The organism is Panacibacter ginsenosidivorans, assembly GCF_007971225.1.
Classification (GTDB): Bacteria; Bacteroidota; Bacteroidia; order Chitinophagales; family Chitinophagaceae; genus Panacibacter; species Panacibacter ginsenosidivorans.
Genome location: NZ_CP042435.1, coordinates 3,696,006 through 3,753,676, shown reverse-complemented (window position 1 = coordinate 3,753,676; position 57,671 = coordinate 3,696,006). Strand labels below are relative to the sequence as shown.

Sequence of the window (57,671 nt, the reverse complement as noted above, 5' to 3'; positions counted from 1 at the left end):
AAAAGCATCGTCTCTGCTACGGCTATTCAATACCTGTAATCTAAATCCTTTATATTGACCGTTACTGGTCATCTTTGAGGTGAGCTTATTTACCGCAGCCTGTTTAGTACTTAAAATATCAAGTCTTGCATCTTTATGAACAATAACTGTATCATTGGCATATAAAAAGCCAGTGCAAAAAGTAAGTATGTAAATAAGCAATACTATTCGAGTCATAATTATTTCATTTGATACATCACTTATAAAAATTAGTGCCAGTGTTAATACACCGCATCAGTATTAACAGTTTGCTGCATGATAGCAACGCCTGCACTGCAACCCAATCTTTCGGCACCTGCATCTACTAATTGCCTGGCAAAATCGTATGTGCGTATACCGCCGGATGCCTTGATCTTTACATGATCAGGTAAATGTTTCCTCATTAGTTGAACGGCATCTGCTGAAGCGCCTTTTTCTGCGTAACCTGTTGAGGTCTTCAAATAATCAATTCCTGCTGCGCCATACAGATCACAACACTTTATGATCTCGTCATTTGTGAGTACTCCGGATTCTATAATGATCTTGATTATTTTATTTTTTTGCTTTACTACCGGCATTATATGATTGATCTCATTTGCAAGATATTGCCAGTCGTTATTTTTTAGTGCAATAAGGTTGATGACCATATCCAATTCATCTGCACCATCAACCATGGCCAGCAAAATCTCTGCTATCTTGGCTTCTATTGCTGAATAGCCAAATGGAAAGCCAATCACTGTTGCCGTTTTTGTATCTGAACCTTCGAGTAACTGTTTAGCTTTTTGCACAAAAGGTGGGGGCACGCAAACTGCAGCAAAATCATATTGTTTTGCTTCGCTGCACAATTGCTCAATATCGGTTACCAATGTTGTTGGTTTTAAAATAGTGTGATCTATATACCTGTTGAGTTGCATACGATTCTGATTGCTGTGCAAAGATAAGTTTCTGATACATGCAGGTGCGGATTTCTCTTGCTGAATAATGTACAAAGCGTACAAGTGAGTGACACAACCAACGCTTAATAGCAGTGCAATAGTTTGACTTAAAAAATTCCTCCAAAATTATATCAGGACTGGAACAGAATGCACAGCATTACTCATTTCTTTTATGAGCGAAGTATCTTTTTCTATAGCATTGCCAACTACAATAATATCTGCACCTGATTTGCAGTTGCGGTATGCCTTTTCTGGATCAGAAATGCCACCACCAACGATTAGCGGAGCTTCTATATGGGTAGCCACTTTTTCTATCATGGTTTCGGTTACGGACCTTTTGGCACCGCTGCCGGAATCCATGTAAATTAATTTCATGCCAAGCATTTCACCGGCCATAGCCGTACACATGGCAATCTCATTTTTATCAGAAGGTATAGGAGATGCATTGGAAATGTAAGACACCGTAGTTGGTGCGCCGCCATCAATTACCATATAACCGGTTGGCATAATTTCAAGACCACTTTGCTTTACAAACGGCGCACTTATTACATGCTGACCAATAAGCAATTCCGGGTTGCGTCCGGAGATAAGCGAAAGATACAATAAAGCATCTGCATATTTACTTACCTGCGAAGGTGCGCCCGGAAAAAGAATTACGGGAATATTGCAGGCTGACTTTATGTGTTGAATGCATTGGTCGAGATAATTAGAAATAACGAGACTGCCACCCACAAAAAAGTAATCGACTTTGGCATCAATAGACAAAGATACCAGCTGGTCAATTTTAGTTCCGTCAACTTTATCGGGATCGATCAGCACCGTAAATGACCTTCGTCCTGTTCTTTTTTTCTCGGTTAACTGATTATATATCGTTTGCTTCATGCCTGTTTTTAAATGGTGCCTGTTGCAAAAATGCAAAAAAAATCGCTTAGTCGGGCATTTTACCCTCCCAAAAAGAATACCTGATTTTCAACAAATTATTTTTTCCTTTTTTTATGGGCCATGCAGCATTACTATTATTTAGCTTTTCTTGCGTCGCACGCTTGTACTTCCGGTTCACTTTTCCACAATAAAATCCCCTTTATATAATTGTTCCAGCTACTTTAATTGAAGACATTCAATATAAGAAGGATGCTGGCTGTCATGATAAATTTTTATATCCGATTTTTTAAAATCGCTGTCTTTTGCCGCCGGGATATTCATGAATTGCTGTGGATTCCTGTCCACCAGGGGAAACCAGCTGCTTTGTACCTGCACCATTATTTTATGTCCTTTCTTGAAAGTATGGGCCACATCATTCAACACCAGCTTAACCGGCGTTATTTTATTTGGTTCAAATGGCTCAGGCTTTTCAAAGCTATTGCGGAATTTTCCACGTAATACTTCTGCTCTTACCAATTGCTGGGTTTGCGCAGTGTCTGGTAAAACATCAATGACCTTTATGATGAAGTCAGCATCTGTACCTGTCATACTTACAGAAAGACTAGCTGTAAGCGGGCCACTCAGCGTAATATCATTTTCCAAAACCGGGGATTCATAATAAAGCACATCCTTTCTTTTGGTGGCAAACCGCTGGTCTGCTGCCATGTATTCACTCAATCTTTCGCCAGCCTTTTTATCAATGTAAGGTACAGGGTTAGCCGGGTCAGAGGTATATTCATCAAAACCTTTAGTTGCTGTGGTATTAATTGCAAGGCCATGTTGCTCATTTAAAAACCATTTTGTTTGCACAGCCTCTTTTGGAGGCCATTGTGCAAATGTTTTCCATTCATTACTGCCGGTAAAAAAAATAGTGGCCTCACCAGCATTAAATGCTCCTTTGCCCTTCAGATGAGAATTAAAAAAATCATATTCCAGTTGTTGAAAATAAGTGCTGGTATTACTACTGAAATCATAAGAAACAAATTTGCTCCAGTTGCTGCTTTCCCATGCACCGTGGGTCCATGGTCCCATTACCAGTTTATTATCGTTACCTGTATTTTGCTTTTCAATAGCCTGGTAAGTGTTTAACGCACCAAACATATCTTCTGCATCAAAAAAACCACCTACCAGAAGCGTTGCGGGTTTAATATTTTTAAGATGGGTTCTAATGTTTCGCTGTTGCCAGTAACTGTCATTGGTATTGTGTTCAAGATATTCGTTCCATATTTTGCTTTTATTTTCAAAATACTTTGCGTTGTAGTTGCTTAATGCACCCATTTGAAGATAGAACTGGTAAGCATCTTCAATATTTATTTTATCGCTTATAAATGGATCTTCTTTTCTTGGGGAGTTTCTTGGTGAGTCAAAAAAATTCATAAAATCAAAATTATCCATAAGGTAAAATGCGCCACGGTGATAAGCATCGTCTCCTTCAAATTCATCTGTTACAGGAGCCTGCGGAGAAACAGCAACGATAGCAGGATGGGCATTCGGCAGAGAAGCAGTAGCATAAAATCCCGGGTAAGAAATACCATAAATGCCCACTTTGCCATTATTGTTGTCAATATTTTTTAACAGCCAATCTACCGTATCATACGTATCGCTGCTTTCATCCACATCTTTATTACTTTTCTTATTATCAATAGCTGGTGTCATTTCCTGAAAATCGCCTTCGCTCATGTGGCGGCCACGTACATCCTGGTACACATATATGTAAGGTTCGTTTTTAAACAAAGCATTTGGCCCAAGCCTGTTTCTGTAATTACTTTCTCCATAAGGCGCACAGGAGTATGGTGTGCGTTCCATAAGAATAGGTAATTTCTCTGATGCATTTTTTGGAATGTAAATAGCGGTAAAGAGTTTTATGCCATCCCGCATGGGTATCATGCGTTCGATCTTTGTATACTCGATATTTGTTTGCTGTGCACAGGAAACAAACGAAATAAGGCAAAAGATCAAAATGAATTGAACGGGTTTCATAGTTAAAATATTCTTTATGCATAGATAGTAAATTAAAGGTTAGTAAAAAGCATATTATTCTTTTTACCAACGTATTTAAAGACCATTAAACCATTTGTTAACTTCTGATGCACAGTATCCAATTCCCTTATCTTTGCCGCAAATTTTTATAAACCGTGAAGGGTAAGCATGTAGCATTTATTATCATAGCCATTTTACTGGCCGACCAATTACTTAAACTTTACATAAAGACAACTTATTACCTTGGTGAAGAACACCTTGTACTTGGTGATTGGTTCAGGCTGCACTTTGTAGAAAATGAAGGTATGGCCTGGGGCTGGAAATTTGGTGGCGACTGGGGCAAGATCATTCTTACGCTTTTCCGTTTTGTGGCAGTAATTTTTGGTACATTTTACCTGCGCACCATCATCCGCAAAAAATACCATCGCGGTTTTATTGTTTGTGCCGCACTTATTTACGCCGGTGCATTAGGCAATCTTCTTGACAGTATGTTCTACGGATTAATATTCAGCAACAGTGAACCATATTTGATAGCGCAGGCTTTTCCTGATGGTGGTGGTTATGCTGCCTTTCTACATGGCAAAGTAGTAGACATGTTGTACTTTCCTGTTATTACAAATGCAAAATATCCGTCGTGGTTTCCTTTCTGGGGCGGTGAGGATTTTGAATTCTTCAGACCGGTATTTAACCTTGCTGATGCTTCTATTTCTACCGGTGTTATTGTTTTACTGTTGTGGCAGAAAAAGTTTTTTCCAAAAAGAGAACACGAAATGCATTCAACTGTAGAGACCGGCGCAGTGGTTGATGATAGTACACAGGTATCATAAGATTGCGGATTTGCGATTGCGGATTTCGGATTTATTTTGTGAAGTGCTTTATTGTTGAGTAAAGATTTAAATGCACAAGAGTGCGACGCAACGACAACCTGATTAAAGAACAAAAGCCGGGCCCCAAAAAAATACTAACTTCCCTTTCATTTATTCAATAAAATTTTCAAGCTTGAATTTTCTTTTTGCATGGCGGTATTTCAGATCTAAAAAATCTGCCAATGCAATTAATATCATTGCATGGATCAGCGTGCTGGCTATTGCTGTTGGTACAGCAGCGCTGATCATTGTATTGAGTGTGTTCAATGGTTTTGAAGATATCGTAAAAGGGCTTTACAGCGATTTCTACTCTGATATACGTATTACACCGGTCAAAGGAAAATTTGCAAGTTTCTCTCCTGATATAACAAAGAAATTAGGTAGTGTGCCCGGTGTTGATAAACTGAGTTTTTTTGTAGAAGAAAAAGCAGTGCTTGTTAATGGCGATTATCAAACTATTGTTTATCTGAAAGGGGTTGATGCAACTTATTCAACCGTTAGCAATATTGGCGGCCATATTGAAAGAGGCGCTTACGCACTTGGCAACACAGATGAACCAGCAATTGTTGCTGGTGCTGGAATCAGTAACGCCGTAGGTGCCGATCCTGAAGATAAACTTTCTAATCTTGTTGTTTACCTGCCCAACAGGAAAGCCACGAACTTCAACAACATGGATGCCATGCATTCTTATAATGTATCCACGGCAGGTGTGTTTGCTATTCAGCAGGAGTTTGATGATAAGTATGCATTTACCAACCTGCCGTTTATGCAATACATGCTTGATCTTAACGCCAATGAATACAGCGGTACCGATATTTTATTAAAAGCAGGTGTTGATGAAAATGAAGTAAAGAAACAACTTGAAATGGTTGTTGGCAAAGACCTGAAAGTGCAAACAAGATACGAGCAAAACCAGGGGTTGTTCAGTATTATGCAAATAGAAAAATGGGTGATATACGGCATTCTTTCTTTGATATTGGTGGTAGCTGCATTTAATATGATCGGTGCATTAACCATGCTCGTGCTGGAAAAGCAAAAAGATATTGCCGTGCTTAAAGCAATGGGCGCACATGATACACGCATTCAAAATATCTTTTTAAGTGAAGGTCTTGTACTGGCCATTGTTGGCGGCACTTCAGGCATGTTGCTGGCATTTCTTGTGTGCACATTGCAACTGCAGTTTCATTTAATTAAACTGGGAGGCAATACTTTTATTATAGATTATTACCCTGTACAAATGCACATTGCAGATTTTTTATTGGTGGCGTTTACCGTATTTACGGTTGCTGTATTAGCCGCATGGTTGCCCTCCAGGAAAGCGGCTGCACAACTATTCTCTTTGAAGAGTTAAGAAATTTCTGATCCGGGCTTTTGTATTTTATAGCATCAACTGTTGCGTCGCACTCTTGTACTTTAGTTTTTTATGGCAGCAATGCATTTTATTTCAACACACCTAATTCTTTTCCAACTTTTGTAAACGCTTCTATTGCTTTATCAAGATGATGTTGCTCGTGTGCGGCGCTTAACTGCACACGAATGCGTGCCAAACCTTTTGCAACAACAGGATAAAAGAAACCAATAACGTACACACCTTCTTCCAACAATTTTGCAGCAAAATTTTGCGCAACAACTGCATCGTACAACATAATTGGAACGATAGGATGATCGCCGGGTTTTATATCAAATCCTGCTGCCGTCATTTGTGTACGGAAATATTTTGTGTTGTATTCAAGTTTATCTCTTAGCTCTGTTGTCTCTGTAAGCATGTCGAGCACGGCGATAGAAGCGCCTACAATGCTTGGTGTCACAGTGTTTGAGAAGAGGTAAGGCCTTGAACGCTGGCGCAGCATTTCAACAATTTCCTTGCGACCACTGGTGAAACCTCCACTTGCACCACCCAATGCTTTGCCCAATGTTCCTGTAATAATATCGATCCTTCCCATTACGCCGCGATACTCGTGTGTGCCTCTTCCTGTCTTACCAAGAAAACCGGATGAATGACATTCATCGCTCATCACAATCGCATCATACTTATCTGCGAGGTCACAAATTTTATCAAGCTGAGCAATAGTTCCATCCATGCTGAATGAACCATCTGTTACAATTATCCTGCTGCGTAAATGAGAGCTGTCTAACAGTTTTGTTTCAAGATCTTCCATATTGTTGTGCTCGTACCTATAACGAACAGCTTTGCATAAACGAATACCATCAATAATGGAAGCATGATTCAATGCATCAGAAATAATTGCATCCTGTTCGTTGAACAAAGGTTCAAACACACCACCATTTGCATCAAAAGCTGCCGCATATAGTATGGAATCTCCAGTGCCGAGGAACTGCGCGATCTTTGCTTCAAGTTCTTTATGTATATCCTGTGTACCGCAAATAAAACGCACACTGCTCATGCCATAGCCATGCGTGTCAATTGCTTTATGTGCTGCTTCTATAACTTTTGGATGTGAGGAAAGACCAAGATAATTATTGGCGCAAAAATTCAACACTGTTTTGCCATTCACTACAATTTCGGGGCCTTGCTCACTGGTGATGATTCTTTCTTTTTTGAATAAACCTGCTGCTTCAATTTCTGCAACTTCTGTTCTTATACGGTTAACAAACTTTTCGTTCATGGCGGGCAAATTTTAAAAGGCAAATATAGGAGTTGGCAATTTATCGTTTGTTGTTTAGGATTAAGGCAAAAGAGATTTTTTTGAACTGGCATTGAATAAGAATGAAACTTTACTTGCGTCGCACTCCTGTACGCTTTGTTCAATATTCAACAGGAAGATGAAGAGTGCGACGCAACGAAAGCCAAATAGAAATCCTATTGCTGATCAACAAAAAAGAGCAGTTCACTTATGAACTGCTCTTTATAGTTTAGATAATTTCTTTACTTACTTAAACTCGTCTGCCGCTATTGCTTCGTTTAATTTATATTCTTTTGCTTCCATCGTAAAATCCTGGTTGCCTTGCGGCGTTTGTACGGAAACATTATAAGTAAAAGGCAACATAACAGTACCTACTTTTTTGTAATTACTTAATTCTGTGGACTGCTGTATTTCCATGCCACCCTGCTTTACAACAGATTCCTGCTTTACAAGATAGCCTGTAGCTGCATCATAATATTCGGTGCTTTCGTTACCTGCAGCTGTGGTGATCTTTACTTTATATGCATCTGCATCGCCCACTTTTTCTATGCCTGCAACTTCGAGTTTGTAACTCCCATCATTATAAAACAACTGCGGAAAAATACCTTTTACATCTTTTTTCTGTGCAATCTCATCAGCACCCATATCTGACTTATTACCCATCTGTGCCTGGTAACCCGTTGTGCCATCAAATACTTCTTTCATTGCAACCTGTCCGTTCATGCTTATTTCTGTAAGCTCCATGTTTGGAGCTAATTTTTTAGAAACCGCATCAAGCTGCATGCCCTGGATAGTCATGCTGGCAGTCATCACCATTGAATTGATCTTCTTCAATTCATCTGCACCACCGCTTACGGTAATAAACTTTTGAACTACCTGGTCTGCGGTCATATTAACTGCAGCAGTTGATTTTGTTGCAACAGGTTTTGCATTCTTGTCATACATCTTTACTTCGTAGCCAAGCTTTGCAAGACCTGCTTGTACTGTAGCAGCTTTACCAACTACAACAATACGTGTGTTACTATAATTAAAATATTTCTGCGCTACACGTTGTACATCATCAACAGTAACTGCATTTATTTTTTGCAGGTAAGTTCTGTAAAAATCTTTTGGCAAATTATTGATGAGAATATTGCTTGCAAAACCTGCTGTACGAGCAGGGTTTTCAAGACCTAATGCAAATGAACCATTATAAATTGCTTTTGCATTTGCCAATTCATCAGCAGAAACTTTTTTGGTGCGGATTGTATCTATTTCGTGTAATATTTCTGCAACGGCGCTATCAACTTTATCGTTACGTACGGAAGCTGTTGCACCAAATGTTGTCTGGAATCTCCCTGCATTAACTCTTGAATAACTACCATAAGTAAAACCGTGATGTTCACGAAGGTTCATGAATAATCTTGCATCTCCACCACCACCAAGAATTTGATTGGTAAGTAACACAGGAAAATAATCAGGACTGCTCATTGGCAACGAAACAAGATTGGTAACGGTTATTTCACTTTGTACCGCATTAGGCACATCTACAAGATCTATTTCTGTTTTATCAGGATTAGCAACTGTTTTTAATTGTGGTAATGTTAACGCAACGCCTTTCCATGTTGCTAATGTTTTTTCTGCCAAAGCCTTTGCCTGTGCAGGTGTAATGTCCCCAACAAAAGTTAAATAACCGCGTGATGGTGTGATGTATGCAGCATAAGCTTTCTTCACATCATCAAGTGTAATATTATTTACTGTTGCTTCTGTTGTAAACTCACCGTTGGGATGATCAAGGCCATAAGCTAACGCACTTACTACATTTGCTGAAATAGCTTTTGCACTTTTTTCGTTTGACTTAAGATCGGTAAGTGTTTGTGATTTTATTTTATCGAAAGACTCCTGTGTAAATGCAGGGCTTTTCAAAGCTTCTGTCATTAAAGTAAAGGCCTTATCGAAATATCTTGTAAGTGCACCAACACTTCCCCCACCTGCGCTGAGACTTACATCTGCACCCATTTGATCTACTGCTTCATCAAATTGTGCCTTGGTCATTTTTGTAGTTCCTTCCCCGAGCATCTGACCCATAATATCGAGCGTGCCTGCTTTGCTGCCTTCAGTTATTGGACCAGCATCTATAGAATATGTTGCAGATACTTTTGGCAGTTTATGATTTTCAACAACCAAAACAGTAATACCGTTTGGCAGCTTATACATTACAGGATCCTTGAAAGAAATAACAGGAGCAGGACCAGGCTTGGGTCTTTGGCTTCTGTCTAAAGCTGATTGCGCCATTGTTGCTGTTACAAACAGTAAACCTGTGGCTGCTATAAATATTTTTTTCATTGTATAATTGATTGATAGGCCCCCTAAATCCCCCGGTGGGGGACTTTATAAACTTTGTAACATTCGGTAAGGTTCTCTTGTTGCTAAAAGATGCAGCGTACAAGAGTGCGACGCAACCTGGATGCTATGAAATACGGAAGCCTGGTTCATAAAATAAATATTAATTATTCCCTGATTTTGTATCTGGCAAATAATACAACACCACACGCTGATTGCTGTTCAGATATTTCTTTGCAACATCTCTTATTTGCTCACGTGTTATTTTTTTGTAATCGCTCAGCTCATCATTGATGTGACCTGTGTTGTTGAAATAAACATGACCATCAGATAAATTTTCTGCAACACCCAGCATGCGTGTGTTGGCGCTTACAAAATCATTCTCTTCCTGGTTCATGAGTTTCTGGTAATCTTCTTCGCTAATAAGATCTGTTTGAAGTTTTACAACTTCTTCATCAATGTCTTTCAGCAGATCCTGCAAAGAGGCATTGTTGTTGGGCAATGCATAAGTTATGTATGCGCCATAATCTTCGAGTGCATAATTAAATGCGCCAACCTGCAATGCATTCTTTTTATCATCAACCATTTTTTTGTAAAGCTTGGAGCTTCCGCCGTTTGATAAATAATTAGAAATAAGCTCCAGCACTTTTGAGTCATCAGATTTTAAACCAGGAATACGGTAAGCAGCCATAACAGCCGGTATCTGGATGTTTGCATCGTATGCTGTGTCAACGATCTCTTTTGTAATAGGTGCTTCCTGTATATTGGGTTGCACAATTGCAGGCCCTTTTGGAACATCAGTAAAATATTTTGCTACCCATTTTTTTGCCTGCTCAATATCTATATCACCGGCAACACTTAATGTGGCATTGTTGGGGATATAATATTTTTTAAAGAAGGCCTGGAACTCTTCAAGCTTTGCAGCATCAAGATCTTCCATTGAGCCGATTGGCTGCCATCGGTAAGGATGCGCTGTAAACAAACGCTTAAATATTTCTTCCAGGAAATGACCATAAGGCTGGTTATCTATACGCTGACGTTTTTCTTCCTTCACCACTTCATTCTGTGTTTTTACGCCAACTTCATTTATTACAGGATGTAGCATGCGTTCACTCTCCATCCACAAACCCAGCTCAAGCTGGTTGCTGGGAAATACTTCGTAGTAAAATGTGCGGTCCTGCGATGTGGTGGCGTTTTCCTGCCCGCCATTTGAGGAGACTATTTTTGACCACTCGCCGCGTTTAATATTGTCTGTGCCTTCAAACAAAAGATGTTCAAAGAAATGCGCAAAACCGGTACGGCTTGTTTCTTCATTTTTTGAACCAACATGATAAAAAACAGTAACAGCTACAACCGGTGCGGTTTTATCCTGGTGCAGAATTACATGCAGGCCATTAGCAAGGTCATATTCGGTAAAGTCAACTTTTTGCGCTTTGACTGCAACAGTCATCAGCAAAAAGCCACCTGTAACCATAGAGAGCTTCTTCAGAATGTGCATAGAATAGTATTATTTAGGTTGCCGCAAATGTATTGATTAGCCAATAACAGGGGTTAGTTTGTTTGTTAAACCCTGAAAAACTGTGATTAACGGTAAGGAATTTTTATGGAACCGGCTTTAGATTATTATGGCATCGGTTGTTGTGTCACTCACTTGTACTTTTTGTTTTTATGGCTGCAAATATTTTCACACATTTTATAAGAGAAAAATCCCTTGCAGGTTACGTAGTTTCCCGCTTACAAAACTTTATTGGGGCAGCTATTTTTGTGTCATCAATAAAAAGAAAACCGAAACTATGAAAGATATATACTTCCTCAATGCCATAAATTTTTGGTAACAATCCAAAGACTTAACGCTAATATTTTTATAGCTCCGCAATGTTCCAAACGATGAACGTAATGCGACGCAACAGGCGATGCCATATGCACAAAAGCCTGTAGCCAAAAAATGCACAGAACTTCTTACCAATTAACGGGTACCAATTCTATGAAAGAACAGGAACAATAATACTTACTCATTTTTTACACAAAAAATCAAAACTATGAAACAGAAAAACACCAAACTTCTTGCTGTGATTTTATTATGCACAGCAGCATTTTCTTCAAATGCACAAAACTGGTTACTAAATGGTAATGCAGGAACAAATGGCAATTTAAATTTTGTGGGTACCACAGATAACAGGCCCATTGTATTCAGGACAAACAACAAAGAAAGGATGCGCATATTACCCGGTGGCAAAATTGGTATTGGCACTACGCTGCCTGATGCAAGGTTTACCGTTGCAGTGGGTGGTGGCGTTACTTTAACTACAACAGATAGTTTTTTGCTTGGCAGCATCAGCGGTTCCAATCTTGCATTCGACAACAATGAAATACAGGCACGCTATAACGGCACGGGCAATACGCTTTATTTAAACTACTGGGGTGGTGGCGTGTGGATGGGTAATCATAGTGGCACTATTTCTCCGGGCATTTATATCGGTTCCAATGGCGCAGTAGGCATTGGCAGCAGCGCTACCAATTCTGCTTATGCTTTAGCAGTAAATCCAACAACGGCAGGCAATGGTATTTTATTTAACGATCCCGTAAATGGCTATATGGCATTTGGTGCAAAAACAGGTTCCGGTATTGGAATGTTAATCGAAAATACTTCTTCTACAAACACATCCCCTGCTTTATATGGATTTAACTCCGGCCCCGGTTATGGCGTATATGGTTACACAGCAGGCGGCTCTGGTTCGGATCCCTTCTATCCTTCAGGCGTATATGGCTATAATGGCTCTTATGGTTATGGCACCGGCGGCTATTGTTATAATGGCTCAGGTGTGCTTGGCTATTCTGCCAACTATGTAGGTGTATGGGGTTCTACCGGTAACAGCAGTTCCTATGCAGGATATTTTGCAGGTAATGTTTACAGCACGGGTAGCTACCAGGGTTCAGATCAAAAACTGAAACAAAATATAAAAGATGTTACCAGTGCTATGGATATCATTACTCAGCTCAGGCCAAAGACTTATGATTTTCGCCAGGATGGTAATTATAAACTCATGAATCTTCCACAGGGCACACATTATGGCCTTATAGCACAAGACGTAGAAAAAATATTACCTACGCTTGTAAAAGATACAAAGTTTGAAACAGCTCTTGCAAAAGCGCCAGGCAAAGTTGGAGCAGATGGAAAAATGGAAAGCAGTCCTGACGGCAAATCTGAAACAATAGATTTCAAAGCATTAAACTACACAGAGCTTATTCCGATTATGATTAAAGGCATGCAGGAATTACAGCAAAAAGTCACAGAGCTTGAAAACACCATTGCTTCTATGAAACAAGGCAGCGTTTCTTCTGCTACTTCAAATTCAGCAGTTACAAAAATTTCAACCGCTGCGTACCTTAAACAAAATGTACCAAACCCTTTTACACAAAATACAAGCATTCAATATTATTTACCAGAGACCATGCACCAGGCGCAACTCATTGTATATGGTATGGATGGCCGCCAGGTTAAATCTTATACACTTAACAATGGATTGAACCAGGTTACTATAAATGCAGGTGCCTTGTCAGCAGGTCAATATATGTATTCATTGATAGTAGATGGAGCAAAAATTGATACAAAAAATATGATGCTAACCAAATAAGTAATTACTGTTCCTGTTAATATCAACTACACAAATAATAAGGCCGGGTAAAAACCTGGTCTTTTATTTTTTACGTTGTAATCATACCTGCATAATTAATTGTAGCAAAAGACATAAAAAGCATAGCAAATACTGTTTCGCTTTTTTATTTTTACAATCATGCTTACATACAATTCCAAAGACTGGTTTAAATTTATTTTCTTTTTTCGCCGGTCTGACACCGTAAGAAAGTTATTGCCGCTAATGATCGGCATGGGTTTGTTTACATGGCTCATAGCATGGCTCGAGTTAAAGTATCTACTTATTTCCGAAAGAGAAGTTATCAAGAACGTAAGCATGATGCATACCATGCTTACGTTCGTAATATCTATGCTGCTTGTATTCAGAACAAACAGTGCTTATGATCGCTGGTGGGAGGGCCGCAAACTTTGGGGTGCCCTGGTAAACAACAGCCGCAACCTTGCTATAAAACTAAATGCCATGCTCCCTTCGGAAGATAAGTACAACAGGGAGTTTTATAACAAAACAATATCCATCTATGCAAATGTGCTGGCACTTCATTTAAAGAGTGAACTCACAAAATTTGAGCTAGATGAAAAAGATCATCCGGAGTTGCTTCAGTTAGAGAGCGGCAAACACTTACCAAACCAGGTAGCGTCGTTACTCTTTCGCAGAACAAACAGGCTTTATGAAGAAAAAAAAATTTCGGGCGATCAGCTTATTATTTTAAATGGCGAATTGATTTCTTTTACAGATATCTGTGGCGCCTGTGAGCGTATCAAAAACACACCGATACCACTTTCGTACAGTACTTTTTTAAAAAAATTTATTTTCTTTTTTGTCCTTACACTGCCATTTAGTTTTGTATTGAGTTTACAATACTGGGCGATTCCCGTAGTAGCCTTTATTTTCTATGCGCTTACCAGCCTTGAAGTAATTGCAGAAGAAATCGAAGATCCTTTTGATGGTGATGAAAATGATCTTCCCATCATGAAAATAGCAGAAAATATAAAGAAGCATGTAGCAGAAATATTATAACACATTTTGTACTGAGCTGCCTGTTGCTATTAGGCTTCTGTTGTGTCACTCACTTGTACGTTCTTATCATTATGCAGCAATAAACAATATCAAATAAACCATACAAATACAATAACATACAATGAAAAAATTACTGCTTCTTACTTTTATTGTTTCGGCAACTTTTGTTTCAGCACAAACGAACAACAAAAAAATATCTGTAATAGCTTACTATGCCGGAGATGCACAACATATAGATGCATATCCTGTTGAAAAACTAACCCATATCATTTATAGTTTCTGTCACTTAAAAGGCAATCAACTAAATGTTGATAACAAGAATGATTCATTAACCATTATGCATCTCGTTGAATTAAAAAAAAGAAACCCTTCACTAAAAATAATTTTATCAATTGGCGGCTGGAGTGGTTGTGAGCCATGTTCACTGGTGTTTTCTACAGACGTGGGACGCAACGAGTTTGCGGCCTCCGTAAAACACCTGAATGAATATTTCAAAACAGATGGCATAGATATTGACTGGGAATATCCTGCAATAGAAGGCTATCCCGGTCATCGTTATACACCTGAGGACAAACATAATTTTACATTGCTGCTACAAACATTACGGAACACCCTCGGCAAAAAATATGAAATAAGTTTTGCCGCAGGTGGCTTTACAAAATTTTTACAGCAATCAATTGAATGGGATAAGATCGTTCCGTTTGTTGACAAAGTCAACCTGATGACCTATGATCTTGTGCATGGCTATAGTAAAGTCACAGGTCATCACACACCACTTTATTCTACCCCACAACAACTTGAATCAACAAATAATGCTGTACATTATCTTGACTCTATTGGCTTCCCTAAAAATAAACTGGTGATTGGCGCTGCATTTTATGCACGCATTTTTGATACAGATATTGATGCCAATAATGGTTTATACCAGCCTGGCAAATTTGACCGCGGTTTTTCCTGGAAAGATTTTGACATGGACGCCTTACAAAAAGAAGGGTATGTTTATCATTGGGATGATGTTGCCAAAGCACCTTATATGTATAATGCCGCAAAGAAAAAGATCATCACTTTCGATAATGAAAGATCCATTACTTTAAAAACAAAATATGCAGTTGATCAAAAACTGAATGGTATTATGTTCTGGCAATTAGCTGATGATAAAACCAAAGATGGCTTGTTAGATGCTTTGGATAAAGCACTACATAACTAATTTTACCGAAAAAAAATTATGAGAATGGCGGCCCTCCGGGCCGCTATTCGTTGTTTAATTCCATGCTAAATAAAAAATAAATAAATAATATTTAGCCAGCGGTTCTTTAGTTCAATTAAAATGTTTTAGTACAAGAGTGCGACGCAAGAGGTGATGCCATGTAATACTGTAGCTGGCATCAAAAAAATTAACCATCAATACCCTTAAATAGCAATGGAAAAAATTGTCCTTCCATTTTCGAACCTTTATGCACAGGCGGCACACCGCTAAGCAATACATCATCAGAATCGCTTACTACTCCATCTTTAAAAACATTGATTACAAAAGCCCTGCGTGGCTGCTCACTTTTATTTTCGCCGGAGCCATGCAGAGTAAGCGAATGATGAAAAATAGCTTCGCCGGCCTTTGTAGGAACGTGCACAGGATTGAATTCTTTGCGTTGCTCTCTTGTCAGATAATTTACAATTTCCATCATGTCGCCTGCAAGCTCAGGTTTATCAAGCAAACCCCAGCGCTGGCTTCCCGGAACATACTGTAAACAACCATTTTCAACAGTTGAATCATCGAGGCCACACCAGCACGTAAGATGCGCCACAGGCTTTGTTCTTGTCCAGTAAGAATAATCCTGGTGCCATGCAACAACACCACCTTTTTTGGGTGGTTTGCAAAACAATTGATCATGCCAGAAACGTACCGGTGCATTGCCCAGCAACTGGCTTGCTGCCACAACAAAACGTGGATTCCATAATACATCATGCAAACCCGCTGTTATGCGCCACGCACCCAATGCATGAAATAAAATGGTAGAGGGATCAGCAGATTCATTACTGTGAAATTCATAAAATAAATGATGACCCGGATGTTTTACATCGGCCAGTTGTTCTATCTCAGATTTAATAACGGCGATCTGTTTTTCATCCAGCATTTTTATATTAGGCAGGTATCCGTTTTCATTAAAAAAATTTACCTGGTCGTCAGTTAATTTGTATTGCTCCCATTCTTCTTTTGTTTTTGGCTGTTGAAAGAGATTACTAACCAAAGCATGCACAGTGCTTAAATCCTTATATAGCATAACACAATCGTTTGGCTAAAATTAGTGCTTATTCTTTTATGAAATATGGATGGATGTAAATTACAACTGAATGTCTTCGCCGGTAAAAATCATCATTGTTATTATATTGGTCTTATAAGAGCCGGTCGCTTATAATAATTATATGCCCAACCTATAAGTACAAACTGCAAAGGCAGCCGCAGAATACTAAGCCATTTATATGGATTATTTTCCTGTATATAGTTTAACATCATTTGAATATTGGCTGGAAATACAACGATCAATAAAAGTATTAGTACCAGCGAGGCAATACTTCGTGTAGCAAGTGGCACAAGCAGCAATCCGAAAAATATTTCAAATGCACCACTTACAAAAATCAACTCTGCAGGCCAGGGCAGCCATGGGGGCATTATGGTTAAATATGTTGCTGTATTTACAAAATGATTGATCCCCGCAATAACATATAATGCAACCATTGTGTACAACCAAAATGTCTTTGAAATATTCCGTCGCCATTTATTTTCAGGATTTATGGTGATCATATATAATTATTGTTCTTTACTGAACACAAAAGATATACGTAATGTTTACAGCAAAGATGTAGCACAGTAAACTTTGTTTTGCCCGGGCTTTTGAATACGTATCCGGCTTCTCTTGCGTCGCACTCTTGTACGGCGACGATTATTTCAGCACAATAACCCGTCAGGAGGTAATGAAATTCAACAACTGTTCTTGTGTCTGCTGAATAAAATAAAAAAAGTACAAGTGTGCGACGCAACAATGTTTAATAGCAGTATTTCAGCCAGGCTCACAATAAAATATGCTGTATTCAATAAAATAAAAAGAGATTGTATACTAATAGCATACAATCTCTTTAGCAAATATGTTATGCCCTTTATTTTATGTGTGTTAGAAACAATAAGCTGATAAAAACAAGATCAGCAACAAGCATAAATACGGTAAATTTTTTTGCTTCATTATTGGAATGTAAAACTGTTTTCATAACTGTAAATTTTATTTGTTGATTAATAAGTTTATAGTAGAAATGCAAACTGTGTTCCGAAGCATGCTTATAAAAATTGCTTTAACCAATGTTTTGCTATAAGCGGGCTAAAATGAAAAATTGCGTTAATGCAACCTCCCGATTTGGATGTTTTCGTTACGCTTTTTAACAAATGTCTTTTCGGAGTATTATTTTACCGAATACTTACATTTCAAAGGGAATATGTGCTGAAACATAAAGGTTTTTATATGTTTTTACCGAGCACGTTCCTGATTTTCATCGTGTTTATATGGAACCACATTATTATTGAGAAAACAATACAATTATAAATATGTACTTTTACAAAAAAGCACCAACATGTTTATTTTCGTAGCAGGTCTTCCTTATGATTTGGACGACGCGGAACTTGAAGAAATATTTGAGAAATTCGGTACTGTTAAATCGGCAAAGGTCACGTTAGACAAAGAAACTGGTAAAAGCAGGGGTTTCGGTTTTGTAGAAATGCCCGACAGCACAGAAGCAAATGACGCCATAGAAAATCTAAATGATATTTCACTTGGCAAAAAACCATTGGTAGTAAAAGCTGCTGAAGATCGCGGCGGCGCAGCTGGCGGTGGAGGCAGGGGTCCCTCTTCAGGCGGCCAGGGTGGTGGTTATCGCCCTTCTGGTGGTGGCGGTTTCAGAGATAGGGATTCAAGAGGTGGCGGGGGATATAACAATGGTGGTGGATATAATAAAGACCGCAAACGCTATTAGATCATTTGAATTTATTAATAACACATAACATTGTGAAACCGGGACTAAGTTAACCCGGTTTCATAGTTTTAGCTGCCTGCAATATCTTTTAATTTTGGTCTTAGGCGGGTCTTGCTTTTATTAAATATATTCTGTCCTTTGTCTATACCTTTTCGAATTTCTTTTTGCCTTTCAACGGGCATATGCAATGTGTCTTTACATTCAATACTGCAACAGCCATCATATTTTGTAGCACATTCTTTGCATTGTATAAATAATAAATGACAGCCGTCATTTTTACAATTGGTATGTGTATCGCATGGCTTACCACAATGATGACAATGGGCTATGATATCTTCTGTTATTCTTTCGCCGAGTCTCTCATCAAAAACAAAATTTTTTCCAATGAATTTACTTTCTAGTCCGGCTTCTTTTACTTGCCTGGCATAATTAATGATGCCTCCTTCTAAATGGAAAACATTGTTAAATCCCTTGTGCAACATAAAGGCGCTCGCTTTCTCGCAGCGTATACCTCCTGTGCAATACATAATGATATTCTTTTCCTCATTACCTTTCAGCATGTCAACTGCCATGGGTAATTGGTCGCGAAAGGTGTCAGATGGCACTTCCAGCGCTTTTACAAAATGTCCTACTTCATATTCGTAATGATTACGCATGTCTACCACAATCGTATTTGGGTCATTCAATAGCTCATTCATCTGACCTGCGTTTACATACTTCCCTTTATTTTGCATACTAAAGGAAGGGTCATCAATGCCATCAGCAACAATTCTTGCCCGCACTTTTATTCTAAGTACCCAAAATGATTTCCCATCATCATCTATAGCAATATTCAATCGTAATCCGTTGAGTGGTTCGATTGAATAAAGCAATTGCTTCATTGCTTCAAAGTTTGATTCAGGAACACTGATCTGGGCATTAATTCCTTCATGTGCTATGTAAATACGCCCAAACACTTTTAAAGCAAAAAGATTTTTATACAACCAATCCCTGAAAGATTTGGGATCAACAATGGTAAAATAACAATAGAAGCTAATGGTAACACGGTTTTCCGTTTCTTCCATCATTTTGCGCTTAAGCTCGGCGTTGGAAATTTTGTTGTGTAACACTGACATAGCTGCAAAATTACTGTAACAAGGTTAAAGAAAAAATGTGCTTATAAATTGAATTTACCTGAGCAACTAATAAAATGAATGTAAAATTCAAGCTTGTTTTAATGCTGCTTTAATACATAAATTAAAATGTATATAAATAAGTATGAAAGACTCTAAATAACCTGTGCATAATACTAATTTAGTTAAACGGACGATGCCACAGGAATTCAATCAATATCAAATTGCAGCGCTGCAACAGCTAGCTGATTATCGCGGTGTATTCAAAACAGGGGGTTCTATCCTTACATTGAAAACAAAGCCGGTAAAAGGCAGTAAAATTACATTACAGCAGTTTATAGACTCTTTTATAGAGATCTTTTGCCAGAATAATTTTGCAGATACAGATTACTCTTTTATACAAAACAAACCTAACGGTATTTCCGCTATGGAAGAATGGGTAAAAAGCGTAGATATAAAAACTATACTGCAGTGTTTTACTTATGCAATCTGGACAGACAAAACTTTTGATGGTTATTTCCTGCGCAAGATCAATGACCAATCTGCTGAGTTGCTTCTTATACGCCTAAATGAAATTCTTTCTCAAAATTATAGGCAACAAAACCTGCAGCGTACAAAGGTTACGGTAATTAATGCACAGCATGCTGCTGCGATTAAGAGTAAGTGATCTCATCCACATATCAGCAATACAATTTTCTTTTGCCAAGTGTTTCATGTTGCTCATGATCTTTTTCAATACTTGTTTTTATTGCCATGAAATACAAATGTAAAAGTGTGCGACGCAAGGGACGATGCCATTTGATACTGCTGAAGGGTACATAAACCCATACTAAAAAATTGAATATAAATTCCCCTTTTTAAAGTAGGTTTGCAATCCCAAAAAGAAGGTTATGATTGAAATAAAAGTTCCAGCGGTTGGCGAGTCCATAAGTGAAGTTACTTTATTGAAATGGGTAAAGAAAGATGGCGAATATGTTGACAGGGACGAGGTTATTGCCGAACTGGAAAGCGAAAAAGCGACTTTTGAAGTAAATGCCGAACAGGCTGGTTCTCTTAAGATCATTGCAAAAGAAGGTGATACTTTAAATATTGGTTCTGTGCTGGCACACATTGATGAAACAGCCGAAAAGCCTGCTACTGTAAATGTTTCAGCCGAAACTCCAAAAAAAGAAACTCCGAAAGCAGAAGCAAAACCTGCTGTTGTTGAAGCTCCGGTTACAGCAGTTACCAATGATATAAAAGCAACTCCGGTAGCTTCCGCTATAATCGCTGATAAGAAAGTAGATCCCTCTTCTATTACAGCATCCGGCTTTGGTGGCAAGATCATGAAAAGTGATGTGCTCGAAGCTTTATCACACCCTGGCAAAAAAGCCTTTGCAGGCCAGGAACTCTTTACACGTAATGTACGTAAAGAGAAAATGAGCAACCTGCGCAAAACTATCAGCAGACGATTGGTTGAAGCTAAGAATACTACTGCCATGCTCACCACTTTCAACGAAGTGGATATGGGGCGCATCATGGATACCCGCAAACAATATAAAGATGCCTTTAGCAAGGCGCATGGCGTAAACCTTGGCTTCATGAGTTTCTTTACAAAAGCCTGTGCCATTGCATTAAGCGAATGGCCTGCTGTGAATGCATATATAGATGGCGACGAACTTATCTATCATGATTATGCAGACATCAGTATTGCAGTAAGCACTCCACGTGGTTTAACCGTTCCTGTTATCCGCAATGTAGAAAGTCTTAGCATGGCCGATATTGAAAAGAAAGTGGTTGAACTTGCAGGCAAAGCAAGAGATAACAAACTTACTATGGAAGAACTACAGGGTGGCACTTTCACTATTACAAATGGTGGTGTGTTTGGCAGTTTAATGAGCACACCCATTATCAATATTCCACAGAGTGGTATTCTTGGTATGCATAAAATACAGGAAAGGCCTATGGCGATAAACGGTCAGGTAGTAATAAGACCTATGATGTATTTAGCATTGAGTTATGATCACCGTGTTATTGATGGAAGAGAAAGTGTAAGTTTCTTAGTACGTGTAAAAGAATTACTTGAAAATCCTGAATTGTTATTGATCGGAAAAGATCCTGTAAAGAGTTTACTTGAGTTATAAATTCTAAGATTATTTTTTTAAAGCTCGTCTTATGACGGGCTTTTTTTATTATGACCCAACCTGCATTACTACAATTAAACTTTTGTTGCGTCGCACTCTTGCGCCGCAATACAATAATTGAGCATTATACAAATTCCATTAAAATAAAAACCCCGGTAAAATACCAGGGTCGCAGCTGGGCACGGACTAAACTAAACCTATCATTATTTTTTGTACTTCATAGCCATTGATTCAACGAAATTGATCTTGCCATCTTTGATGCCATTAATATCATTGTAATAAATAGAATCGATTTTACCACTTTTATAAGTATCAATTTCTTTATACCAAACCAAAACAGCATCTTCATTTTTATCATTACTATGCACGGGTAACCAAACATCCATATCTATTTTTACAGATGCAATACTATCCCTGTATTTACTTGCCATCTTCATCATAGAATCTTTTGTACCCGTCAATTTAGAGCCATCGGAAAAATTTAAATAAACAGAGTCGGAAAATGTATTTGCAAAGGCAATCATATCGCCTGTTTCCCATGCTTTATAAGAATTAAGCACTGTTAACGCATCTGACTGTTTGCCAACAGATATATCCGAAGAATAACTTGCCTTATAAGGCATAGTTAGTAGCGCTTCTTTAACCGAAGCAGATGTACTGTCATTTGTGGTTTTGGATGAAGATTGATTACCTGTACACGCAACGTATAAAATAGAAATGAGAAGAATAAAAAGAAGCTTTTTCATACAGTAAAGTTTTTAAATTATGCAATACAAAACCTTAACTGTGCTTTCAATGATTAGTGTGATGGCAATCGTGGGATATTAAACGGTTTAAACATTCGAGGAAAATAAATATAAAACATTAAACTGAAATTTACAAATACTTGTTTCATCATTCAATTTATGGCGTGGCGTTTTTTAAACTGCGAAGGGTTTTCACCTGCTACTTTTTTAAAGGTCTTATTAAAATGAGAAAGGTTTTCAAAGCCACTTTCATAACAGGCTTCTGTTACATTCTTATCGTGTAGTAATAATTTCTTTGCCTGGTTAATTCTATACTGATTAAGAAAATCTGTAAAAGTAAGATGGGTTGTTTTTTTGAAATACCGGCAGAATGCAGCCGTAGTAAGATTTGTAAGCGCGGCAACTTTATTTACATCAATATCTTTTTGATAATTGGTTTCTATAAAATGATAGATCTTATGTAATCGTTGCTGTTCTTTTAGTATCGAGGCATTTGCAATGGGCCTGCTGTGCAGCAAGGTATATTCCTCACTGGTAGCAAGCAGTTGAAATACCTGCAGCAACTCTATCAGTTGCTGAAAATGCGGAAGCGATGGAATTTGCTTTAATTTTTCTCCAACATTTCTTTTTGTCTCACCGTGAAATGCAACACCACTTTTAGCACGTTCAAACAGATCATTTATGGCTGCAATCTCAGGCAACGCAAAAAAAGGCTGACCAAGAAAATGCTCTTTCATTTGTATCACTACAGTCTCGGCAATTGTCTTTACGCCATAATCAAAATTCAGATGCGGGATATTAGGACCAATAAAAACAAGATCACTGCCTTCATATTTAGAGATATGATCCCCCACATGCCGCACACCTGTCTCTGCTTCTACATACACAATTTCATACTCGGGATGAAAATGCCAGTAAAAAATTTCATTCAGCTTTGGTGTAAGTAAAATGGCAAATGAACTATCGATGCCGGGTTTTATTGCTTCTAGTTTTACTTTCATTACATAATAATATTTTCTCTTTGGAGCCGGGCTGTTATATTACTATAAAGCATCGTTGCGTCGCACTCTTTTACGCATTGTTCTTTGCTGAACATTGATCAGGAAGTACAAGAGTGCGACGCAAGTAAAGATGCCATAAAACTGAAACGCCGGGCTTCTAAAATTTACGCTTATTTGTCTTTGAATATACTTTATAGCTTCAATTTACTTATAAAATATCAATACAGCACAAAAACTGGCTATTGCAAGTGTAGAAAACAGCTATTATCAAATGGTATTTTTGATCTGTCAATAACAAAGAAAATTTGCCGTATGAACCAGCAAACATTACTAACAAAAGCCTATAAAAACACGATTGGCAATACAACAGAAAATGGTATTATCATTTTAAATGAAGCTGTTGTAAAACCTTGCAAACACAGAACAACAACAGGTTTTTGTATCCGAAGCAACAGGCAATGCCCTGCCACAATGTTTAATTTATCACTCAACAAATAAATCTTGCAATATGGAACAACAGACAATGACCCCGACAATGGCACCTTCCATGATTCCCAACAATGCACACAAAGACATTCCGGGTAATCCGTCAACTGCAAAAAGCAGCGCGACAAAATTGAACGACAGAAGTAATGGCAAACCATTGCGTGTACTAAGTGAAGATGACTGGAGCTTCTGGATTCACAATGGTTATGTAGTTATAAAAAATGCAGTGCCCAAAGAGCAGGCAAAAGCAACCGCAGATTTTTTGTGGGAGTTTGAAGAGAAAGATCCTAACGATTCTGAAACGTGGTACGCACCTCCACGCGCAGAAATGAAAATGAAAGAACTTACCAACACAGGTATGGTGGAAGTTTATAACAACCAGCATCTTTGGAACAACCGACAAATGCAACGTGTGTATGATGCATTCGTTGATATCTGGGGCACAGAAAAATTATGGGTAACAATTGACAGGGCAAATTTGAATTTTCCTATTCGTCCGGGTTTTGAATACAAAGGCTTTATTCACTGGGATTATGATCCTGAAACAAAACCTGTAAATGTGCAGGGTGTGCTTGCATTGGCAGACCAGGCGGATGAGAACATGGGTGGCTTTCAATGTTTGCCTGAATTATTCAGAACTTATGATACATGGAAATTAACGCAGCCTGAAGATCGTGATCATTTCAAACCCGATACAACAGGTTTTAGTTTTGACAAAGTAAAAATGGAAGCAGGAGATCTTCTAATTTTCAATAGCCTGCAACCACATGGTATTCGTCCAAACATGAGTGGCAACAAAGTTCGCATTGCACAATACATTTCTATGATGCCTGCAGAAGAAGATAATGAAGCATTGAAGCAATGGCGTATAAACTCATGGAAAAACCGCATTGCACCGGAAGGTTATGCATTCCCCGGTGACCCGCGCAATTGGGAGCAAACAAAATTTGACACTGCCGTGTTAAGTGAGTTAGGAGAAAAATTATTGGGGTTAAGAAAGTGGTAATACACTCTCACCACAAAGACGCAAAGGCGCGAAGAAAAAACTTTGCGCCTTTGTTACTTATGTTCCTTTGCGTGAAACAATTTCACTTTTGACTTTTCACCTTTCACTTCCTTTCAACAATCTTTAATACTTTTAGATCATGATGATGAACACACAGCCATACACAGTGCTCAATAATGAAATACAAATGCCATTGCTTGGCCTTGGTGTTTATGATATGTACGAGGCTGAAGCAAAAGCTGCAGTGCTAAAGGCTTTGGAAGTTGGCTATCGTTTAATCGATACTGCCGCAGCTTATAAAAATGAAGTAGAGATTGGCAGTGCCATAAGAGAAAGCTGTATTGCAAGGCATGAAATATTTGTTACCACGAAAGTTGCAAACCCAGACCAGGGTTATGATAATACCATGCGTGCATTTGATACAAGCATGCAAAAGTTAAACATTGATCACATCGATCTTTACCTTGTGCACTGGCCCGTTAAAGGAAAAAGGAAAGACACCTGGAAAGCACTTGAAAAGTTATACGCTGATAGACGTGTACGTGCAATTGGTGTTGCCAATTATCTTATCCCTTTTTTATATGAGCTTGAAACGTATGCAAACATTCAGCCTGTTGTAAACCAGATAGAGTTTACGCCGTGGTTATTTGTAAAAGATGTGATGGCGTTTTGCAAAGAGAAGAACATACAATTGCAATCTTACTCGCCCATTACAAGAGGCAAAAAGTTTGGTGATGAACGCGTGCAGCAGCTCTGCAAGAAGTACGATAAAACACCTGCACAAATCATACTTCGCTGGAATATTGAGCATGGAGTTTCAACTATTCCAAAATCCTCAAACCCACTGCGCATTGAAGAGAACTTCAACATTTTCGATTTTACTTTATCTAAAGAAGATGTAGCGCTGATAGATAGTTTCAATGAGAACTTCAGGATTTGCGAAGACCCGATGGATATGTGGTAATATTTTGATACCTGCTTTCGTCTTCGTGGCATCTTCGTTGTGTCACTCACTTGTGCCGTATGTTTTCATGGCGGCTAATCCAATATCTTCGCATCAATGGCAAAAGAACATCTCTACAAAAGTTATGTAACCACGGCAGCAACAATTATACAACAGTATAATGGTAGTACGCCATTCAATGATTACCTGAAAAAATATTTTGCACTGCATAAAAAGTATGGTTCAAGAGACAGGAAGCATATTACACATCTTTGTTATTGTTATTACAGGCTTGGTCATGCGGAACTGGGGTTAGAAGTAGAAGAAAGAATATTACTCGCCTTATTTCTTTGTTCCAATGACACACATGAAATAATCTCAGAGCTAAGACCCGAATGGAAAGAAAATATTACAGATTCTTTACAAGACAAACTACAATTACTCGGTTATCCGTTCTCTATCGAAAATATTTTTCCCTGGCAGGATGAATTAAGCGAAGGCATTGATGCAACTGCATTTGCGTTATCTCATTTGACACAACCAGAACTTTTCTTACGAATAAGACCTGGACAAAGAGAAAGAGCTCTTTCAAAGTTGAAGGCAAACACTATACTCTTTGAAGAATATGGCAATGATTGCCTCGCACTTTTTAATGCCACAAAAATTGATGATATACTGGAGGTAAATAAAGAAGTTGTCGTGCAGGATTATTCTTCACAACGCATTGCTGAATTTTTAGAACTCACTAAACTCAAAACTCAAAACTCAAAACCAAAAGTCTGGGATTGTTGCGCAGCAAGTGGTGGTAAATCTTTACTAGCGGTTGATACATTGGGAAATATCGATCTCACCGTTTCCGATATGCGACCTTCTATTATTCAAAACCTAAAAAAACGTTTTGCAGCAGCAGGCATAACAAAATATCATTCTTTCATTGCCGACCTTACCAATCAAAAATCCGAAATCCGAAATCTGCAATCCGACATTATTATCTGCGATGTTCCCTGCAGTGGCAGCGGCACATGGGGCAGAACACCCGAACAACTGTATTTTTTTAGTTCAGAAAAAATTGATTACTATGCTAACCTTCAAAAGCAGATTGTACAAAATGTAATTAAGCATGTAAATAAAAATGGTTACTTCTTATACATTACCTGTTCTGTTTTCAAAAAAGAAAATGAAGATGTCGTTGATTTTATTCTTGCTAGCTCAAAACTACAATTAATAAAGAAAAAAGTATTGGTTGGGTACGATAAAAAGGCGGATACAATGTTTGGAGCATTGTTTATTTTAGATCGCTAAAATTCTTTATAATTATTACATCCTTTGGGATATCAAATTCATCTGATTTTATGATATATGTTTCGTCTATAGAAGTTGCATATTCGAATGTTTTAACTAAGTCATTTTCATCAAATTCTTTTTTCAAAACCAAATTATTCCAATACCAAAATTTGACTTTGTCACCGAATGATTTAATTATACATTTTCTATTTAAAAAAGTATCAGTTCCAATTGTCTTTTCAATTCCATCTGGAAATTTGAATGAACTATCCGGTTGAAAATATGATGAAATATATCCAACCTTTCTATCCAGATCAATATTATACATAACTCCTTTAGTTTGAATTTTCAATAAGTGCTGTGCTTGAGAAAATTTACTAAGAGGCATTGAATCAAAAAACTGAGGAAAATCTTTGCCTATTAAAGTCTTCATCTGTGAAGTATCCGGATAAACGACGCCATATTCTTTTGCAACGTTTCCCCAATCATCAAAGATGATAGTTTTTTCTCCTTTTCCGATTCCTATATCAAAGACGTAAACTATTTTGCAGGATTTTATTCCAAAAATTTTTTCTGAATGTGAACTGTCTTGAGCGTAACTATTTAAATCTAGCAGTAAGAGTAAGGTTGAAATAAAATATATTTTCATAAAATGATTCAGAAGATTAGTGTTATCAAATCTAACAAACAAATTCCAACAGCTTCAGTGTGCGACGCAACCACAGCCCAATTCTTATTCTTCAGCTAAGTACATAAAATAAAAAACCTCATTCACTAAAGAACGAGGTTTTAAAATTTATAATGTTTTCAACTCCCCTTTAAGGGCTGGGGGCATTTATGCTTCCACTATCAAACTCTTCTTCTCTCCCTGCATTAACTCCACACTTCTGTTGATAAAGCTGGTAAGATCATTTCCTTTCAACAAACCTTGTGATAACAATGCAAGGTCTGCAAGATTATTGATCTGCTTTTCCTGTTTGTCTTTATCAGATTCTTTCAGCAACGATTGATAGATCGGGTGATTACCATTTACAGTAAGCGTTACTTCATCAGGCATGGTTGCATAGAATGAAGCCATACCGCCACCCATACCACCCATATCTTTCATGCGGCGCATAAACTCTGGACGTGTTGCAATTACCGGCGCAGTCTCAGGACTTAAGCCTTTTACTTCAACTGTTACATGCAGGTTATGCATTTCTTTACCAAACATAGTTTTCAGTTGTTCAGCTTCATCTTTGCTCAACACACTTTCTGTTGCTTCCTGTTTGTCGATGATGTTATCAACAATGTCTGAGTCGACACGCACAAAGTGCACACCTTCCCATTTCATTTCCATGTTGTTGATGAAAGCTGCATCAACCAGCGTTTCCAGCTTTACAACTATATAACCTTTTGCAACGCATGCCTGTATATAAGCATCCTGCTGAATAGGATCTGTTGTGTAAATAATAACCTGTTTGCCATCTTTATTTTTCTGTAAAGTCTCCGTAGCTATTTTATATTCTTCAAGGGTATAAAAAGCCCCCTCCTTCTCCCCCGGTGGGGGAGTGATATCAGAAGCCTCCTTCTTTAAAGCCCCTCCACCGGAGGGGTTTGGGGAGGCCTGCATCACCAAAAACTTGTTTGCTTTTTCCAAAAACTTCTCATCGGTCATCATACCATACTTCACAAACAAACCAAGGCTATCCCATTTTTCTTCAAACTCACTTCTGTTATTGCGGAATATTTCATCAAGCTTATCAGCAACTTTCTTTGTAATGTGAGAATTTATTTTTTTCACATTCGGATCACCCTGCAAATAGCTACGACTAACGTTCAACGGAATATCCGGGCTATCAATTACACCATGCAACAACATCAAGAATTCAGGAACAATATCCTTCACTTCATCTGTTACAAAAACCTGGTTACTGTACAATTGAATTTTATCTTTTTGTATTTCGTAACTCTGTTTGATCTTGGGGAAATACAACACACCCGTTAAATTAAAAGGATAATCAACATTCAGGTGAATCCAGAACAAAGGTGTTTCGCTGTAAGGATATAATTCTTTATAAAAATTCTGGTAATCTTCTGTGGTAAGTTCAGAAGGTTTTCTAACCCAGATAGGATTGGGATTATTAATCTGCTTGTCTTCAAAGAAAATAGGCACAGCCTGGAAGCGACAAAATCTTTCCAGTATTCCGCGTACACGATCTGCTTCTAAAAATTCTTTGCTCTCTTCATTCAGATGCAAAACAATTTTTGTTCCGCGGTCTTCCTTATCTATTTCATACAATTCAAATTCAGGGCTGCCATCGCAACTCCAGTAAACACCTTTAGCATCCTCACGATAGCTCTTTGTATAAATTTCCACTTTCTCACTCACCATAAAGGCGCTATAAAAACCAAGACCAAAATGCCCGATGATATTCGCGTCTTTATATTTATCAAGGAACTCTTCAGCGCCGCTGAATGCCACCTGGTTAATGTATTTATCAACTTCTTCGGCAGTCATACCCACACCACGGTCGGCAATCGTTAATGTCTTCTCCGTCGCATCGATGCTAATGTCAATGCGCAGTTCGCCAAGATCGCCTTTTGCTTCGCCAATTGATGAAAGCGTTTTCAGTTTTTGCGTAGCATCGGTAGCGTTAGAGATCAGCTCACGCAGAAAAATTTCATGCTCGCTGTAAAGAAATTTTTTAATGATCGGGAAGATGTTCTCCGTATGAACCCTTATCTGTCCTTTTTGCATAGTAATTTATTTTTGTACTTAGCTTTTAGATTATTAATTAAGCGTCCCTTGCGTCGCACCCTTGTACTGTATGAACAAATGGCAGCACAGCAACGCCCTACTATAGACCAACTGCACAAGACAAAGAAAATACCAAATGCAGTTTCGCTGACATGATGGCAACAAAAAGAGGCATGAAGCCTCTTTTTTGAAATAGTAAAATCTTTTCTGTCTTTATTTTGCCGGCGGTGGCGGCGGAAGCAACACTGCCTCAGGCTGAATATTATGAATCGGCGGTATCGTTTTGAGGTATGCAAAAATGGCTTTCAATTCATCATCGGTCATTAATGCCACAGGCATCATTGACATGGGTGGCATAAGTGGCCTGGTATTGTCAAGACCCATCCATTTTTTCTCTTTCAGGGCTTTTAGAAATTGTTCTTCTTTCCAGCTGCCTAAACCTGTTGAATCCGGAGTAAGATTAGCTGCAAATGTTGTTCCCCACGGTCCTGTCCATGCTGTGAATGTTTGGGTAACAATTAATCCCTTTTTTGCAGCTTCTTTCGCATCGAATGGGGCAGGAGGCGCACCTGCAGGGTGGCCTGAAAGCATTAAACTCATGTCATCTTCCGGGCCATTTGGTCCCATTTTTTTGGGTGTATGGCAATCATTACAACCGCCTATTTTAACAATATGTTCACCCCATTTTGCCTGGCTTTCAAAGCCGCCAAACATTACCGTTGGACTTGCCTCTTTTGTTGTATCGGTTGTTTCTACTTTGGCTGATTCATTATTGCAGGCAACAATAATTACAGCAATAAGCATAATCGAAAATGCAATCGAAAGTTTCGGTTTCATAAACTGGTTGTTTTGGTTAATATAAAAAATGAAGAAAATATATCCGGAAAAGGCTGTGCGCACGGACTTCAATATGGCACTATAATTTTACGAATTTTATTTCACTTTCGCGATAATAAAATTGCAACAGGAAGATGCGTAACAATTACAAGTGCTGAATTAAGACCAAAAAGTACAAGTGAGTGACACAACGAAGCTTAATAGCAGCCATACAGTTTAGTGCATAAAATATTAAAACTGAATAACCACCTTACTCTTTTTATTTTTCTTTGAAGTGATCCACCGTGGACCTTCTTTTAATGCGTTGATGGCTCTTTCATCATTTTCTTTTCCGGAAGATTTTACCACATTGAAATTATAAGGGTCACCATCTTCATCAATAGAAAACTCAATCTCAACGCTGCCATGTATGGTAAAGATTTCGTTATTGGTAGAGTCAAAAGGTTTGTTCATTTTTTTATACACGTATTCCTGGAAAGACTGCCAGCCGCCGGCAGGGAAAGTACTGTCGCTATTACCGCGTTTCATAAACGCAGCATCTTTCTTTTTACTGCTATAACCAGATACCACCACTTCTGAAAGCGATTGCTGGTCTGGCTCTATAGAAATTTTATTGGCAAATCCAAGGGAAAGATTTGCATTAGCGGTTTCGTAACCAACAGACGAAACAGAAACCTTTAGCAGGCTATCAGCAGCAAGCATTTTAAAATAACCATTGTTATCTGTAAGCACGGAACGCTTTTCCCCTGTAGTTACAATCGCCCCGGGTACCGGTTGATTATTATTGTCCAACACTATACCGGAGAATTGATTCAACGCTACATTACTATCCAACATGCCATCATCTCTTCTCTGAATAGGAGAAAAAACTTTTGAAGGCTTTGGGTCTGCCGTGCTTAATTCCAAACCCGGTGCGGCTTGTGCAATAGAAAATTGAATTGAATCAGTTTCATTTTTTGCGGCAGCAATATCATCTGCATCTTTTGCTTTTACAAATGCTTCCATTTCTTTATTCCTGCTTAACGGGACCGGCTTGTTAGATGTTGCCTGTTTTTTTGAAAGATCATTTTCTGTTATTGAACTTCTTTCCTGGGCTATCAATTTTGCTGTATCATCTTTAACTATAGCAGGTTCATTATCTTTTATTACCGGTTCATTTTTTTCTTTAACCGCCGCAATTGTTTGTGCATGGTCAGTTGATTTATTATTGTTCATTATATACCAGCCAAACAAACCAACACCTGCAATTACAATGATCATTGCAGCAACCCTCCACCACTGAAAACTTTTAGTGGGCATGATCACCACTTTTGCATCCTGTTTGTCTTTTTGCAAAAGCGCTGTTATCTCATTCAGGTGTTTATGTGATTGCTGCATGGAGGATTCACTGTATCCTTCAATAGCATCTGCCAGGAAAGGATCCTGCAATGCAGCCCTTTCCATGTCATGCATTTCCTTTGCGTTCATGCCACCATTAAGATATCTTTCAATATCTTCTATTGTATAATTAATATGTGTCTTAGGATCAGTCATTTTTGTCCATACATATTTTTAAGTTGCGTCTTCCGTTTTGGATCAGGCTGCGAACCTTGTTCCATTCCATACCGGTTTGTTCTACAATTTCATTATAACATTTATTCTCTAAATAAAACAATTGAATACCCTGCTTTTGCTCCTCAGGAAGTTTTTCCATACAGCCTTCCAGCTTTTTAAAATCCTGTTCACGGTCCAGCACGCTGTCAAGATGCATAAAGTCTTCCGATTGCATAACAGCCGGGTTAAATTCCACCGTGATCATTTTTTTAGAACTGCGTAGCTGCATCAAACAATGGTTCTTGGTAAGCACATACAACCAGCCTTTAAAATTTTCTACTTCATGATTGGGTAACTTTTGCAGTAGCTCCTGGTAAATATTCATCACCGCATCTTTCGAAGCTTCTGCGTCTTTCAAATATTTTAAACAGGTACCATATACAAGGTCTGTATATCGCAGGTATAATTTTGCAAGTACATCCTGGCTATTACTTTCTTTAAAAGCAAGCAGCAATTCCTCATCTGTTTGTGGAGCTTTCTCTATGTGCTTTACAGGTATCAATAATTTATTTTGATTATGAGCCAAACTGTATTACTACTATAATGCTTTCGTTGCGTCGCACTCTTGTACATTCAAATATATATTCAGCATTTTCAAGTAATACAAGTTAAGACAAAATTTTTTTATCAGGGTTTATGCAATCCATTTCATCGCTGCATCTATTTAACAAATCAACTGACATGAAAGCGCAAACTTACTTTCATATACCCACACCATGCCATGAGAATTGGGAGAATATGACACCCGAAGGAAAAGGTCGATTCTGCGACAGCTGTAGCAAACAAGTAGTGGACTTTAGTTTAATGAGTGATCAGCAGGTACTCAACTATTTTAAAAATGCAAGTGGCAAAACCTGCGGTCGTTTTGCAAATGATCAGCTGCAAAGACCAATGGTTGAAGTAGCAGAGCAAAAGAAAAAAGTCTGGTGGGTTGCAGCGGTGATGCCATTGTTGATGTTGTTTGGGAGAGTAAATGCGCAGAAGAAAATTGGGAAAGTTAAATTAGGAACACCTGTAAAGGTTATTCCTGATAACAGGCCAGAGATAATGGAGAAAGTGTCTCCGGAAATAATCCCAGTGTATGATACAATTGCAGAGCCGGTTAAGGCAATGGGCGATACAATTCTAAGCTATACAACAAATGAATTAATTATTAAAGGAACACTTACAGATATGGAAAAAGGAGATGTACTTCCATATGCTTCGATAGTAGTTAAAAATTCAAAAATTGGAACAGCTTCGGATATGAATGGCAATTTTTCATTAAAGATGAAAAACAATGGAGTGCTCCCAGTATTAATTCTTGCATACGTTGGATATGAAACAAAAGAGATTGATCTAAACAAGTACAATGGAGAGATTGTAACTACCTATGAAAATGGAACACAACAGGTATCTATAAAATCTGAAATGACAAGAATGCAAACTGCACTAACGGGTGATGTAGTTGTTACAACCGGACTTACCATTGTATGCAGAAAACCAAAACCTATTGATACTGCAAAAACTGTTGTAAATAAAATTCTCAAAAAAGAAGCATTTAAAATATTTCCTAATCCTGTTACAAAAGGTCAACAAATTCAATTGGAAATTAAAAAAGCCGGAGAATATTCTATTCAGCTTTTGGATAATAATGCGGGCTTAGTACTTGTCAAAGATTTCTCTGCTGCAAATGATAATTCAACAATTGAAATTACTATTCCATATTCTGTTATTCCCGGCATGTATTTCATACTACTCATAGACAAAAACAAAAAGAAACAATACACAGATAAACTCATTGTTCAATAAAAAAGAGAACGTACAAGAGTGCGACGCAACAAACGCTTAATGCTTATTCAAATGTTTGTTACAATAAATATTCTTCTATTCTCAACAACTAAATAAAATTGATATGAAACGATTAGTATTTCTGGGCATAATGCTCAGCATATTTTGTATTGCCTTTATGCCATCCAAAGTAATAACAGGTGTTGTAACTGATGAAAAGGGAAACCCAATTGCGGGTGCATCAGTAATAATAAAAGGCACAAAAAACGGAACAGCTACTGATTCGAAAGGTGCGTTTAGTATTACTGTCCCTGATGAAAAATCTGTATTAGTTATTTCTTATGTTGGTTATACGGACAAAGAAATAAAAGTTAAGGATAAAGAAAATCTTACAATAAAATTAGAGCCATCTGTACAGGCATTGCAGGAAGTTGTTGTAACAGGATATGGAACCCAGTTGAAAAAAGAATTGACCGGCAGTGTTGTGACTGTCAATCCTGGTTATTTATCAGGCAAAGCTGCGGGTATTTATATTAGCGGCTCTCCGGGATCAAATTCAAATATCAGAATAAGAGGTACAAAAAGTATCGATAAAAATTATGCGCCACAAGAAGATGAAGATGTTGAAGAAAATGAACCAGATGACTGGCGCTACAACAATAATTTCAATACAGAAGGTTATGACCACATTACTGAAAACCCTTTTTTGAAAGTAAATGATAATCCGTTGTCAACATTTTCGATTGATGTAGACGCGGCATCTTATAGCAATATGCGCCGTTTTATCAACAATGGTCAGTTGCCACCTGCAGGGTCTATACGCATAGAAGAACTGGTCAATTATTTTTCTTATGAATACCCCCAGCCAAAAGGCAATGATCCATTTAGTGTGAATATGGAATATGCAAATTGTCCATGGAATGAAGATCATGAACTGGTGTTGGTAGGATTGCAGGGAAAAAAGATACCTGTCGATAATTTACCTGCCTCTAATCTTGTATTCTTAATCGATGTAAGTGGTAGCATGGATGAACCAAATAAATTACCATTGGTGCAGGCTTCTTTAAAATTATTGGTTGATCAATTGCGGGAGCAGGATGAAGTTGCTTTGGTTGTATATGCAGGTAATGCAGGATTGGTATTGCCTTCAACAAGTGGCGCTAACAAAACAACCATTAAAGATGCGATTGATAAACTGGAAGCAGGTGGATCAACTGCAGGCGGAGCAGGCATTCAGCTGGCGTATAAAATTGCCAAAGAAAATTTTGCAAAAGAAGGTAACAACCGCGTAATACTTTGTACTGATGGTGATTTCAATGTTGGTCTTAGCAGTGATGATGCATTGGAAAAACTTATTGAAGAGGAAAGAAAAAGTAATGTATTTCTTACAGTGCTTGGTTATGGTATGGGTAATTACCAGGATAGTAAAATGCAGAAGCTTGCTGATAAAGGAAACGGTAACCATGCCTACATTGATGGCATCAGTGAAGCAAAGAAAGTATTGATCAAAGAATTTGGTGGTACTTTATTTACAATTGCAAAAGACGTAAAACTGCAATTGGAATTCAATCCTGATAAGGTAAAAGCATATCGTTTGATCGGTTACGAAAATCGCATGCTGGCCAAAGAAGATTTTAATAATGATCAGAAAGACGCTGGTGAATTGGGCAGCGGGCATACGGTGACTGCATTGTATGAGATCGTTCCTGTTGATGCCCCTGATGAACCATTGGATAGCGTAGATGCATTACGCTACCAAAAAGTAAAAAAACAAAAGATAACCAATGCATTTACGAATGAAGTAATGAATGTAAAACTGCGTTATAAAGAACCAACAGGTGATGTAAGTAAACTCATAGCGTTTCCTTTAACCGGTAATCCTGTGGCTTTGGTTGCAACATCAAATAACTTTCGTTTTGCAGCAGCAGTGGCATCATTTGGAATGGTTTTGAGAGAGTCAAAATATAAAGGCACAGGAGATTTCAGTTTGGTGGAAACACTTGCAAAAAATGCAGTGGGAGAAGACAAAGAAGGCTACCGCAAAGAGTTTATTCAACTGACTGAAAATGCAGCCTTGCTAAAAGGCAGGAAAGCAACAGCAAAAGCAACGGAATAGGATGTCTTTTGTCAACTGCTTTACAAACTGTGATGATCATTTTCTTTTTTTATAACTCCTTAACAAAGGTTTTGATTCTTTCTTACGTACTGGATTGAAAAGAACAATCTTGTATGAAAAAAATGATCACTGCATTATCAGTAATCTTTGCTGCGACTGTATTTATTATTTCGTGTAAACATGATGCTATGGCTCCGCAAACAACGCTTTTATTTCCTAAGGTAAAAGCTATTATACAGGCAAATTGTGTAGAGTGTCATTCGCCTGGTGGACAGGGTTTGCCCGTTAATTTAACAAGTGACGATGCGATCGTACAGGATGCAGCTTTAATAAAAGCAGCAACAGTAGATCCTGCAAGTCCGCGTAACAGGCGCATGCCACCAAATGGCGATTTGCCTGAGGCAGACAAAACAATCATTGCGCAATGGTTTGAAGAAGGTGGCACTACTACAAATTAATTTCAACCTTAGACATTTTTCAGATGTAAGCAATATGGCGCGCCGAAGGCGCGCCATAATTTTATTCAATTATCGGAGAGGCGGAGAAAAGCAGGGAAATTTTCATGTTGTTCATGAGAGAGCAGAACGTTGAAGTGAGTGACACAACAAAAGCTTAATAGCAGCAATCCGGCTGTGCTCAAAAAATCTCTCTGTCTTTGTGTTTCTGCGGTTTAATTATTCGTCAAACTATTTCCCGCATCTTCTATATGAAATACGCTTACAGTTATCTTCCATTCATCCATTTCATATTCCATATTCAATTCAACAGTCACATCTTTTACAAGGTCCTGCATTGTCTCTAATTTAAACCGTATTGTATTAAATGTTTTGAATGCTTCAGGTTCTACATAATCTGCAGCTAATTTTATTTCCAGTTTTTCAATAGATGCCTCTGTCTTTTTAATATTGTTGTAAAACTGTTTGAATTTAGTCTTCGCTTCATCAAAATTGTTTGTTTCCAGCAATACATTTTTCCAGCTGTATGCATGCTCATCTGCATACCCGTACTGCGAAATAATGCCCGGCTGCATTCCTTTCATGTTAAGCACACACGCATAATTAATAATGGATGGCTGTTCTTCCAGTAAGTCACCTTTAATGTGACTGAAATCATTGGGAAAATCGGTAATCACTTTTTCCAGTACAGGGCTGATCTCATTTGGAGCTTTAACAACGGGTAACTTAAACTGCGCTTTTGCAGACACGCAAAAAAGCATTAATGCAATCAATGCATAATTTCTCATAGCTATTGGAATTTGGTTTGGCTTACATAAACGTATAATGTAAGCTTTCCATTATCCCCAAGTTATCCACAGATGTTTATTTCTTAAATGCAGGATGGAACTGATGTAGTGTAGAACGAAGAAAATCTCTGTCGAGATGTGTATATATCTCAGTAGTAGTAATGCTTTCGTGGCCCAGCATTTCCTGCACTGCACGCAGGTCTGCGCCGCCTTCTACCAAATGCGTGGCAAAAGAATGCCGGAAGGTATGTGGTGAAATATTTTTAACAATACCCGCTTTTTTTGCCAGGTCTTTTATAATGTAAAAAATCATCACACGACTTAACCCTTTGCCATGTTTATTTAAAAATAAAATATCACTGCTGCCATTTTGTACCGGCTGATGTACCCTTATATCATCTTTATATATCTTGATGTACTTCACCGCATCGCTGCCAATAGGCACCAGTCTTTCTTTGTCACCTTTACCAATCACACGAACAAAACCAACATCCAGGTAAAGGCAACTAATCTTTAAACCCACTACTTCACTTACACGCAAACCACAACTATACATTGTTTCAAGAATGGCCTTATTGCGCCCACCATCAGAACGGCTAAGATCTATTTGTGCTATTATGTTTTCAATTTCTTCAAAACTTAACACATCAGGTAATGCTCTTTTTAATTTGGGCGTTTCAAGCAAGGTTGATGGATCAACTGCTGTTATATTTTCGAGTAAACAATATTTGTAAAACCCACGAATGCCCGATATAATCCTTGCCTGCGAAGTGGCCGTCATACCCAGTTCAGCAACGCTTTTTATAAATTGCTGCAGGTCGTTCAGATCCAGTTCAGACGGCGCTTTCATGCTGTCATTGGCCTGCAGGTATTGTGTAAGTTTATCTACATCATGCAGGTATGCTTCAACAGAGTTATCGCTCAGCGATTTCTCTAATTGCAGGTAAGCTTTAAATCCTTTTTTATAGGCATCCCACATAATGATTTCAGATTTCGGATTTATGATTTCGGATTTGTTGTAAACATAAAATCATGATTAAGAATTTTTTTTTGTGCCGGGCTGCATTACAACCATGATACTTTCGTTGCGTCGCACTCTTGTACACACTTAACAATATGCAGCACATACTGCTCAATAACCTACAATGTTTATAACGTGTTTATTGAAATGTATGCACGAATGTATTAAACCGCTATTTTCGCCTTTATCAAAACAATATATGGAAAAGGTCAACCTCCGTTCATTTAAACAAAAAGCACGCCATCATAAGAAAACATTTAAAAGATTCCTGGGCAAAGTAGAAAAAAATCCGCCAAGGGGTTTAGATAAAATTGCAGAAAAGATAGATGCTGAAGTATGGGGCGAGGTTGATTGTCTCAGTTGCGCCAATTGCTGCAAAACCATGACGCCAACATTTACAGAGAAAGATATCAAACGAATTTCTGCGCATCTTGAGATGACGCCTGATTCATTCAAAAGCAAATGGCTGCATTTTGAAAAGAAAGATAAAGACTGGGTAAACAATAAACAGCCATGTCAGTTTCTTAACCTCAAAGACAACAAATGTTCTATCTACATTGTGCGTCCTGAAAGTTGTGCAGGCTTTCCTCATCTGAAAAAGAAAAAGATGACAGAATATATTCATGTGCACCAGCAAAATGTTGAGTATTGTCCTGCCACTTATAAAATGGTGGAAAGAATGATGGAAAGAATTGAAGTGTAATTGCTGAAATAATTTCTAAACGCACAAGTGAGTGACACAACAGGCGATCCCACAAAATACTGCAGCTCACCTCCTAAAAAAATACATCTTCTATCAAAAAATATTCGGTTGGTGTTCCTCTTATCATCGTTATAGACAATACATCGAACTGCAGCAATTTCCACTCTGGATGCAGATACTGGTATTCCATTGCGGCATTTATAAGACTTTGCATTTTGATTTTTCCAATACTTTCTTCTGGATGACCAAACTTTGCAGAGGTTCTTGTTTTTACTTCAAAGAAATGAAGCTTGTTTTCTTTTGAAGCAATGATGTCAACTTCCCAGTGTTTAAAACGCCAGTTGCGCTCGATGATACTATATCCCTTCTGCTGTATCCACACGGCAGCCATATCTTCTCCCTTGTTGCCTGTTTGTTTGTTATAACTCATGGAACGTTGTTTGCTTTCTAAACATTAGCTGTAATTTGCAGTACTACAAAAAACAAACATGCTACAAGATAAAATTTTTAAACTGAAAGGTAAAGTGCAGCATTATGCATGGGGCGGCTATGATTATATTCCGCAATGGCTGGGTATTGCAAATGCAGAACATATACCATATGCAGAATACTGGATGGGTGCGCATCCATCGGCGCCGTCTGTAATAGTAACACAAAATGGAGCGCTTTCATTAAACCAGTTGGTGCATGATCATCATGCAGAATTTATTGGTGAAAAAGTTTTTGAGCAGTTTGGTGAATTGCCTTATTTGTTTAAAATACTGGATGTAAAAGATATGCTATCCATCCAGGTACATCCTACCAAGGCGGCGGCGGCAGCGGGTTTTGAAGCAGAGGAAGCGGCAGGTATAAAACTTGATTCAGCGTTTCGCAATTATAAAGACAGGAATCACAAGCCTGAAGTAATGATTGCGTTGAGTGAGTTTTGGTTATTGCATGGTTTTCGCGAAAAAGATGCATTGAAAAATGTTTTACAAACTGTACCCGAGTTTCAGCCACTGGTTAGTATTTACGGCGATGGTAATTACAAAACACTTTCTGAGCATGGTATGTATATGCAGCAGGAGGAAGTGAATGCAATGCTTGTTCCCTTGATAAAACGTGAAATTCAGCGCAAACAAAATGGTGAACTTACCAAAAATGATCCGGGCTGGTGGGTTAGTAAACTATACGAAGGCAAAGAAGAATGGGGAAATATTGACCGCGGTGTTTTCTCTATTTATTTTTTCAATATTGTTGAGGTACATCCCGGTGAAGCAGTGTTCCAGGGTGCAGGCGTTCCGCATGCTTATCTTGAAGGACAGAATGTGGAACTGATGGCCAACAGCGATAATGTATTACGTGGCGGACTTACACCTAAACATGTTGATGTAGGCGAACTCCTGAAACACACCACATTTGAAGCCATTGTTCCAAACGTAATGAAAGGCGAACAAAAAGAAAATGGGGAAACAAATTATCCCTGCCCCGTTCCTGATTTTGGCATCAGCAAAATTGAACTGCATGAAAATGGTTCTTATCAAAATACAGCAAACTCCCTGGAAATTTTTGTAGTGATCGACGGCACTATGAGCATAAAGGGTATGGTGAACAATCTTTCTGTGTCCAAGGGCGAGGTAGCTGTTATTCTTGCAGGCGAAACTTATCATATTTCCACAGATAGCCATGTGCTGTCTTATAAAGCATTTGTGCCTTAATAATTAACCCGTATTTTTGCCCTTTAGAAAAAAATGAGCTCATGAAAATTAATAAAAAGACCATACTCTTTCTTTTTGTACTTATAGCTGTGACAACACTGGTAAAAGTGATCTGTGCACCTGATATAAATTTCAGCGGGTTCTCTGCAGGTATTGCGGTGGCGCTGTTTGCAGGCTTTACAGAGAAAGACAGCAGGAAAATAATTTTACTTCCGCTTATTACATTATTCATAAGCGATGTGCTGATACAGCTTTTATATACAGCCGATATGTTTGCTTTTGCAGGATTTTATAAAGGTCAATGGATCAATTACCTGCTTATTATTGGTTTGAGTTTTATAGGTGTTCTCTTGCGCAAAGGCGGATTGGTTGGTATGCTGTCAGCAACAGTAATAGCGCCAGCTATATTTTTTCTTATTTCTAATTATATTGTTTGGGCCACACAATCTGAGTTGATGGGTTATGCGAATAATTTTGGTGGTCTTATGGAATGCTATCGTGCAGGTCTTCCTTTTTACAGGAACAGCGTGATCTCAACGCTTATTTTTCTTCCTTCTTTTATCGCATTTTATCATTGGCTTATGCAGGGTAAACTTTCTTTGCAAATTGCGAAGTAAAAATAATAACCGAATAAAAAAATGCCGGAGCAATTACTCCGGCATTTTTTATTAAATCAATTTGCCAGCCTCCTTTTCATAACCTTCATCTATCAAAAGATGTTTGCCATCTGCGGCCATGGTTGCCAGTTCATCACAACGATTATTAAAAGCATTATCTGCATGGCCTTTTACCCATTTGAATTTGATAGAAAATTCTTTTGATAATTTATAGTAATGCAGCCAAAGATCTTTATTCTTTTTCCCTCCCTTAAAATCAGTACGTACCCAGTTGTCGAGCCATTTTTTTTCTACGCTATTTACTACATATTGACTGTCGGTATGAATAGTAAGCGCAATATTTTTTTTAGTAAGGCTTTCTAAAGCTTTGATAACAGCAAGCAATTCCATGCGGTTGTTGGTAGTAAGCCTGTAACCGGCAGAAAGTTCTTTACGCTTTTCGCCCCACATAAGAATAGCGCCATAACCACCTGGACCGGGATTGCCTCTTGATGAACCGTCTGTGTATATAATTAACTGGTGACCTTGTGTCATTATGTAAAAATGAAAAATAAAATTTATGAGCCGTGCATCAGATCAATAATTAAGCTTCGTTGCGTCGCACTCTTGTACGTTCTAAACTATATGGAACAATTAAAGATCGAGGTAATACTCGCCTTTTAAATAAGTAACAGCACTACCGCTGATTAATACACGATCTCTTTTTAATTCACAATCAAGATAACCGCGGCGCTTAGAAACCTGTATTGCTTTTAATGATGTTTTATTTAACTGAGCTGACCAATAAGGAGTCATGCATGTATGTGCAGAACCTGTTACAGGATCTTCATCAATGCCACTTGGCGGAAAGAAACATCTTGAAACAAAATCTGCTTCATCTCCTTTTGCCGTTACAATAACACCACGTGCATCTAAAGCAGATAAGATCTTAAAATCTGGTTTTAATGCTTCTACCTGCTGTTGAGAATGTAATACCAGCAAATAATCAAATGATGATTTAAAAACAGGAACAGGGCCAATATTCAATCCTTCGAATATTGCATCGGGTACATCAGTAACAGGATGAAGTTTATCAGCCGGAAAGTCAAGTGTGTAAACACCTTCTGCCTTACGTGATACTTTTAATAACCCGCTTAGTGAATTAAAAACTATTTCATCTTTTGTATAACCAAGTTCTGTATAAAAAATGTGTGCAGTTGCCAAAGTAGCATGACCGCATAACTTTACCTCAACCGTTGGTGTAAACCAGCGAATGTGGTAATGATCATTTTCTTTTGCAATAAAAGTTGTTTCAGCTAAATTATTTTCAGCGCCAAGACTTTGCATAATGGTATCAGGCAACCATTCTTCCAAAGGGCAAACTGCTGCAGGGTTTCCGCCAAACAGCCTATCAGTAAAAGCGTCTACTTTATAAACAGGGAGTTTCATAGCACCATAAGTTATATTGAGATGCAAAGAAAATCAAAAGCATTGTACCCATTTAATTTTCTTTTATGCTGCTGCAATATGTTATGAATGTACAAGTGAGTGACACAACAAAAGCATAATAGTAATACAAAAGCTGGTTACAAAAAATTCACCTTAAAATTTCAATTCAATAATATATCTTTTGGTTTTGATCAGCATAGATTTCTTATCTTCCTTTTCCTGACACTTCCACCATCCTATCAAAACCTTACAAACTGCAGCGAAAAGTGCTTCATGGATATTCAATTGTAATTGTTTGTAACTGATTTTTTTGAAAAGATCAATATCTATTAAAAATAAAATCAACACCATGAAACAAAAATTACATTTTCTAAAAACACAACGTACTCTTAACCATTCAACCTCCAAAACAAAATTGCGCCACAAAGGAAAAATTGCACTTTACCTTTTTGCATTTTGTTTTATCAGCATGTACAGTATTGCACAGGGAACCTGGACTGCTGTTGCTGCAAACTGCCCTGCTTCAAGCGGAGGAGTTTGTATGCTGCTTTCTGATGGCACCGTTATCTGCAAAACCTTTGCAGGAGGCATTGATGGATATGGCACCTTATGGTACAGGCTTACACCAGACAACCAGGGCAGTTATATCAATGGCACCTGGTCTCCTATCGCCCCCATGATAAATTCCCGTCTTTATTTTTCGTCACAGATATTGAAAGACGGGCGTGTATATGTGGCGGGCGGAGAATATGGAACCGGTGGCTCAAGTGGTGAAACATATAATCCATTAACCAATTCATGGACTGCAAACCCCTCGCCGGGTGCTTTTGTAAGTGATGCAAATTCAGAAATACTGGATGATGGCAGGGTATTACAGGCAATAGTGCAAGGCAGCCCTTTTTTGCAACAAAATAAAATATATAATCCTGCTGCAAATACTTACATAAACGGATCCAGTTGTTTAGGTTATCATAATGAATCTACATGGATAAAATTGCCAGACAACAGCATACTTATGGTAGACAGAAATACTACCAATTCTGAAAGATATATTCCGGCATTGAACCAATGGGTAGCAGATGCAACAGTACCTGTTTCTTTATATGATCCATATGGATTAGAAACAGGTGCCGGTGAATTACTGCCCGATGGCAGAGCATTTTTTATTGGTTCAACAGGGCATACAGCTTACTACACACCTTCGGGTACAACCAACCCCGGTACATGGGCTGCAGGCCCTGATCTACCAAATGCCCAGGGACAGCCAGATGCCCCAACAGCCATGATGCCTAACGGAAAAATTTTGCTTACCTGTTCTGCAATTCCCACTTCTTTTAATCATTTCCCCTCACCTACTTCTTATTATGAATTCGATTACTCAACAAATACCTATACACGTATTAATGCGCCACAGGGTGGTTTAACAACCAATACACCTTGTTATACTACCAACCTGCTGGTATTACCAGATGGGAATATTTTATACTGCCTGCAGGGTTCCTCAACTTTTTATGTTTATACACCAGGCGGAACTCCTGTAGCTGCGGGAAAGCCCACCATTAAGAAATTAAAAAAGGTTGGATCATCAGTGGGAATTACAGGAACAAAATTTAATGGTATTTCAGAAGGCGCCTGTTATGGAGATGACTTCCAGATGGCAACCAATTTTCCAATAGTGCGTTTGTCGAACAGCACCAATACTTACTATGCACGCACCTTTAACTGGAACAGCACAGGTGTTATGCGTGGTACCAAAGCTGATACTGCATTTTTTACCTTGCCCGCAGGCATTGCGGCAGGTTCTTACGCCTTGTCTGTTATTGCAAACGGTATAGCATCGAATCCTAAATCTGTAACAGTTACAGCCGCAGCTGCGCCTGCACTTGCTGATACTTATGTTGATGCAGAAGAGGCCTCCGCAATTGTAGCACCGGCAATTATCAATACTAAGATATATCCTAATCCTGCAAAAACACAAACCACTTTGCAGTTTAGTGTAACACAGGCAGGACATGTTTCTGCGACATTGTGCAATGCAAATGGAAAAGCAATCAACACTATTTTAAGTACAGAATTACAGGCAGGAATGCATACTACAACAATTAATACCAGCAGACTTTCTGCCGGTGTTTACATAATAAGGTTACAAACTACTTCAGGAACAGACAACCTGAAACTTATTGTTCAGTAAAGTAGTTACATTACTTGTATTGAAAAAGCCATCACAAATGTGATGGCTTTTTTGTGAAGCCATCTGTATATTTCTTTTCAGCACCCGTTGCGTCGCACACTTGTACTGAAAGTTAGAAGTCAGCAATCAGTCGTCAGGTTTCAGGTAAATGCACTTTCCTTACTGAATGCCGATAACTGTAAGTTGATACCTGATCTAAACGTACAAGTGAGTGACACAACCAAAGCTTAATAGTATTACAAAAGCAGGTACAAAAATAAAAAGAGCGATCATTTTGTAATGACCGCTTATTGCTATTCAAATATAATTATTCCTCTACCCAAACACCCTGTTTACTACCCACCCTTGAGACCACCGGCTTCCTTTTCTTTACTACAGGTAAATGATTTTTTATCTCAGCCAGTTGCCTTTGAAGCTCTGCATGGGATGCCTTTAGCTCTTCAATTTCTTTTTCAAGTTTAGCAACTCTTTCCTGTGATACAATTACTTCCCTGGCTGATGTATCAGGTTTTTTGATGTTAAACTCTGTTTCAGGCTGTGCAAATGACATAACTGAAAAACAACTGATTGCAATAAGTAAGACTAGTTTTTTCATGAGTATATGCTTTGTACAATATTACTAAGCGATTGCTAATCTATATTCTAAAAAAGTGTTATAAAGCTAACGATTGATAGCATTGTTTTTTATTGCAAAAACTTTACGAAACACATTAATAGCGCTATCTTGATTCCCTCAAAAATGCATTAACTCATGCGTGGCTTTTTATTAATAACGGGTTTACTCTTACTCTTTGCGGTAGAAATACTAAGAGTATATTTTATTATGCCGTTTCCGGGTAGTCAACAAAGCAATACCATCGATGTTGCATATTGGCTGGGTAAAAATATTACATGGCTGAGGATATTAGGTTTATCACTTGTTCTGTGGCCGTCTCTGCAAATATTTCTTACTAAAGGAAAATGGAAGAAGATATTTTTAGCTGCTGCATTGTTATTGTATGTTGTAATATTTTTCTTTATCAATTTTCGTTTTGAAGCAGATAAAATGTTTTATCAGCCACAATCAAAAATATTTGCTTCAGGTGCTACCAATAAAATTGCTGATAATAAACTCGTGATCGGGGTTGCAATAAATGGTGAAGCTAAAGCTTATCCTATACAACTCATCGGCTATCATCACCAGGTAAGAGATACGATTGGCAATACACCGGTAATGATCACTTACTGTACTGTATGCAGAACGGGAAGAGCATTTAGTCCGTTTGTAAATGGCAAGCCAGAAGATTTTCGCCTGGTGGGTATGGATCATTTCAATGCCATGTTTGAAGATGCAACCACTAAAAGCTGGTGGCAGCAGGCTACTGGTGTTGCCGTTGCAGGACCGCTTAAGGGCAAAGCGTTACAGGAGCTTCCATCTCAACAATTAACATTAGCGGCGTGGTTAAGTTTGCATCCCAATTCAACGGTGATGCAACCTGATACACTTTATCAAAAAGATTACGATGATCTTGCCGATTATGATAAGGGCACTATTAAAAGCAGTTTGGAAAAAAGAGATTCTTCATCATGGAAATTTAAATCGTGGGTTATTGGTGTTGCTTATAACAATAACGCAAAAGCATACGACTGGAATAAACTGGTAGAAACTTCAATGATACAGGATTCAATGCCCGGCCTGCCAATTATTATAACGCTGGAAAAAGACACTGCTTCATTTCATGTGTTTAGCAGAAGTATAAATGGTACCGTTTTGCAGTTTGAAAAAAATAATGATGGCATTTCTTTGAGAGACATCAATACACAATCAATCTGGAATATGCAGGGCGCCTGTATTGATGGAATGCTCAAAGGACAAGCGTTGCAGCCTGTGCAGTCTTCCCAGGAGTTCTGGCATTCGTGGAGTACATTTCATCCTGCAACTGAGAAGTATGAAAAATAAAAAAGTGGAAGAATATTTTGTTTCCAGCTTTATTATTTCATAGCGTCAACTGTTGCGTCGCACACTTGTACAGTATTAAGAAATGGCAGCATGTTCAACTTTAAAAAGGCTACGTTAATTTCGCAATCCATACATTTGAGCATGCAAATAATACCACTCTCCGAAGGAGTTTTTACTATAGATAAAACAAAAATTTTTGTTCCTTTCGATCTTGAAAATGATGACCTGCAAAAAAGACCTATCGGAAGTTTACTCGTGGAAGTGCAGCCTTTTGTTGTTATCACCAGTAAAGACATTTTATTATTAGATACTGGTCTTGGTTTTTCCAGGCATGGAGAACTACAACTCTATACAAATCTTAAAGCAAATAATATACAACCACAAAGCATTACCAAAGTTTTGCTTTCACATTTACACAAAGATCATGCAGGTGGTGTAAGTATAAAAGACAGGTTGGGTAATTATCATCTTTCTTTTCCAAATGCAACATATTATGTGCAAAAAAAAGAAATGGAATTTGCTATGGAAACAGGTTTCCCTTCTTTTATGGCAGAAGAAATTTCCATTTTGCAGCATGAAAAAAATGTGGTGTTCCTCGATGGTGATGGCTCTATTGATGATTACATTTTCTATCATGTTACAGGTGGACACAGTCCGCACCACCAGGTATATTGGATAAAAGAAAAAGGTGAAACTATTTTCTTTGGTGGCGATGATGCACCTCAACTACAGCAAATGAAAAACAAGTTCATTGCCAAGTATGACTACAATGGTAAAAAATGCATGGAGCTTCGCCAGTTGTGGTGGCAGCAGGGCCAGGAACTAGGCTGGACTTTTTTATTTTACCACGATGTTAAAGCTCCTTACTATAACAGCAAAAATTTATAAACTTCTTTGCTGATTTAATTATTCAACAACAGCTACCGGTTTTGTCTGTGGCACTTTTGCATTGCGTATAGCAATATTCCTGGCTGCCAGTCCGGCAAAATCTTCAAACGCTTTTTTTGAAACCGGATCATCGCCAACCATTGCAGGCACGCCATTATCGCCACCTTCTCTAATGCTTTGTACCAATGGTATCTGCCCGAGAAAAGCAAGATCGTATTCATCGGCAAGTCGTTTGCCACCTTCTTTGCCAAAAATGTAATATTTATTATCGGGCAATTCTGCCGGTGTGAAATATGCCATGTTCTCCACAAGACCAATTATCGGCACATTGATCTGCGCCTGGCCAAACATAGCTATACCTTTTTTCGCATCGGCCAAGGCAACATTCTGCGGCGTAGTAACAATCACTACACCTGTTACCGGTACTGTTTGCATCAATGTTAAATGAATATCTCCTGTACCAGGTGGCATATCAATAACCAGGTAATCAAGTTCGCCCCAGTCCACATCTGTAACAAACTGGCGAATAGCACTGCTTGCCATTGGCCCACGCCACACCACTGCATTCTTTTCATCAACAAGTAAACCAATACTCATCAGTTTAATACCAAAACTTTCCAACGGAATGATCATGCCTTTGCCATTTACATCTTTCATCATGGGGCGTTCTCCACGTACGCCAAACATAATTGGTACACTGGGTCCGTAAATATCCGCATCCATCAATCCTACTTTCGCGCCGCCTTTGGCAAAGGCCAATGCAAGGTTTGCAGCAACGGTACTTTTACCTACACCACCTTTACCACTCACTACTGCAATGATGTTTCTAACGCCGGGTAATAACTGCTTTGTATCCTTTCTGTTACTGCTGGTATTAGAAGTAAAATTCACTTTTACAACAGCTTCTTTATTAACAAGGATTTTTACAGCATTCACACAAGCTGTTTTCATCATGTCTTTCATTGGACAAGCTGGTGTAGTTAATACCACAGTAAAAGAAACCTCGTTGCCATTAATAACAATATCTTTTATCATGTTCAGCGTTACCAGGTCTTTACCAAGATCGGGCTCCTGTACATTGCTTAAAGCCTTTAAAATTTCATTTTCTGTCATCACACATATTTTTGTTAAAAAGGAATATTTTGCAGCAAAATTAACCCTCAATGGGGTTATTTTGTTTTGAATGAGGGAAAGCCTTTAAAAAACCTTTTTCATAAATCTTTTGCTGCATGAAGCGATTTTTACAATATCTCATTTGCTCATCTTTCATTTTCCTGTCACAATACGCCAGTGCACAGGATAACAAAGGCATTCAGGATTCGGTGATACAATTATACGGTGTAGTTATGACAGCAGACAGCCTGCGTGCCATTGAAGCGGCAAGTGTTATTGTTGAGAACAAGGGCCGGGGCACTCTTACTAATTACCAGGGTGTTTTTTCCATCGTTGTATTAAAAGGCGATGAGATACGTTTTTCCTGCATTGGCTTTAAAGATAAGCTCATTACCATCCCCGATAATTTGAAAGGCAATCAATATAGTGTTATACAATTAATGGTAAGCGATACTGCTTATTTGCCCGCCACTATTCTTAAACCAAGGCCCACACGCTCCCAGTTTGAACGCGATTTTGTAAATGCAGATGTGCCCGCAGACCAGATAGAAATAGCCCGCCAGAATAATGATGAAGCTACACGCCGTGCACTTATTGCTGCATTGCCTGCAGATGGCCGCGAAGCAGTGAATGCTAATATCAGGAAGCAAACACAAAAATACTATTACCAGGGCCAGCAGCCGCCAATCAATCTTTTTAATCCTTTTGCATGGGCCGAATTTATTGATGCATGGAAACGCGGAGATTTCAAAAAGAAAGATTGATTAAGCTTATTATTTTTTTGTTTCAATATTGCACGCTGCATTTTCGAGTAATTTATTATGAGCCCGGCAGCAGTAATACTATTAAACATCGTTGCGTCGCACGCTTGTACGTTAAGGAAAGCTATCGACAGTTGACTGTCGATCAAAGAATAAAGCGTACAAGTGAGTGACACAACCGGCGATGCCAAAAGAACATAAAGCCGACTTATAAAAATTTCTTTTGATTGCATACGCTATAACTATTTTTACGCTTATGAACGATCTTAATATTTCCTTTATCATTAATGAATATGCCGAGGACCGTGATGATTATTTCAGGGCTGTAGCGCCGCCTATTATGCAAACCAGCAACTTTGCTTTTAAAAAAGTGGATGATCTTAGAAAGAGCTTCGAAGATGAATATTCAACATGGCTATACAGCCGCGGCCTAAACCCCACGGTAGAAATTCTAAGAAAAAAACTTGCAGCACTGGATGCTGCAGAAGATTGTCTTGTTTTCAACAGCGGGGCTGCAGCCATATTTGCCGCAGCGCTTGCCAATGTAAAAAGTGGTGATCATATTGTAAGTGTGCGCAACCCTTATACGTGGGCAAAAAAAATGTTTGACGAAATATTGCCACGCTTCAATGTTTCTGTTACATATATTGACGGTACGAAGATTGAAAATTTTATTGCAGTAACGAAAGATAATACATCGATCTATTACCTTGAAACACCCAATAGCTGGAGCTATGAATTACAGGATCTGGAAGCTGTTGCAACATTAGCCAAGAAACATAATATTATTACCATTTGCGACAACAGTTATTGTACACCATTATATCAAAGACCAATAGAATATGGAATTGATCTTGTATTGCAGTCTGCAACCAAATATATAGCAGGCCATAGTGATACAGTTGCAGGTGTATTAAGTGGGGGCAGCAATATGATCCAGAAAATTTTTAATAGTGAATATTTAAATATTGGCAGCGGCATTCAACCTTTTAATGCATGGTTATTAATAAGAGGCCTGCGTACATTACCTGCACGTTTGGAACGAATAACAGCTACAACCGCAAAAATTGTTGAATATCTTCAAATGCATGATCGTGTTGAAAAGGTGATATTTCCACTTGATAAAAACTTTGTGCAGTATGAACTTGCCAAAAAGCAAATGCAGGGTGGATGTGGCTTACTTACTTTTATCATCAAAGCAAAAAATATTGCAACCATTGAAATGTTTTGTAATTCGCTACAACATATATTAATGGCTGTAAGCTGGGGCGGCCATGAATCACTTATTATTCCACGATGTGCAAGTATAAAGCCGGAAAAGTTTATAGCTGCAAGTGAAGAACACCGCATGTTGCGTTTATATTGCGGGCTTGAAGATGCAGACTATATAATTAGTGATCTTGAAAGAGGTTTTGAAGCTATTAAAGAAATGGAGTGATGAAAAGAGCCTAATAACAGCCTAAGTTTCCGTTCATCTAAAAACAGGCTTACGGGAAAAACTGATTCAATTATTTTTGTTATATGCTAAAAAGATTTTTGGGAATACTGCTAATAACAGTTCCCGCTTCATTATTTGCACAGGAGAAATGGGACCTCAGGCGACTTGTGGGCTACGCCATGATAAATAACATTTCCGTAAAACAGGCAGATGTTCAGGCACGCATAGCGGCCTTACAACTAAAGCAGGCAAAACTAAACCAATGGCCAACCGCCTCTTTTACCGGAAATGTAGGTGAACAATTTGGCCGCTCCATTGATCCCACAACTAACCAGTTTACTACTACTAATTTCTTTTTTAATCAATACCAATTACAGGGCGGCGCGCAGATATACAACTGGGGCCGGCTAAAAAATGCACAGGCCGCAGCAGATTTTAATGCAAAGGCTGCATTGGCAGATATTGAAAGAGCTGCAAATGATATAGCATTAAACGTGGCATCTTATTATTTGAATGTGCTTGCATCAAATGAACAAATAAAGATCAATGAGGTGCAAATCGCACAAACAAAAGCACAGTATGATGTAACAAAGAAAAAGGTAGATGCAGGTGCATTGCCAGAGCTTAATCTAGCAGAGCTTGAATCACAGCTTGCAACAGATAGCAGTAATCTTATTACATCCAGAACAAATTTTGAACAAAATGTGCTGTATTTAAAGGCTTTATTAAATATAGACATGGCTGCACCATTTGATGTGGCCACCCCTGCTGTTGAAAGCATCCCTTTAGAGCCAATTGCAGAATTGCAACCCGATCTCGTGTACAAATTGGCTCTTACTACACAACCTCAGCAAAAAGTAAATGAGCTGAGACTAAAAAGTGCAGAAAAGACAATTAAATCAAACAGAGCTTTAATGTACCCTTCCATTAGTGCATTTTATTCTTTGGGCACTACATACAACAATCAAAATTTCGGTCTAACAGGCTATACCATTTCAAATGATACCGTCGGAAAAGTAACTATCGGAGGTATAGATTATGGCGTTGTTTCTCCTATATATAATCCATTATACAGTAAGACAAAGTTCTTCAAACAAATTGATGCAAATTTCAACCAGAGCGTAGGTATAGGCTTAACAATACCTATTTTCAATAACGGGAGTTATCGCTTAAATTACGAACGCTCAAAATTAGACCTCAAAAATTTGCAATTGCAAAAAGAACAGAGCGATCAGACATTGCAATCAAATATTTATAATGCATACGCAAATGCAATGGCTTCTTTACAAAAATATAATGCAGGGATAAAGAGCGTGGCCTCTGCACAAAAAGCTTATGATTTTGCTTCCAAAAGATATGAAGTGGGATTACTCTCAACTATTGATCTCTTAACTAACCAGAACAACCTGCAACGGGCAAAACTGCAGCAGGTTGCCAACCAGTATGATTATGTCTTTAAAATGAAAGTCCTGGAATTTTATAAAGGTCAGGGCATAAAATTATAATTACCAAAACGAGAAAACTTATATATGAGCAAGAAACTAAAATGGATCATCATTATACTTGTAGTGCTTGTAGTAGCACTGATAGGTTTAAGCAAGGCGGGTGTTATTGGAGGGAATGATGAGGGTATAAAGGTTGCTACTGAAAAAGCTGCTATAAGGAATATTACCGAGATCGTAACAGCCAGTGGCAAAGTATTTCCCGAAGTGGAAGTAAAAGTAAGCCCTGATATTTCAGGCGAAATTGTTGCCCTTAATGTCGCAGAAGGAGATACCGTAAGAAAGGGCCAGGTACTTGCCAACATTTATGGAGATATCTATGCTTCTCAAAGAGACCAAGCCGCCGCCGTTGTTTCGCAATCAGAAGCGCAGGCTGCAAATTCATCTGCACAGCTAGGAGCCTTGAAAGCTACATTAGATCAAACAGAAGCAAGCTACAAACGACAGAAAACATTGCTCGACCAGAAAGTGATCTCCGCATCAGAATTTGAGCAGGCCCAGCAGGCATGGTTGTCTGCAAAAGCTAACTATGATGCAGCAACACAAAGTGTAAAGGCTAATAAAGCCGGCGTACAAAGTGCAATGGCCAGTCTTACCAGAGCGCAAAAAGATGTTAGCCGTGCAACCATTACTGCACCAATGGATGGCGTTGTAAGCCTCTTGAGTGTTAAGAAAGGTGAACGCGTTGCGGGCAACAGCTTTAATGTGGGTACAGAAATGATGCGTATTGCAGATCTTTCAAGTATAGAAGTGCAGGTAGATGTAGGTGAGAACGATATACCAAAAGTAAAGCTGGGCGACACTGCGTTAATTGAAATAGATGCATTTAACAACCGTAAATTTAAAGGCATTGTTTTTAAAATTGCCAACCCGGTAACCAATGCACTTACATCCACTTCAAGCTCAACACAGGTTACCAATTACCAGGTGCATATAAGATTGCAGCCCGATAGTTACAAAGATCTTATCGTAAAAGGGCAGCCATTTCCTTTTCGCCCAAATATGAGTGCCAGTGCGGATATACAAACAAAAACAAATAAGAATGTTTTAACAGTGCCATTGAATGCCGTAACAACAAGAGACAAAAATGAAGGTAAAAATCTTGATGCTGCAGATAAAAATAAAGATGAAAACAAAACTGAATCTGCATCTGCTGATGACGATATAACGGAAGTTGTTTTTGTTGTTCAAAAAGATGGCATAGTGCGTAAAAGACCTGTAAAGACAGACATCCAGGATATCAATTACATACAGGTGCTTGAAGGCTTAAAGGCAGGAGAAGAAATTGTAACTGCACCCTATGATGTGGTAAGCAAACAGCTAAAAGACAGCTCGAAAGTAAAAGTGGTAACCAAAGAAGAATTACTTAAAAACTTTACTGCGCCTAAATAATTAATGTATTATTAATTCGTTCAATAACCGGCTACCAGGTAGCCGGTTATTTTTTGGGAACCAGCGTCTTATTGTTATGGCAACAATGGTTGTGTCACTCACTTATACACTTGGTTATTTATGTAGCCTATCACTTTTAGCTGAAAAATATTCTTTCGTACAAGTGTGCGACGCAACAAAAGCCGCTTTTTAACTAAATGCCCGGTCCATAAAAAAGCGCATACAATCAAAACCTTTATTACATTTGCCTACTATGGCATCAATGCAAGACACAGATATGGAGTATAACACATCAAGAAGTTACCTTGTTATGCGTGAGTATGGGAGGCATATTCAGAAAATGGTTGATTATGTATTAACCATTGAAGACCCGAAAGAGCGCCAGGAGCAGGCGCATGTTGTAATTGAGTTAATGGGGTTCCTGAACCCACATCTCAGGAACGTAGAAGATTTCAGGCACAAATTATGGGATCATCTTTTCTTTATGAGCGATTTCAAACTCAAAGTAGAGAGTCCTTACCCTATTCCTGAAAAAGCTACTTACAAAAGCAAACCGGATCCTTTGCCTTATCCAAAAAGGTATCCCAAATATTCACATCTTGGCAAAAACCTTGAGCTGGTTGTAAACAAGGCGCTGAAAGAAGAGAACCCGGAAAAGAAAGCTGGTTTTGCGAATGCAATAGCTTACTATATGAAACTTGCTTACAGCAACTGGCACAAAGAACTGGTGCATGATGATGCTATTCGAAGTGAAATGAATACTATAACTGGTGGTCAGCTTGAATTTAGTAATACACCATACATCAAACACCGCAACCAGAATTTTGAACGTGATGATTACAGCAGCAGAGGTGGCGGCAGAGGCGGCGATCGTGATCGTGGCGGAAGGCAACAAAGTTATATGGGCGGGCGCAGCAACGGCGGTAGAAGTACCGGTGGAAGAGATAGCAGAGACAGCCGTGATAACCGTGGTGGTGGCAGTAACCGCAGCAATGGCGGTCGCGATATGAGAGATAATCGTGGTGGTGGCGATAAGAGAAACAACAACCGCAACCAGGGTTTTAAAAAACGTTTCTAAATAAAAAAACAATATTTGATAAAGGCTGTCTCAAAAAGGCAGCCTTTTATTTTTTCAATAATTTATGGGCCCCGCCGAAGTGCTGCTATTAAACTTCCGTTGCGTCGCACTCTTGTACCTTCACATCATGAATCGTCAATGGCGAATCGTCAATAAAATTGTATATGTTTTTATTCACCATTGTCCCATTTACTTTTCACCGGTACAAGAGTGCGACGCAAGAAAAGCATCATGTATATTCTGCTGCCAGGCTACAAAACATCATTAACAAATATTTCTTTTTGCATCAAAATAGATTGCTTAATTTTCTATTGTATTTATACAAACAACCTTCAAACAATTCCCTGCACATATGGAAGCGCATCATTGCACACTGCTCTGCAAAATGAGCAGCAGTCTTTCGCTATTATTATTGATCATTTTATTTTCCTGCAACACAAAACCAAAGCTTGCAGAAGTGGACCCGGCATTCAGCCAGTATATTGATTCGTACACATCGGGAGTTGTATCAAAGAAAAATACAGTGCGTATACAACTTGCATCGGATGCAAGTGTTACACATACTTTGAATGAAGTCGTGAAAGATGCACTCTTTACTTTCTCGCCTGCTGTTGACGGCAAAGCATATTGGGTAGACACAAGAACAATAGAATTCAAGCCAGATAAGGATCTTAGCGCAGATCAGCTTTATGAAGTTTCATTCAAACTTGGCAAAGTAATGAATGTGCCATCGAAATTTGAAACGTTTACATTCAATGTGCAAACAATCAAACCTTCATTTGAAGTGCAGGATAATGGCTTGCACAGTAACAGCAAAAACAATATGACATTAAGCGGCACTTTATCAACGGCTGATGTGGAAGAATCTGCAAAAGTTGAAAAACTATTGAGTGCTTCAGTTAATGATAAAGCATTGAATATTGCCTGGCAACATAATGAAGCAAACAAAACCCACGAGTTTACTATAAACAATATTGAAAGAGCAAACAGTGCAGCAACATTATTACTTAACTGGAATGGTGATGCATTGGGTGTAAAAGATTTTACGGGCAACAAAGAAATTGTTGTGCCTGCTATTGGCGATTTCCGGGTGCTGGAAATAAAAGCCATACAGGAAGAAGAACAATATGCATTGATTCAATTCAGCGATCCTATCGCTGTTGGTCAGGCATTAGATGGCTTAATAAACATCAGCAACAATGAAAGTATTAGTTATACAATTCTTGGCAGCGAGGTAAAAGTGTATACATCAGACAAGCTTGATGGAAATTACACGATCAATGTTCTGGAAGGAATAGAAAATCAGTGGGGAGACAAATTGGAAAAAGCATTTACTGCAAATGTATTTTTTGAGAATCGTTTACCTGCTGTAAAAATTCAGGGGCGTGGAAGCATACTACCAAATAGCACTGGCAAATTGGTATTGCCGTTTGAAGCAACAGACTTGAAAGCAGTTGATGTTTCTATTATAAAGATCTATGAAAACAATGTTGCACAATTCTTACAGGATAATAAACTAAACGGTGAAAGCAATCTTAGAAAAGTAGGAACACCATTGGTGCAGGCTACTATAAAATTAGACAATGATCAAAGTTTGAATTTGCATAAGACAAATAAATTCTCACTTGATCTTGACAAATATATAAGAACAGAGCCAGGCGCTATTTATCGTGTATATATTGGTTTCAGGCCAGAGTATTCTTTATATACTTGTGCAAACATGGGAAAAGATGACGAAGATGATTACGATTATTATTACACGAGTGATGAAGACAATGAAGTAGATGAGGAATCAGCTTTCTGGAGAAGATATGATGATTACTACCCTTATGGTTATAACTGGCAGCAAAGAGATAATCCTTGTCACCAGTCTTATTACAACAAAGAAAGATTTGCCAGCAGAAATATTCTTGCAACAAATATTGGGTTGACTGCAAAAAGAGGGAATGACAATAGTTTGTTTGTATCCGCAAACAATATCATTACTACAGAGTCTCTGAAGAATGTTGAGTTACAGGTATTGGATTACCAGCAACAGATCATTGCTAAAGGAACAACGGATGGTGATGGTCTTGCTATGCTCCAGTTAAAACGCAAGCCATATTTACTAGTTGCAAAAAGTGGTAATGAAAAAAGTTATTTAAAATTAGATGATGGAAGTTCGTTACCCTTAAGTCGCTTTGATGTTTCCGGAGATGAAATAAAAAATGGAATCAAAGCCTTCATCTTCGGTGAGCGTGGTGTGTGGCGACCGGGCGACAGTTTATTCCTGAGTTGTATAGTTGATGATAAGGATAATAAACTACCTGCTGATCATCCTATTGAAATGGAATTGCTTTCACCGAAAGGTCAATTGTATAAAAAGATCGTACAGACAAATGCAAATGATGGTTTCAACGTTTTTAGAACAGCAACAGATGTTGATGCTCCAACCGGTAACTGGATCTGTCGCGTAAAGCTTGGTGGCGCTACATTTGAAAAGAAACTGAAGATAGAAACCGTAATGCCAAATCGTTTAAAGATCGA

The 57,671-nt window shown here is 38.3% G+C and carries 51 protein-coding genes (2 of these 51 cut by a window edge); 27 read left to right on the top strand and 24 right to left on the bottom strand.

What is annotated here, in order from left to right; all coding sequences use genetic code 11:
- The 4 genes from FRZ67_RS15725 to FRZ67_RS15710 all read right to left on the bottom strand — a co-directional run.
- A protein-coding gene (locus FRZ67_RS15725; protein ID WP_147190952.1) for an SPOR domain-containing protein crosses the window boundary here: on the bottom strand, positions 1 to 216 show its 5' end (the start). 219 nt of this gene lie to the left of the window's left edge; only the first 216 of its 435 coding nucleotides appear in the window; it begins with the start codon at positions 214 to 216; its stop codon lies beyond the left edge, outside the window.
- Between the two features lie 44 nt (positions 217 to 260).
- On the bottom strand, positions 261 to 932 hold the full coding sequence (deoC, locus tag FRZ67_RS15720; protein WP_147190950.1) for a deoxyribose-phosphate aldolase: 672 nt from the start codon (positions 930 to 932) through the stop codon (positions 261 to 263).
- A 147-nt stretch (positions 933 to 1,079) separates the two neighbouring features.
- A complete protein-coding gene (locus tag FRZ67_RS15715) occupies positions 1,080 to 1,835 on the bottom strand; it encodes a phosphoglycerol geranylgeranyltransferase (RefSeq protein WP_147190948.1) in 756 nt (251 codons plus the stop codon).
- Positions 1,836 to 2,051: 216 nt separating this feature from the next.
- Positions 2,052 to 3,854 (bottom strand): CocE/NonD family hydrolase, encoded by a 1,803-nt coding sequence (locus FRZ67_RS15710; RefSeq protein WP_147190947.1) that lies wholly within the window; start codon positions 3,852 to 3,854, stop codon positions 2,052 to 2,054.
- A 155-nt stretch (positions 3,855 to 4,009) separates the two neighbouring features.
- Between FRZ67_RS15710 and FRZ67_RS15705 the strand changes: the two genes are divergently transcribed.
- Together FRZ67_RS15705 and FRZ67_RS15700 are read left to right on the top strand one after the other, a co-directional pair.
- Positions 4,010 to 4,681, top strand: coding sequence for a lipoprotein signal peptidase (locus tag FRZ67_RS15705; protein ID WP_192903877.1), 672 nt, complete (start codon positions 4,010 to 4,012; stop codon positions 4,679 to 4,681).
- Between the two features lie 172 nt (positions 4,682 to 4,853).
- Positions 4,854 to 6,071, top strand: coding sequence for an FtsX-like permease family protein (locus tag FRZ67_RS15700; protein WP_147190945.1), 1,218 nt, complete (start codon positions 4,854 to 4,856; stop codon positions 6,069 to 6,071).
- An 88-nt stretch (positions 6,072 to 6,159) separates the two neighbouring features.
- Here FRZ67_RS15700 and kbl read toward each other — a convergent pair whose 3' ends face one another.
- The 3 genes from kbl to FRZ67_RS15685 all read right to left on the bottom strand — a co-directional run bounded on the left by kbl (position 6,160) and on the right by FRZ67_RS15685 (position 11,185).
- On the bottom strand, positions 6,160 to 7,347 hold the full coding sequence (kbl, locus tag FRZ67_RS15695; protein ID WP_147190943.1) for a glycine C-acetyltransferase: 1,188 nt from the start codon (positions 7,345 to 7,347) through the stop codon (positions 6,160 to 6,162).
- Between the two features lie 264 nt (positions 7,348 to 7,611).
- The gene (locus FRZ67_RS15690; RefSeq protein WP_147190941.1) at positions 7,612 to 9,690 is read right to left on the bottom strand and encodes a M16 family metallopeptidase; all 2,079 of its coding nucleotides are present in this window, start codon (positions 9,688 to 9,690) and stop codon (positions 7,612 to 7,614) included.
- Between the two features lie 160 nt (positions 9,691 to 9,850).
- On the bottom strand, positions 9,851 to 11,185 hold the full coding sequence (locus tag FRZ67_RS15685) for a M16 family metallopeptidase (protein ID WP_225975364.1): 1,335 nt from the start codon (positions 11,183 to 11,185) through the stop codon (positions 9,851 to 9,853).
- A 541-nt stretch (positions 11,186 to 11,726) separates the two neighbouring features.
- Between FRZ67_RS15685 and FRZ67_RS15680 the strand changes: the two genes are divergently transcribed.
- The 3 genes from FRZ67_RS15680 (at position 11,727) to FRZ67_RS15670 (ending at position 15,567) form a co-directional block, all read left to right on the top strand.
- Positions 11,727 to 13,322, top strand: a complete 1,596-nt coding sequence (locus FRZ67_RS15680; RefSeq protein ID WP_147190939.1) for a tail fiber domain-containing protein — start codon at positions 11,727 to 11,729, stop codon at positions 13,320 to 13,322.
- A gap of 159 nt (positions 13,323 to 13,481) precedes the next feature.
- Positions 13,482 to 14,360 carry a bestrophin family protein gene (locus FRZ67_RS15675; protein WP_147190937.1) on the top strand — a complete coding sequence of 293 codons (879 nt, stop codon included), beginning with the start codon at positions 13,482 to 13,484 and terminating at the stop codon, positions 14,358 to 14,360.
- Positions 14,361 to 14,481: 121 nt separating this feature from the next.
- A complete protein-coding gene (locus FRZ67_RS15670; RefSeq protein ID WP_147190935.1) occupies positions 14,482 to 15,567 on the top strand; it encodes a glycoside hydrolase family 18 protein in 1,086 nt (361 codons plus the stop codon).
- Between the two features lie 187 nt (positions 15,568 to 15,754).
- Here the strand turns inward: FRZ67_RS15670 and FRZ67_RS15665 are convergent, their stop codons facing one another.
- Both FRZ67_RS15665 and FRZ67_RS15660 read right to left on the bottom strand, forming a co-directional pair.
- Positions 15,755 to 16,639 carry a phytanoyl-CoA dioxygenase family protein gene (locus tag FRZ67_RS15665; RefSeq protein ID WP_147190933.1) on the bottom strand — a complete coding sequence of 295 codons (885 nt, stop codon included), beginning with the start codon at positions 16,637 to 16,639 and terminating at the stop codon, positions 15,755 to 15,757.
- Positions 16,640 to 16,740: 101 nt separating this feature from the next.
- Positions 16,741 to 17,160 (bottom strand): DoxX family protein, encoded by a 420-nt coding sequence (locus FRZ67_RS15660; RefSeq protein ID WP_147190931.1) that lies wholly within the window; start codon positions 17,158 to 17,160, stop codon positions 16,741 to 16,743.
- An 818-nt stretch (positions 17,161 to 17,978) separates the two neighbouring features.
- Between FRZ67_RS15660 and FRZ67_RS15655 the strand changes: the two genes are divergently transcribed.
- A complete protein-coding gene (locus FRZ67_RS15655) occupies positions 17,979 to 18,377 on the top strand; it encodes an RNA recognition motif domain-containing protein (RefSeq protein WP_147190929.1) in 399 nt (132 codons plus the stop codon).
- 68 nt (positions 18,378 to 18,445) lie between these two features.
- Here FRZ67_RS15655 and trhO read toward each other — a convergent pair whose 3' ends face one another.
- Positions 18,446 to 19,492, bottom strand: coding sequence for an oxygen-dependent tRNA uridine(34) hydroxylase TrhO (gene trhO / locus FRZ67_RS15650; protein WP_147190927.1), 1,047 nt, complete (start codon positions 19,490 to 19,492; stop codon positions 18,446 to 18,448).
- 193 nt (positions 19,493 to 19,685) lie between these two features.
- Between trhO and FRZ67_RS15645 the strand changes: the two genes are divergently transcribed.
- Entirely contained in the window at positions 19,686 to 20,156 is a 471-nt protein-coding gene (locus FRZ67_RS15645) for a hypothetical protein (RefSeq protein WP_147190925.1), read from the top strand.
- A 223-nt stretch (positions 20,157 to 20,379) separates the two neighbouring features.
- Positions 20,380 to 21,612, top strand: a complete 1,233-nt coding sequence (odhB, locus tag FRZ67_RS15640; RefSeq protein WP_147190923.1) for a 2-oxoglutarate dehydrogenase complex dihydrolipoyllysine-residue succinyltransferase — start codon at positions 20,380 to 20,382, stop codon at positions 21,610 to 21,612.
- 203 nt (positions 21,613 to 21,815) lie between these two features.
- Here the strand turns inward: odhB and FRZ67_RS15635 are convergent, their stop codons facing one another.
- Complete coding sequence (locus FRZ67_RS15635; RefSeq protein WP_147190921.1) at positions 21,816 to 22,358, bottom strand: nuclear transport factor 2-like protein; 543 nt, start codon at positions 22,356 to 22,358, stop codon at positions 21,816 to 21,818.
- A gap of 152 nt (positions 22,359 to 22,510) precedes the next feature.
- Entirely contained in the window at positions 22,511 to 23,359 is an 849-nt protein-coding gene (locus FRZ67_RS15630) for an AraC family transcriptional regulator (protein WP_147190919.1), read from the bottom strand.
- Positions 23,360 to 23,671: 312 nt separating this feature from the next.
- Between FRZ67_RS15630 and FRZ67_RS15625 the strand changes: the two genes are divergently transcribed.
- The 4 genes from FRZ67_RS15625 to FRZ67_RS15610 all read left to right on the top strand — a co-directional run bounded on the left by FRZ67_RS15625 (position 23,672) and on the right by FRZ67_RS15610 (position 27,096).
- Positions 23,672 to 23,857 (top strand): hypothetical protein, encoded by a 186-nt coding sequence (locus tag FRZ67_RS15625; RefSeq protein ID WP_147190917.1) that lies wholly within the window; start codon positions 23,672 to 23,674, stop codon positions 23,855 to 23,857.
- A 10-nt stretch (positions 23,858 to 23,867) separates the two neighbouring features.
- A complete protein-coding gene (locus tag FRZ67_RS15620) occupies positions 23,868 to 24,851 on the top strand; it encodes a phytanoyl-CoA dioxygenase family protein (protein WP_225975363.1) in 984 nt (327 codons plus the stop codon).
- 139 nt (positions 24,852 to 24,990) lie between these two features.
- A complete protein-coding gene (locus tag FRZ67_RS15615; protein ID WP_225975362.1) occupies positions 24,991 to 25,815 on the top strand; it encodes an aldo/keto reductase in 825 nt (274 codons plus the stop codon).
- A 96-nt stretch (positions 25,816 to 25,911) separates the two neighbouring features.
- Positions 25,912 to 27,096, top strand: coding sequence for an RsmB/NOP family class I SAM-dependent RNA methyltransferase (locus FRZ67_RS15610; RefSeq protein WP_147190915.1), 1,185 nt, complete (start codon positions 25,912 to 25,914; stop codon positions 27,094 to 27,096).
- On the opposite strand, the gene FRZ67_RS15605 is transcribed toward FRZ67_RS15610, so the two are convergent.
- The 5 genes from FRZ67_RS15605 to FRZ67_RS15585 form a co-directional block, all read right to left on the bottom strand.
- Positions 27,080 to 27,727 (bottom strand): hypothetical protein, encoded by a 648-nt coding sequence (locus FRZ67_RS15605; RefSeq protein ID WP_147190914.1) that lies wholly within the window; start codon positions 27,725 to 27,727, stop codon positions 27,080 to 27,082. The two genes, FRZ67_RS15610 and FRZ67_RS15605, sit on opposite strands and share 17 nt — an antisense overlap.
- A gap of 186 nt (positions 27,728 to 27,913) precedes the next feature.
- Positions 27,914 to 29,818 (bottom strand): molecular chaperone HtpG, encoded by a 1,905-nt coding sequence (gene htpG / locus FRZ67_RS15600; RefSeq protein WP_147190912.1) that lies wholly within the window; start codon positions 29,816 to 29,818, stop codon positions 27,914 to 27,916.
- Between the two features lie 213 nt (positions 29,819 to 30,031).
- Positions 30,032 to 30,655: a c-type cytochrome gene (locus FRZ67_RS15595; RefSeq protein ID WP_147190910.1), complete on the bottom strand. Its 624-nt coding sequence runs from the start codon at positions 30,653 to 30,655 to the stop codon at positions 30,032 to 30,034.
- Positions 30,656 to 30,886: 231 nt separating this feature from the next.
- Positions 30,887 to 32,188, bottom strand: a complete 1,302-nt coding sequence (locus tag FRZ67_RS15590) for an energy transducer TonB (RefSeq protein ID WP_147190908.1) — start codon at positions 32,186 to 32,188, stop codon at positions 30,887 to 30,889.
- Positions 32,181 to 32,774 (bottom strand): RNA polymerase sigma factor, encoded by a 594-nt coding sequence (locus FRZ67_RS15585; RefSeq protein WP_225975361.1) that lies wholly within the window; start codon positions 32,772 to 32,774, stop codon positions 32,181 to 32,183. Before FRZ67_RS15585 ends, FRZ67_RS15590 begins: the two co-directional genes overlap by 8 nt.
- Positions 32,775 to 32,929: 155 nt before the next feature.
- On the opposite strand from FRZ67_RS15585, the gene FRZ67_RS15580 reads away from it, so the two are divergent.
- From FRZ67_RS15580 to FRZ67_RS15570, 3 genes are all read left to right on the top strand, one after another.
- Positions 32,930 to 34,039 (top strand): carboxypeptidase-like regulatory domain-containing protein, encoded by a 1,110-nt coding sequence (locus FRZ67_RS15580; RefSeq protein ID WP_158638383.1) that lies wholly within the window; start codon positions 32,930 to 32,932, stop codon positions 34,037 to 34,039.
- Positions 34,040 to 34,142: 103 nt separating this feature from the next.
- The gene (locus FRZ67_RS15575; protein WP_147190904.1) at positions 34,143 to 36,134 is read left to right on the top strand and encodes a vWA domain-containing protein; all 1,992 of its coding nucleotides are present in this window, start codon (positions 34,143 to 34,145) and stop codon (positions 36,132 to 36,134) included.
- A 113-nt stretch (positions 36,135 to 36,247) separates the two neighbouring features.
- Complete coding sequence (locus FRZ67_RS15570; RefSeq protein ID WP_147190901.1) at positions 36,248 to 36,592, top strand: c-type cytochrome; 345 nt, start codon at positions 36,248 to 36,250, stop codon at positions 36,590 to 36,592.
- A gap of 212 nt (positions 36,593 to 36,804) precedes the next feature.
- Here the strand turns inward: FRZ67_RS15570 and FRZ67_RS15565 are convergent, their stop codons facing one another.
- A complete protein-coding gene (locus FRZ67_RS15565; protein ID WP_147190899.1) occupies positions 36,805 to 37,377 on the bottom strand; it encodes a hypothetical protein in 573 nt (190 codons plus the stop codon).
- A 76-nt stretch (positions 37,378 to 37,453) separates the two neighbouring features.
- Positions 37,454 to 38,356, bottom strand: a complete 903-nt coding sequence (gene xerD, locus FRZ67_RS15560) for a site-specific tyrosine recombinase XerD (RefSeq protein ID WP_147190897.1) — start codon at positions 38,354 to 38,356, stop codon at positions 37,454 to 37,456.
- Positions 38,357 to 38,597: 241 nt separating this feature from the next.
- Between xerD and FRZ67_RS15555 the strand changes: the two genes are divergently transcribed.
- Positions 38,598 to 39,101, top strand: coding sequence for a YkgJ family cysteine cluster protein (locus tag FRZ67_RS15555; RefSeq protein WP_158638382.1), 504 nt, complete (start codon positions 38,598 to 38,600; stop codon positions 39,099 to 39,101).
- Between the two features lie 73 nt (positions 39,102 to 39,174).
- Here FRZ67_RS15555 and FRZ67_RS15550 read toward each other — a convergent pair whose 3' ends face one another.
- Entirely contained in the window at positions 39,175 to 39,531 is a 357-nt protein-coding gene (locus FRZ67_RS15550; RefSeq protein WP_147190894.1) for a YraN family protein, read from the bottom strand.
- Between the two features lie 58 nt (positions 39,532 to 39,589).
- Between FRZ67_RS15550 and manA the strand changes: the two genes are divergently transcribed.
- A complete protein-coding gene (manA, locus tag FRZ67_RS15545; protein WP_147190892.1) occupies positions 39,590 to 40,798 on the top strand; it encodes a mannose-6-phosphate isomerase, class I in 1,209 nt (402 codons plus the stop codon).
- Positions 40,799 to 40,839: 41 nt separating this feature from the next.
- The gene (locus tag FRZ67_RS15540) at positions 40,840 to 41,415 is read left to right on the top strand and encodes a DUF6580 family putative transport protein (protein WP_147190890.1); all 576 of its coding nucleotides are present in this window, start codon (positions 40,840 to 40,842) and stop codon (positions 41,413 to 41,415) included.
- Positions 41,416 to 41,466: 51 nt separating this feature from the next.
- Here the strand turns inward: FRZ67_RS15540 and rnhA are convergent, their stop codons facing one another.
- Positions 41,467 to 41,949 carry a ribonuclease HI gene (rnhA, locus tag FRZ67_RS15535; protein WP_147190888.1) on the bottom strand — a complete coding sequence of 161 codons (483 nt, stop codon included), beginning with the start codon at positions 41,947 to 41,949 and terminating at the stop codon, positions 41,467 to 41,469.
- 99 nt (positions 41,950 to 42,048) lie between these two features.
- On the bottom strand, positions 42,049 to 42,843 hold the full coding sequence (locus FRZ67_RS15530) for a PhzF family protein (protein ID WP_147190885.1): 795 nt from the start codon (positions 42,841 to 42,843) through the stop codon (positions 42,049 to 42,051).
- 349 nt (positions 42,844 to 43,192) lie between these two features.
- On the opposite strand from FRZ67_RS15530, the gene FRZ67_RS15525 reads away from it, so the two are divergent.
- Complete coding sequence (locus FRZ67_RS15525) at positions 43,193 to 45,034, top strand: T9SS type A sorting domain-containing protein (protein ID WP_147190884.1); 1,842 nt, start codon at positions 43,193 to 43,195, stop codon at positions 45,032 to 45,034.
- 307 nt (positions 45,035 to 45,341) lie between these two features.
- Here FRZ67_RS15525 and FRZ67_RS15520 read toward each other — a convergent pair whose 3' ends face one another.
- A complete protein-coding gene (locus tag FRZ67_RS15520; protein WP_147190882.1) occupies positions 45,342 to 45,629 on the bottom strand; it encodes a hypothetical protein in 288 nt (95 codons plus the stop codon).
- Between the two features lie 156 nt (positions 45,630 to 45,785).
- Here FRZ67_RS15520 and FRZ67_RS15515 point away from each other — a divergent pair, with 156 nt between their 5' ends.
- Together FRZ67_RS15515 and FRZ67_RS15510 are read left to right on the top strand one after the other, a co-directional pair.
- Positions 45,786 to 46,973, top strand: coding sequence for a DUF3179 domain-containing (seleno)protein (locus tag FRZ67_RS15515; RefSeq protein ID WP_147190879.1), 1,188 nt, complete (start codon positions 45,786 to 45,788; stop codon positions 46,971 to 46,973).
- A 141-nt stretch (positions 46,974 to 47,114) separates the two neighbouring features.
- Complete coding sequence (locus tag FRZ67_RS15510) at positions 47,115 to 47,861, top strand: MBL fold metallo-hydrolase (protein WP_147190877.1); 747 nt, start codon at positions 47,115 to 47,117, stop codon at positions 47,859 to 47,861.
- 18 nt (positions 47,862 to 47,879) lie between these two features.
- On the opposite strand, the gene FRZ67_RS15505 is transcribed toward FRZ67_RS15510, so the two are convergent.
- Positions 47,880 to 48,974: an Mrp/NBP35 family ATP-binding protein gene (locus tag FRZ67_RS15505; RefSeq protein ID WP_147190875.1), complete on the bottom strand. Its 1,095-nt coding sequence runs from the start codon at positions 48,972 to 48,974 to the stop codon at positions 47,880 to 47,882.
- 116 nt (positions 48,975 to 49,090) lie between these two features.
- On the opposite strand from FRZ67_RS15505, the gene FRZ67_RS15500 reads away from it, so the two are divergent.
- From FRZ67_RS15500 to FRZ67_RS15475, 6 genes are all read left to right on the top strand, one after another.
- A complete protein-coding gene (locus FRZ67_RS15500; RefSeq protein WP_147190873.1) occupies positions 49,091 to 49,738 on the top strand; it encodes a carboxypeptidase-like regulatory domain-containing protein in 648 nt (215 codons plus the stop codon).
- Between the two features lie 253 nt (positions 49,739 to 49,991).
- The gene (locus tag FRZ67_RS15495; protein WP_147190870.1) at positions 49,992 to 51,173 is read left to right on the top strand and encodes a trans-sulfuration enzyme family protein; all 1,182 of its coding nucleotides are present in this window, start codon (positions 49,992 to 49,994) and stop codon (positions 51,171 to 51,173) included.
- An 83-nt stretch (positions 51,174 to 51,256) separates the two neighbouring features.
- Positions 51,257 to 52,678, top strand: coding sequence for a TolC family protein (locus FRZ67_RS15490; RefSeq protein ID WP_147190868.1), 1,422 nt, complete (start codon positions 51,257 to 51,259; stop codon positions 52,676 to 52,678).
- A 24-nt stretch (positions 52,679 to 52,702) separates the two neighbouring features.
- Positions 52,703 to 54,067 carry an efflux RND transporter periplasmic adaptor subunit gene (locus FRZ67_RS15485; protein ID WP_147190866.1) on the top strand — a complete coding sequence of 455 codons (1,365 nt, stop codon included), beginning with the start codon at positions 52,703 to 52,705 and terminating at the stop codon, positions 54,065 to 54,067.
- Positions 54,068 to 54,320: 253 nt separating this feature from the next.
- Positions 54,321 to 55,145: a DUF4290 domain-containing protein gene (locus FRZ67_RS15480; RefSeq protein ID WP_225975360.1), complete on the top strand. Its 825-nt coding sequence runs from the start codon at positions 54,321 to 54,323 to the stop codon at positions 55,143 to 55,145.
- Positions 55,146 to 55,530: 385 nt separating this feature from the next.
- Positions 55,531 to 57,671, top strand: partial view of an alpha-2-macroglobulin family protein gene (locus FRZ67_RS15475; RefSeq protein ID WP_225975359.1) — the 5' portion only. It continues 3,391 nt past the right edge of the window; only the first 2,141 of its 5,532 coding nucleotides appear in the window; the start codon lies at positions 55,531 to 55,533; its stop codon lies beyond the right edge, outside the window.

Excerpts from the sequence above, each read along its gene's own strand:
- FRZ67_RS15590 (WP_147190908.1), bottom strand. The coding sequence starts at position 32,188 with ATGACTGATCCTAAGACACATATTAATTATACAATAGAAGATATTGAA.
- FRZ67_RS15490 (WP_147190868.1), top strand. The coding sequence starts at position 51,257 with ATGCTAAAAAGATTTTTGGGAATACTGCTAATAACAGTTCCCGCTTCA.
- FRZ67_RS15510 (WP_147190877.1), top strand. The coding sequence starts at position 47,115 with ATGCAAATAATACCACTCTCCGAAGGAGTTTTTACTATAGATAAAACA.
- FRZ67_RS15480 (WP_225975360.1), top strand. The coding sequence starts at position 54,321 with ATGGCATCAATGCAAGACACAGATATGGAGTATAACACATCAAGAAGT.
- FRZ67_RS15625 (WP_147190917.1), top strand. The coding sequence starts at position 23,672 with ATGAACCAGCAAACATTACTAACAAAAGCCTATAAAAACACGATTGGC.
- FRZ67_RS15495 (WP_147190870.1), top strand. The coding sequence starts at position 49,992 with ATGAACGATCTTAATATTTCCTTTATCATTAATGAATATGCCGAGGAC.
- FRZ67_RS15580 (WP_158638383.1), top strand. The coding sequence starts at position 32,930 with ATGAAAGCGCAAACTTACTTTCATATACCCACACCATGCCATGAGAAT.
- FRZ67_RS15710 (WP_147190947.1), bottom strand. The coding sequence starts at position 3,854 with ATGAAACCCGTTCAATTCATTTTGATCTTTTGCCTTATTTCGTTTGTT.
- FRZ67_RS15685 (WP_225975364.1), bottom strand. The coding sequence starts at position 11,185 with ATGCACATTCTGAAGAAGCTCTCTATGGTTACAGGTGGCTTTTTGCTG.
- FRZ67_RS15610 (WP_147190915.1), top strand. The coding sequence starts at position 25,912 with ATGGCAAAAGAACATCTCTACAAAAGTTATGTAACCACGGCAGCAACA.
- xerD (WP_147190897.1), bottom strand. The coding sequence starts at position 38,356 with ATGTGGGATGCCTATAAAAAAGGATTTAAAGCTTACCTGCAATTAGAG.
- FRZ67_RS15555 (WP_158638382.1), top strand. The coding sequence starts at position 38,598 with ATGGAAAAGGTCAACCTCCGTTCATTTAAACAAAAAGCACGCCATCAT.
- FRZ67_RS15575 (WP_147190904.1), top strand. The coding sequence starts at position 34,143 with ATGAAACGATTAGTATTTCTGGGCATAATGCTCAGCATATTTTGTATT.
- FRZ67_RS15525 (WP_147190884.1), top strand. The coding sequence starts at position 43,193 with ATGAAACAAAAATTACATTTTCTAAAAACACAACGTACTCTTAACCAT.
- FRZ67_RS15485 (WP_147190866.1), top strand. The coding sequence starts at position 52,703 with ATGAGCAAGAAACTAAAATGGATCATCATTATACTTGTAGTGCTTGTA.
- FRZ67_RS15520 (WP_147190882.1), bottom strand. The coding sequence starts at position 45,629 with ATGAAAAAACTAGTCTTACTTATTGCAATCAGTTGTTTTTCAGTTATG.
- FRZ67_RS15595 (WP_147190910.1), bottom strand. The coding sequence starts at position 30,655 with ATGAAACCGAAACTTTCGATTGCATTTTCGATTATGCTTATTGCTGTA.
- FRZ67_RS15615 (WP_225975362.1), top strand. The coding sequence starts at position 24,991 with ATGATGATGAACACACAGCCATACACAGTGCTCAATAATGAAATACAA.
- FRZ67_RS15690 (WP_147190941.1), bottom strand. The coding sequence starts at position 9,690 with ATGAAAAAAATATTTATAGCAGCCACAGGTTTACTGTTTGTAACAGCA.
- FRZ67_RS15565 (WP_147190899.1), bottom strand. The coding sequence starts at position 37,377 with ATGAGAAATTATGCATTGATTGCATTAATGCTTTTTTGCGTGTCTGCA.
- FRZ67_RS15540 (WP_147190890.1), top strand. The coding sequence starts at position 40,840 with ATGAAAATTAATAAAAAGACCATACTCTTTCTTTTTGTACTTATAGCT.
- htpG (WP_147190912.1), bottom strand. The coding sequence starts at position 29,818 with ATGCAAAAAGGACAGATAAGGGTTCATACGGAGAACATCTTCCCGATC.
- FRZ67_RS15655 (WP_147190929.1), top strand. The coding sequence starts at position 17,979 with ATGTTTATTTTCGTAGCAGGTCTTCCTTATGATTTGGACGACGCGGAA.
- FRZ67_RS15500 (WP_147190873.1), top strand. The coding sequence starts at position 49,091 with ATGAAGCGATTTTTACAATATCTCATTTGCTCATCTTTCATTTTCCTG.
- kbl (WP_147190943.1), bottom strand. The coding sequence starts at position 7,347 with ATGAACGAAAAGTTTGTTAACCGTATAAGAACAGAAGTTGCAGAAATT.
- rnhA (WP_147190888.1), bottom strand. The coding sequence starts at position 41,949 with ATGACACAAGGTCACCAGTTAATTATATACACAGACGGTTCATCAAGA.
- odhB (WP_147190923.1), top strand. The coding sequence starts at position 20,380 with ATGATTGAAATAAAAGTTCCAGCGGTTGGCGAGTCCATAAGTGAAGTT.
- manA (WP_147190892.1), top strand. The coding sequence starts at position 39,590 with ATGCTACAAGATAAAATTTTTAAACTGAAAGGTAAAGTGCAGCATTAT.
- FRZ67_RS15620 (WP_225975363.1), top strand. The coding sequence starts at position 23,868 with ATGGAACAACAGACAATGACCCCGACAATGGCACCTTCCATGATTCCC.
- FRZ67_RS15530 (WP_147190885.1), bottom strand. The coding sequence starts at position 42,843 with ATGAAACTCCCTGTTTATAAAGTAGACGCTTTTACTGATAGGCTGTTT.
- FRZ67_RS15605 (WP_147190914.1), bottom strand. The coding sequence starts at position 27,727 with ATGAAAATATATTTTATTTCAACCTTACTCTTACTGCTAGATTTAAAT.
- FRZ67_RS15515 (WP_147190879.1), top strand. The coding sequence starts at position 45,786 with ATGCGTGGCTTTTTATTAATAACGGGTTTACTCTTACTCTTTGCGGTA.
- FRZ67_RS15675 (WP_147190937.1), top strand. The coding sequence starts at position 13,482 with ATGCTTACATACAATTCCAAAGACTGGTTTAAATTTATTTTCTTTTTT.
- FRZ67_RS15680 (WP_147190939.1), top strand. The coding sequence starts at position 11,727 with ATGAAACAGAAAAACACCAAACTTCTTGCTGTGATTTTATTATGCACA.
- FRZ67_RS15505 (WP_147190875.1), bottom strand. The coding sequence starts at position 48,974 with ATGACAGAAAATGAAATTTTAAAGGCTTTAAGCAATGTACAGGAGCCC.
- FRZ67_RS15635 (WP_147190921.1), bottom strand. The coding sequence starts at position 22,358 with ATGAAAAAGCTTCTTTTTATTCTTCTCATTTCTATTTTATACGTTGCG.
- FRZ67_RS15630 (WP_147190919.1), bottom strand. The coding sequence starts at position 23,359 with ATGAAAGTAAAACTAGAAGCAATAAAACCCGGCATCGATAGTTCATTT.
- trhO (WP_147190927.1), bottom strand. The coding sequence starts at position 19,492 with ATGTCAGTGTTACACAACAAAATTTCCAACGCCGAGCTTAAGCGCAAA.
- FRZ67_RS15550 (WP_147190894.1), bottom strand. The coding sequence starts at position 39,531 with ATGAGTTATAACAAACAAACAGGCAACAAGGGAGAAGATATGGCTGCC.
- FRZ67_RS15670 (WP_147190935.1), top strand. The coding sequence starts at position 14,482 with ATGAAAAAATTACTGCTTCTTACTTTTATTGTTTCGGCAACTTTTGTT.
- FRZ67_RS15660 (WP_147190931.1), bottom strand. The coding sequence starts at position 17,160 with ATGATCACCATAAATCCTGAAAATAAATGGCGACGGAATATTTCAAAG.
- FRZ67_RS15665 (WP_147190933.1), bottom strand. The coding sequence starts at position 16,639 with ATGCTATATAAGGATTTAAGCACTGTGCATGCTTTGGTTAGTAATCTC.
- FRZ67_RS15570 (WP_147190901.1), top strand. The coding sequence starts at position 36,248 with ATGAAAAAAATGATCACTGCATTATCAGTAATCTTTGCTGCGACTGTA.
- FRZ67_RS15645 (WP_147190925.1), top strand. The coding sequence starts at position 19,686 with ATGCCACAGGAATTCAATCAATATCAAATTGCAGCGCTGCAACAGCTA.
- FRZ67_RS15715 (WP_147190948.1), bottom strand. The coding sequence starts at position 1,835 with ATGAAGCAAACGATATATAATCAGTTAACCGAGAAAAAAAGAACAGGA.
- deoC (WP_147190950.1), bottom strand. The coding sequence starts at position 932 with ATGCAACTCAACAGGTATATAGATCACACTATTTTAAAACCAACAACA.